Raw genomic sequence first — 54,133 nt, 5'->3', positions numbered from 1 at the left:
GTTGGCGGCGATGGTGAGGCTGCCGACGCCGGCGATGGTGGTCGGGCTGCCGAGGGGGAAGGGACCGCTCAGGCCGGCGATGGAGAACGAAGCGATCGAGACCGGGCCATCGGGGCTGGTGGTGCCGACCAGGAGGCTGCCCGTGGCGGTGCCGCTGTCCTCGGCGATGGAGCGGGTTTCGTTGGCGTCGGTGAAATCGTCGTTGACCGGCGTCACCGTGATCAGGAACGTCTGGATGGCGCTGGTGTCGACGCCGCCATTGGCGGTGCCGCCGCTGTCGCGAAGGCGCACGGAAACGGTGGCCGTGCCGCTGGCGTTGGCCGCCGGGGTGTAGGTGAGTCGCCCGCTGGCGTCGATGGTGGGTTGGACGCTGAACAGGGCGCTGTTGTTGTTGGTGACCAGGAAGTTCAGGGCCTGGGCGGCTTCATCGCTGCCGCCGCCGCGGCTCAGGCCCGTGGCCCACCCGACCACGCTTTGGGCGCCGGCGTCCTCCAGCAGCACCTGATCCGCCCCCTTGCTGAAGGCCGGCACGTCGTTGACGGGGGTGACGGTGGTGGCCAGGGACGTGGGGTCCGAGTAGCGGCCGGTGGGCCCCAGCAGGGCCGTGAGGTTGGTGGCGGCGCTGAAGGCCAGGGGGGTGTCGGCGACGCGGAGGGTAAGGCCGCCCGGGGTGCCGTTGGCATTCGGGCTGCTGGGGAGGAAGCGGAGCGAGGCGGAGGTGGGCAGCAGCAGGGCGGCGCTGTCGGAGGGGGAGCCGATGGTGACCCAGCCGGAGCCGGTGTTGAGGTTGTACTGCCAGACGCCCTGGTTGGCGGTGGCGGCATTGCCGGTGATGGCGATGCCCCCGAAGGCGGTGGCGGCATTGGCGCCGCCGGTGACGGCGCGCTGGTCGTCGGCCGCATCCCTGAAGCCGAAGCCGAGGGCGGCGATGGTGGCGCCGGGCGGGTTGGGGTTGTCCTCGGTGGTGGCGGCGAGGCTGGCGGCGGTGGCCGTGGGCCGGTCGTTGATGTTGGTGACGCTGGTGCCGATGGTGCGGTTGACGGCGCTCCAGGCACCGGTGCTGGTGGTGCCGCCGGCCGTGGCGAGGTTGAAGCTGCTGGTGGCCGAAACGCTGGTGGTGAGGGGGGCGCTGGCATCAGCAAGACGCACCAGGAGGCGGCCGGGGGTGCCGTGGAAGTTGGCGGCAGGCAGGAACCGGACCCGGCTGGCGGCGCTGAAGACGAGGGCGGCGCTGGTGGAGAGACCGGCGCTGGGGAGGTTGATCCAGTCGCCGGGGACGGCGGGGTTGGGCGTGGCGGAGGTGGAGATCTGCCAGACCCCCTGGGCGGCGGTGTAGCTCGTGGAGCCGACGACGGCAAGGAAGGAGAAGGGGGTGGCGGTGTTGCCGCCGCCGCGGGCGGTCTGGTTATCGGTGGCGTCGGTGTAGCCGAAGCCCAGGCTGCTGAGGGTGGTGCCGGCGATGGCGCCGGCGGCGACGTCTTCCGAAATGGCAGGCAGGACGACGTTGGTGCTGGCGACGGGCTGGTCGTTGAGCGGCGTCACCGTCAAGGCCACGGTCTTCACGTCCTGCCGGGCGCCGCCGCTGCCGGTGCTGCCCTGGTCATTGACGGTCACCGTCAGGGTGGCGCTGCCGTGGAAGTTGGCCGTGGGGGTGTAGGTGAGCGAGGCCAGGGCCGCGTTGAGGTTGGCCTTGGTGCCGGTCACCGTCAGCGAACCGGTGCCGTAATTTCCCGCTGTCCGGGTCAGTCCCGTGCGGCTGACCAGGTTGATGCTGCCGCGGTTGACGCTGAGGGTGAGTCGCTCGAGGGCGCCGAAGTCGTCGGGGTCGGTGAAGCTGATCAGGTTGGCGCCGCTGAAGGCGTTGGCGGAGCTGTCCTCGACCACGATGCGGGTGGCCGGCACCGTCAGCACCGGGGCCTCGTTGGTGGCCGACACGTTCACCGTGAAGGACGCGACGCTGGTGTTGTTGCCGGTCACCCCCACGCCCTCGGCCCCGTTGTCGACGTCGAAGGCGGTGGCGGTGATCGTCACCACCCGATCCACGTTGGGATTGGCCGGGGTGTAACGGAGGGTGTTCAGGGCCGCCTGCACCTGGGCCCGCGTCCCGCGCACCTGCAGGCTGGCCGTGCCGTTGCTGGTGAGGGTGGCGCCGTTGGCGTTCCGGATCAGCAGGGTGCCGTAGGCGCTGCCGGCGTCGGTGGCGCTCAGGGTCACCCGGATGTCATCGGTGGCCCCCTGGCTGGTGTCCCTGGTGTCCTGGACGGCGAAGCCGCTGCTGATGTCGACGAAGGTGCCGCTGGCGATCACGGTGTTGGCGGGAACCGCCAGCACTGGCGCATCGTTGACCGGGGTGATGCGCACGCTGTTGTCGACGGTCACCCGGTTGCCCGCCGGCACATTGGCGTGGCCGAAATCGGTGAGGCTGGTGCGCAGATACAGGTTCCCCAGGCCACCACCGGCACCGTTGAAGTCGGGGGCCCCCGCAAAGCGCAGCAGGTTGAGGGCGGTCTGCACCGCGCCCAGCGGGCCGGTGAGGGTGATCGTGTTGGTGCCATCGCCGCTGGCGGTGCTCAGGCCGGCGATGGCGCCCAGCAGCAGCCGCCCTTCGCTGGTGGCATTGGCCAGAACCGTTCGCGCGGCATCGCGGAACAGCTGCACCTGCACGGTCACGTTGCGACCGAAGCTGTCGGCGTCGGCCAGCACGAAGCCGCCCAAGCTGACGCTGGCGTCCTCGTTGACGCTGAAGAGCGTGGGGTTGGTGATCGTGGGCAGATCGTTGAGGTTGGAGGCCGTCAGCGCGATGTCGCGGCTGATCCGGTTGCTGGCGGCGCCGATGGGCACCGGATTGCCGGCCCCATCGTTCTGGTTCACCGGTCCACCATTGGCCCCCACCCCCAGGACGCCCACGGCGCTGTAGAGGCGGTCGTCGACACTGACCCGCAACTTGAGGCTGCTGGCGTCCAGGTCGGCGCCGAAGGCCACCGTGAGGCTGGCGAGCACCGCATGGATTTCGCTGCGGGTGCCCTGCACCACCAGGCTGTTGCTGCCCTTGCCGCTCAGGAAGGCCCGCGCTGAGCTGGGATTGGCTGAGGTGAAGGAGATCAGCCCGGAGGGCACCACCGCATTGGCCCCATCGAGCAGCTGGGCCTCGATCCGCAGCACATCGGTTTCTCCGCTCCCGATCGTGTCCAGATCGCTGTCGGTGGCGCGCAGCAGCCCGCCGCTGGCCACGGCCACCGGGGTGGAGCCGCTGCCGAAGACGTCAAGGGAGCCCGGGGAACTCAGGCTGGGCAGGTCGTTGGCGGGCGTGACGGCGATGACAAAGGTGCCGGGAATTTCGTTGGTGGCACCGCTGATCGGGTTGTCGCCACCGCCGTCGCTCACCCGGAAGCTGAAGGCATCGCTGCTGGTCTCGGTCCCGTCGTGCAGGTAGGTGATCAGGTTGTTGTCGAGATCGGCCTGGGTGAACACGCTGTTCACACCCAGGGCACGGCCGTTGAGGAACAGTCGACCGTTGCTGGTGGGGGACGTGATCCGGTACTGGCGCTGGATCGGACTGTTATCGGAATCGCCGTACGCCAGCCGGAGTGCCGTGCTGCTGCTGGCGCTTCCAGTGATCACACCGCGGGAACCTTCCGCCACGGTGAGGGGGGTGTTTTCGATCTCAGCCGGCGGGTCGTTCAGGGGCGCGATCGTCAGGGGCACCGTCACCGGGGCGCCGGGGGCGTCGAAGCGGTCGAGGGGGGTGAAGACGAAGCTGTCGGCCAGTTCCCCGGGCCCGTCGTTGCCGCTGTGGCGGTAGCGCAGACGCCCCGCCGACAGCTGGCTCTGGCTGAGGCGGAGCGTGGCGCGATTGAGGCTGCCGCCGCTGCCATCGCCGATCACGGTCCAGGCGCCGCTGCCGGTGGCGTCGAACTCGAGCACGCCGTTGGCTGGCAGGGTGTCGATCCGCAGCCGTCGCTGGTCGGCTGTGTCGGCCTGGGAGAAGCTGCCCGGATCCCAGAGGGCATCGGCGCCGGGGTTGGGGTTGCCGGGAGCTCCGGCGAACACCTGCTGTCCCGAACCATCCACGTCGGCGATGGTGATGTCGCGGCGCTCCGCCGCCCCCAGCAGCGGTCCGGGGCTGGAACTGTTGAAGGTCAAGGTGCCCCCTTCCACCAGCAGGCTGGTGCTGCCACTGACGCTGGCGCTGGGGGCATCGTTGATCGGCGTGACCCGGATCGCGAAGCGGAAATCGCTGGCTCCGTTGCTGACGACGCTGCGGCCATCACTGATGTTGAAGCGGAAGCCGGAATCGAAGACTTCCCCTCCACCGTGCACGAAGGTGAGCCGCCCGTTGTTGATGTCGTCCTGGGTGAAGACGTCCAGGTTGTTGAGGACCACGCCGTTGCGCTGCAGGCTGCCTCCTGCGGGCGCGGCCGTGAGCCGGTAGACCCGCTCGGCCGGGTTGCTGTCGCTGTCGCTGATCGCCAGATCCGTCGCCCGGATCGTCACCGTGGCACCTTCACTGGTGCGCAGCAGGTTGTTGGTGGCCAGGCTGGGGGCGGCATTGGCTGGCAGGGTGGTGGGCGCGTTGCCGCCGCCGCTGCTGCTGGTGCCGAGGGGATTGCGGTAGGTGAGGCTGAAGCTGATCGGCGTCAGCGGATCCCCCGGCAGGGGCTGGGGCGAGCTGTTGGTGTGGATGCCGCCGTCGCGGGTCTGGGTGAAGCCGCCGGGAAGCAGGCCGATGGCGCCGTCCTCCACCGTGAACGTGAAGTCCGCCGTGGTGCCCGATGGGGTGCCGTTGACGAAGTTGAACCGCAGCCGACCGGTGTCGATGTCGTCCTGGCTGAAGCTGCCGCCGCTGAGCAGGCCCACCCAAGTGCCGCCACGGAACACCTGCAGCTGCCCCCGGGCCGGATCCGCTGCCGCCGTAAGGGTGTAGGTGAGGTTGGAGGACGGCGAATCCGCATCGCTGACCCTCAGGGCGGCGGCCGTGATCGCCGTGCTGCCGGTGGGGGTGACGATCGGGTTGTTGGCGGTGAGGGTGGGGTCATCGTTGACCCGCTGCACCGCCAGGGTGATGACGGCGTTGCCGCTGAGCACCCCGCCGGTTCCCTGGCCGCCGCCGTCGTCGCTGACGCGGACGCCGAAGCTCTCGTTCGGGGGGAAGCCGCCGTTGAGGTCGTTGCCGTCGTGGTCGTAGGTGAGGCCCGCCAGCGAAGGAAGGGTGAACGGTGCCGTGATCGGGGTGCCGTTGTAGCGGAGCGTGCCGCGCAGGGGCAGGGAGGTGATCACGACCGTGTGGGCCACGCCCGCGGCCTGGTCGGCATCACTGATGCTGAGGGTGACCGGCACCCCCCGCTGGCCCTCGAAGACGGCAACCGAGCCACTCACGGCCGGTGCCTGGTTGACGGGGGTGAGGCTGATCGGCACGGTCGCCGAAGCGATCCGCCCGCCGGCTCCATCGTCGACGGAGACGGTGACGGCATCACTGTCGCTGCCGGCGATCACCCCGGGCAGCACCTGGGAGCCGTCATGGGTGTAGGTGAAACTTCCCCTGAAGCTGCCTGAGAAGCTGGAGCCCACCACCAGGGGATTGCCATTGAGCCTGATGGTTCCTTTGCCCGGCAGGGAGGTGATCCGGTAGATCACCTGCTCGGGCAGGTTGTCCACATCCGAGAGGGTGAAGTTCGCCAGCGTGAAGTTGGAAGTGCCGCCTTCCGCCACCACCAGGGGGCTGGTGACCAGGGTGGGGGCATCGTTGACCGGGGTGACCTGGATCGGCCCGGTGGTGAGGCTGATGGGGCCGTCGTCATTGGTGAGATCGGTGGCGGTCAGGGTGAGGCTGGGCGCCAGCGGCGTGTTGACGCTGTTGGCGTTGGCCGCCGGCGTGAACAGGAGGCTGGCGATCGCCGCATTGATGGCGGCCAGGCTGCCTTCCAGGGTGAGATCGGCGCTGCCGTTGCTGCCGCTGGTGATCAGGGCGGCGCTGGCCAGGGTGGCGGTGCCCCCCGTGGTGGTGATCCGCAGCCGCAGCGTGATGGGGCCCCCACCGTTGTCGCTGTCGGCCACGCTCAGGCCGGTGATGGCCAGGGGGGTGTCCTCGGCGGTGATGCGGGTGCCGACGAAGCTGTCGCTCAGCACCGGGGCGGCGGCGAACTCCGCGGCCAGCCAGCGGCCATCGATCAGGAGCTGGTGCTGGTCGTTGTCGGCCAGGATCGCCGCCCGCTGCGCCTCAACCAGGGGAGCACCGGTGACCAGGGCGGCGAACAGGGCGCCCTCATCCCCCCGGGTATCAAGGGGGCCGTTCAGCCACTGATCGATGGCGTGACCCACTTCCTCCAGCAGGACGCGTTGGATGGCCTCCACGGAGGTGGCCAGGGACAGCCAGTTGGCATTGATGTAGATCCTCTGCCGCCCATCAGGATCGCCGGGTGTGTAGGCACCGCTGGCGCCTGAGAGTTCCTCTCCGCTGCGCCGTTCGATCGCCAGCTGAAGGCCTGGCCCCCGCAACACCTGAGCGAGCGAAATCACCCGGGACTGGAACTGATCGGAATCGGTGCCGGCGGTGGCGAACGACTCATTCAGCAGATCCTCATAGTCATCCCGGAGGGGTAGGTCTTCGAGGATTCTGTTGACGTTCGACAGGGCGCTGGTCCAGAGCCGCTCGATGTCTCCCGGCAGGGTCAGATCGAGAGATTGTTGCGGCACGAACTGTCGATACAGGGGTTCGCTCCAGGCCGCAGCGGAAAGACTGGCTTGACCCGAAAGTCCTGCCAGGAGCTCAAGCCTGAGGATGTTCATGCCTTGATCTGGCCAACAGTTCGCGTTGTCGGGATCTTATTCCACCGACCTCACTTGTCAGGAGCATGAACAGGAGATGGGCTGTTTCGATGTCACGGGGAAGTTCTAGAAATCACGGGTTAAGAACATTAAAGCTGTCGTAGAAAATCTTTATAGCGCCCCAAGAAAACACGTTTTCAGCCACGACATACGCGGTTTATCGCTAGGAAATCGAAAACAAAAGTGTGATCAGAAACTTGCTTCGGTGTCTCTATGGCCTTGAATCCCCGGTCTCGCTGTCCCCCGCTTCCGCCCGGTCTTCGAAGTCCATCGGAGGTCCCCTCTCCCTCCTTCCTTGCTTCGTCCTCGCAGCGGCCGTCGCCATCGGCCCGGCCCGCGCGGCGACCTGCCCCGATGGAACCGAGGCGGAGTTCTGCCTGCCCCCCGTCACCCCACTGCCCCCGACGCCTTCGCCGTCCACCCCGTCGCCTTCGCCGGCGGCCTCGGTGGCGCCAGGCCCCGCCGCGCCGATCCTCCCCCTGCGGGTCGATGTCGACCGACTCGATGCACGGCTGCTTCCCCTGGGGATGGGCATGGGCTGGCGCAGCTTCAGCCGTGATCTGCTGGAGCCCCTGCCCCAGAAGGTGCGTGAGTCCTCCCCCCTGGCCGCCCCGGAGGCCGAGGGGCCTTCCGCCTCAGCCTTCCGCTTCAGTGTTCAGCCGGGGGGCTACTTCGGTGCGCGGGACGGCTGGCGGTTTCAGGTGTTCGCCAATGGCTTCGGCGGTCCCCTCCTGGGCGGTGTCGCCGGCGGCCCCTCATCGGCGGGCGGGGCCCAGACGGGTCTGCGTCTCGACTACGCCCTGGGCGATCTGGTGATCGGCGCCTTCGGTCGCTTCGGATCGCTTCAGGCGGAGGCAGGCGCTGTCAGTGATGTCGGTGTCCCCTTCGAAGGCCGCTCCGCCAACGGCACCCTGGCTGGTGGCGGGGTGCTGATGCAGTTCTCCAAACCCCGTTGGTTCGTCGGGGCGGCCCTGGGAGGCGATGCGCTGACGACCGATCAACCGTTCGGCATCAGCAGCTCCAACGCCATCGGTGCCCGCTACAGCACGGCCTCGGTCGGCGGCAGCGCTCTCCATCTGGCCACCCATGTCGGGGGCAGGATCCGGCTGTCCGATCGTCAGGTTCTCGAACCCAGCGCTCTGCTCACCCTGACCAGCCTCTCGCTGGGGGGTGCGACGGTCTTCGACGGGTTCACCAACCGCTTCTGGAGTGTGCCCGCCTCCAGCAGCACCGTCGGCACCGCCGACATCGGTGTCACCTGGAGGGCCCCCCTGCCCCAGGGCAGGAATCTGCTCACGCCCTCGGTGCGCCTCAGCTGGCTGGGGGCAGGATTTCTGGGCCAGGTCCCTCCCAATGGGGTCACGGACGAAACCGCTCTGGCCACCACGCTGCCCGCGGGCCCCATCAGCCAGAGCGGTGGACTGGGACTGCAGGCGGGCCTGGCCTACACCCTGAAGGACAACACCACGTTCTTCATCCGAGGCGGCGCCGGGTTCTATGGCGCCGGCACCGCCTGGGATGTCGGGGGCGGGGTGCAGCTCCGCTGGGGGGGGAGCACCCCGGTTGTCCGCAGGCAAGGCGAGGGGATCCGAGCCATCCACGGCCAATCCCTGAACGCTCCCACCGGACCTGGTCAGGACGGTGGCTGGAGGGCCCTCAGGCCCCTTCCCCCATCAGTCCGTAAGCCGGGGTCTCTTCCGTTGCAACGTCCTCGACAGCGAGGGAATCGCCGGTGTCCTCCAGCAGCCCCGCGACGATGCCGGCATCAAACGAGTAGCGGCCCGGGCCGACCAGCAGCAGGGCCAGGCTGCCGCCCAGATAGAGCACCACCAGCTCCAGCACGTAGATGTTGAAACCGCTGGTGAGAATGTGGTGGTAGGAGGCCACGGCCATCGTGCCGGTGAGGGCCAGGGCCCCGAGAGGGGACAGCAGACCGAGAATCAGCAGCCAGCTGCCGAAGATTTCCGAGTAGCCCGCCACGTGGGCGAGGACCAGGGGGAAGGGCAGGTGCAGGGGGACCACGTAGTTGGTGGCGAAGGCCTGCGGGTCGGCCAGCTTGTCCTGGCCGTGGTGGATCATCATCGCCCCGATCGCCAGGCGGAGGATCAGCAGTCCGAGGTTGGCCAGCCGTCCCTCCCGCAGGACGTAGGCCTTCAGGGCCTGGCGCACCGTGGCGGCGATGGGGGTGGCAGGGGCCGGATCCGCACGCTCCTCCAGGCTGCTGGGCACGAGTGCGGCGGCCGTCGGACGGTTGAGCGCCAGCACCCACAGGGCGATGAAGGCGGTGAAGAAGCCTGCGAAGAGCTCGAGCAGGAGCGTGGTGGTCATGGCACCGGGAGATTTATGAAGATTCTGGCGATTTAGGTAAAGGAACGTGAAGCACCCTCCAGGTCCAGGCCCAGGTCCAGGCTGAGCTGGCCCTCGGCCACCGGCGGCTGCCGGCGACGGCTGCCGCCGCTTCTCCCCCTGCCGGAGGGGGGTAGGCCCGAGCGGCGCGAGCCGTGCCGTTCCTGGATCGCATCGGCGGCGTCGCCGAAGCCGGGCTGGCGGCGCAGGCCCCAGAGCCGTTCCCGGGCCTCCCGGGCGGCGGCGGCCACCTCCACGATCGGGGCCGGGTAGTCGAGGCCGATGCGGCAGCCGCTGGCGGCCTGGGTGGCCGAATCCATCCGCCATGGCTCGTGGCGCCAGATCGCGGGCACCCCGGCCAGTTCCGGCAGCCAGCGCCCCAGAAACGCACCCTCGGGGTCGTGGTCGCGGCCCTGCTTGATGGGGTTGTAGATCCGGATCGTGTTGATGCCCGTGGTGCCGCTCTGCATCTGGCACTGGCTCCAGTGGATGCCGGGTTCGTAGTCCACGAACTGGCGGGCCAGGTGCAGGCCGCTGTCGCGCCAGTCGATCCAGAGGTGATGGCTGGCGAACGACAGCAGCATCGCCCGCATGCGGAAGTTGATCCAGCCGCTGGCCCGCAGGGCGCGCATGCAGGCATCCACGAACGGCACCCCGGTGCGCCCCTCGCTCCAGGCCGCCAGCCGCCCGGGGTCGGTGACGCGCAGGTGGCGGGTGGCGGGGTGGAGCTCCAGGACCTCGATCGTTGGCTCGCTCTCCAGCTTCTGGATGAAGTGGCAGTGCCAGTGCAGGCGTGACAGGAAGGCGTCCAGGGCCCGGGGCCAGCCCGCGGCGACCTCGGCCGGCACCGTCGCCAGGGCCGCCCGTCGGGCCCGGGTGGCCTGGGTCACCTCCCCCATCGACAGGGTGCCCCAGGCCAGGTGGGGCGAGAGCCGCGAGCAGCCCTCGAAGGCCGTCAGGGGACTGGAGAGCCGGCGGTGGTAGCTCCGGCCCCGCTGGCGAAGAAAGCCATCCAGCAGCTCAAGGCCGGCCCGCCGACCACCCCGCTGCCGGGCCGGACAGGGGTCCGCCGCCAGGCCCAGATCGGCGGCGCTGGGCAGCTCCCGGGGGGCGATCCCCGCCAGGGGTGGCAGGGCGACGGGCGCCTCCAGCAGCGGTTCGGCCATGCGCCGCTCCCAGTCCCGGGCCCAGCCGCGGCGATCCCGTCGTCCCCGGGTCACCCCGAAGCTGGCCACCTCCTGCCAGGGGATCCCCCGTTCGCGGGCCCAGGCGGCCACCCGCCGGTCCCGGGCATAGGTCCAGAGGTTGCCGGTCTCCTGGTGGCTCCAGAGGCCGGCGATACCAAGGCGGCGGTGGGCGGCCTCCAGCACGGCCACCACCTCGCCGACCCGCACCACCAGCGGCTGCCCCCGTTCGGCCAGCGCCTGCCGCAGCTCCTCCAGCGCCTCCCGGCAGAAGCTCCACTGGCGGCCCGAGCTGTCCGGTTGGCGCCACAGCTCCGGTTCGACCACGTAGAGGGGCAGCACCGGTCCGCGCCGGGCCGCTTCCACCAGGGGGCGGTGGTCGGCGAGGCGCAGATCGCGCTTGAACCAGACCACCTGAAGCGCCATCACCACAGCCCAGGAGTCCGTTTCAGCGTTTCGGCAGGTCGCTGGGCCGCAGCACCACCACCACCACGCCCACCACCACCATCACGATCAGCACCGCCGCCCCGGCCAGGGGCAGCACCGTTTCCGTCTCCATCCGCCCGGCCGCCGACTGCCCCCCCATCCTGGTGCGGCCACCCGGGCAGCGCGCCAAAAAAAAAGGACAGGTCAGCCAGACCCGCCCCCGATGAACGTCTTAAGAATTGTAAAGCTTGTGTTGTGTCGGCCGTGAGCGGCCCTCCAGCCGCAGCCTCTGGCGCGTTCCGCCGCGGTCCGCGGTTGCCCGGAAGCCGCGCCACAATCTTCACGTTCCGTTACATCAGCCATGACGGTCGGCGAGCTCTACCTCGAATCCCTGTCCACTGGCGTCATCACCCCCGCCGAGCTCTCCTGGCTCACCCACGGCCAGGACCGCTTCTCCCGGCTGGAGGAGGCCACGGCCCTGCGGCTGGGCCGCCTGCTTGACCAGGGGGACATCCAGCTGGGCTGTCGCCTGGCCCCCACGGCCGACGCCTCCGAAGCCATCGCCTCGCCGGCCCCGGCCGCCGGGGTGCTGGAGGAGTGGATCGAGCCCCTGGGTCGCCGACGGCATCGTTGACGACAGTCACAACGCTTCACGATCGTTTACACTCCCTTCAAGTTTCGCAACGAACCCACCCATGTCTGACTCCACCACCCGCTTCGGCTTCGTCGCCTTCGCTGAAACCTGGAATGGCCGCCTCGCCATGCTCGGCTTCGTGATCGGCCTCGGCACCGAAATCCTCACCGGCCAGGGCATCCTTGCCCAGATCGGCCTCGGCTGAGTCTGGCTCCTGCCTTCGTCCGCATCGGCCCGGGTGGTTCTGCCATCCGGGCTTTGATGTCTGCGGCGTTCCCCCCGCTTCCCCATGGCGCACGCTCTCGTCTTCGTACTGGCTCCCGAGGGAGGCCTTCCCGGTGACGGCGCCGCCTGGGAGGACCTACTGGCGGCCCAGCGTCTCGGCGTCCGCAGCGGCATTGCCCTGCGCATGTTCCGGGTGCCCGGCGAGACATCCCTCAACCTGGACGACCTGGTGAGCGCCGGCCAGGCCAACGTCAGTGGGGCCGACCCCTTCGAGCCCCTGCGCCCCTCCCCCTGCCCCGAGGAGCCGGCGGTCCCGCCTGCAGATCCGGTGCCGCCTGCAGATCCGGTTCCGGCGCGGCGGCTGATCTGCGATGCGGTGGTGCCCCACCTCGAGCCCCGCGCCCTCTGGCTTGGCGCCTACGAGCTCAGCGGCCCGGTGCGGCCGCCGAACGGAGGCCATCCGGCCGAGGGCCTGGCGATCGCGTCGGTCCGCTGTCTCGACCAGTTCTCCCTGAGGGAAGCGGACAACGAGACCTGCTGGTTCTACCCCACGGAGAACGGCGACTATCTCTGCTGGGAAAATCAACGCGCCCTCGAGCTCTCCCCTGGCTACCCCGCCGATTCCTGCCTGCAGGAGGGGCCTGTCGCCTATCAGCGCAGCGACCTGCAGCTGCTCTGGTCCCTGATGGCTGACGACCAGGCTCTGACCTGTGTGGGGCTCACGTATCAGAAGCGGCGCATCGAATGGCCGGTGGCCGCCAGTGATCCGGAACCCTTCGCCACCTGGACCGCGTTCCGGGTGGATGCCATGGCCGATGACACCTACCGGGAGATGGCGAACATCACTGTTTTCCCGGCCTGAGCGGCGGCCTCAGCCGGCCTGCTCGTAGAGCTTCTCGAGCCTCTCTCGGCTGAGGTCGACGTAGAGCACCTCCTCGCCCTGGGCCGGTGCTTCCGGGTGGCGCTGCCGTGGCGAGGGGGTGGAGGCGGCGCTGCGCAGGTTCTGGGTCATCAGGGCGAAGGCCCCGCCGGCGATCACCGCGAAGCTCACCATGTAAACGATGGGAAACAGGGCATCCAGCATGGGTCGCTCGCTTTCCCCCACAATAATGTAACGATCTGTTAACTGTGGCTGCCGCGGCGGCGGGGCAAGCTCCCGGGCTCAGCTCAAGGACGCGATTCAGGGAACCAGTTCAGGGATTGAGCCACTCCTCCTGCCAGCCGTCGTCGGCCCGCCAGTGGCGGCGCCGGTGCGGGTGACCGCTCAGTTCCAGCAGCTCCACCCGCTGCAGCCGCACCCGCAGCAGCTCGAAGTGCTCCGGACGCGGGGTGTCCTCCCCCAGTTCCCGCGGGAACGGGCCCACGCTCTGGAGGGGTTCCCCCGGCGCCGGCCAGCCCCACAGGGCCCGGCCCCGGGGGGTGAGGGCCTGCCAGTGGAAGGTCAGGGCCCGTTGCTCCTCGTCGCCATCGAGCGGCAGCCGCTGGCCCCGCAGACGGAACTGGCTGCGGGCCCTGGGCAGCAGCCAGCAAAGCTCCACAGGGGCGGTGCCGGCGAGCTCGCCACTCTTGGCGCTGCGACGGTCGGTGAGCAGGTCGAGGCAGGCCGCGCCGGCCCAGCAGCGGAACACCAGGGTGCGCACCCGCGGGGTGCCGTCCGCCGCCACGGACGCCAGCTGCAGCCAGCGGGCCTGGGGGGAGCGGCCCTGCCGCTCCAGGGCGCCGCGCAGCAGCGCTCGCCAGGGGGGCAGCGGCTCCACTGGTTTCGGTGACGGGAGGGATTCGGACATCGGCAGGACCTATGGCGTCGGTTTTTCGGCCACCACGGCGAAGAAGGGATCCCCCTGCCCCCCCAGCCAGCCCATGGGCCCCTCGGCCCGGGTCGGCTCGGCGATCAGCTGCGGTGCCGGCCAGCCCTGGGCCTGCAGCACCCGGCTCACATAGGCCAGATGGTCCCGGTCACTGCCGTCGGTCCAGATCTGGGGGGCCTTCTGGAAGAACATCCGGTTCGAGAAGGCCACGATCACCTGGCCGCCGGGGCGCACCACCCGCAGCAGTTCGGCCGCCACCGGCTCGGGGCGCTGCAGGTACTGCCAGCCCGCCACCATCAGGATCGCATCGACGCTGGCGTCCGCCAGGGGCAGGTGCTGGTCCTGGTTGAGGTTCTGCAACCAGTACCGATCCAGTCGCGGGTTCGCCGCCAGTTCGGCCCCGTTGAGGCCATGGCCGATCACCTCTTCATAGGTGATGTCCTCCGGCAGGTGGCTCACCCAGCTGCTCATCAGATCCAGCACCACCGCGCAGGGGGGGATCCGCTCCCGGTAGAGCGCCGTCAGCCGGCGGCGGAAGGCAGCGTCGAGGTGCTGCACGAAGCGGGGTTCGGCATAGAAGAGGGCGTCATCGGAGCTGTCCAGCTTGCGCCGCTCCGCCTCGTTCAGCACCTGCACCGCCATGGCCACCGGGGATCCGTTCTGCTGCCATGGTGGCGAGCCCCGGCTGCTTCCGTCATGACGCCCCCCGCCCCGGCGCCCTTCCTGGTGCTGGCCGCCGATGCCCCCGAGCGGCTGGCCGCCTTCTACGGCGCCCTGCTGGGGACGGACCCCCTGAGGGGCTTCAGCTCCAGCCACTGGCGTCTGCCCTGGCCGGGAGGGGGCCATCTGGAGATCTACGCCCCCTCTCGGCAGCGTCCCCGCCCCCGCGCCGAAGGCCGGCTGGCCCTCTGTTTCTCCCGCCCGGCGGGTGAGGCCCCGCCCCTGCAGGTGCTCCACGACTGGCTCGCCGTGGTGCTGGCCCTGGGCGCGGTGCCGGTGGAGCCGCCGCGGCAGGAACCCTTCGGGGCCGAGGCCTGGCTGGCCGATCCGGAGGGCAACCGCCTGCTGCTGCTGGTCAGCGGCGGCTGAGCCGCAGCTGGCTGGCGTAGGGCCCGCGGCCATCAAGGCAGGCCGCCCCGCAGTGGGCGCCGAGGCTGATCGCCTGCCGCAGGTCCCAGCCGGCGGCCAGGGCGGTGGTGACGCCGGCGGCGAAGCTGTCGCCGGCGCCATAGGCATCCCGCACCGGCCCCGTGCGGTGCACGGCGGCATAGCGGCCGCCGGGAACCAGCACCCCGCCCCGCTCGGCCTCGGTGCCGATGCGCAGCCGTGGCGGCAGATCGAGATCCTCGGGCCGGTAGGCCTCGCCGGGGTCGGTGGCGCTGCCGATCAGGGCGTCGAGGGTCACACCCGCCTGCCGCAGGGCCGCCAGCCGCACGCGCGGCGTCGCGGCCAGCACCCGGGCCCGCCGCGCCAGCCGCAGGCCGCCGGCATCGGTGGCGGTGACGAAGACGCCGTCGGTCTGAGCCAGCCGGTCCCAGGGCAGTCCATCGGCGGCGGTGGGCATCAGCCGCTCGCCGATCACCGTGATCGTGCGCTCGCCGGCGGCGTCGATGAAGGTGAGGCCCCGCCGGGTCGGGGCCGCCCGCCAGGCGATGTGCAGCTCCAGTCCCAGGGCCTCGAGCTCCTCGGCGGCCCGGCGCCCTAGGGCGTCCTCGCCCAGGGCGGTGAAGAAAGGAACCCGCGCTCCCGTGAGCCGGGCCATCTGCACGGCCACCACGGCACCGCCACCGGCGGGCAGCTCACAGAAATCCTCGGCATGGAGGATCTCGCCGGCCGCCGGCAGATGGTCCACGCCGATGAAGCTCACCATCTCCACGTGGCCCACCACCGCCAGGGCCAGCGGGGGAAGCTCCGGCAGTTCCTCCAGAGGCAGGGGGACGAGGGGCTCCATTCAGCTGGAGGCGGAGGTGTAGAAGCGCAGGGCGAACTGCCAGAAGCGGCGGCTCACCAGCACCGAGGCGATGGCCACCGCGCCACCGGCCAGCAGCCAGGGGCCGGAGGCCCGTCCCAGGATCGCCTCGGCCGGCACGGTGGTGAGGAAGGCCACCGGCACGATGAAGGTGAAGAAGGCCCGCAGGCCGGCCGGGAAGGCGCTCACCGGAAAGCGGCCCGCCACCAGCACGCTGCGCAGCACTTCGGTGGCGTTCCAGATCTTCACGAACCAGATGCTGCTGGCCGCCAGCACGAACCAGAGGCTGTACAGGATCATCAGGCTGGCCACCAGCATCAGGGCCGCCCCCAGCAGGGTGAGGGGCGCCGGGGTGGCGCCGGCCTTCCAGGCGGCGTAGCCGATCAGGCCGGCCCCCAGGGCGATGCCGGGCAGCCCCCAGGGGGAGAAGGTGCGGGCCGAGAGCCAGAACTGGCTGTCGATCGGCTTGAGCAGGACGAAATCCAGGCTGCCCGTGCGCACGTGGGCCACGATCGTGCTGAGATTCGGCTGCAGCAGGGTGCTGGTGATCCCCTCCAGCAGGGTGTAGACCCCCAGGACCACCAGGGCCCCCTCCCAGCTCCAGCCCCCCAGGGACTGGCCGCGCCCGTAGAACAGCGACAGCACGAAGATGCTGCCCACGAGATTGCCGGCCGTGGCCACCAGCTCGATCAGTAAATTGGCCTGGTACTCCAGCTCGGCCGTCAGCGAGGCGATCCAGAACACCCGCAGGGTGGTGAGATAGCGGCCCATCACGCCCCCATGGCCGAATAGTGGCGCAGGCCCCGCCGCCACAGCAGCAGGTTGATCGGCAGCAGCAGGGCGGCCCATGCGGCCATGGCCGCGAAACTCTGGAGCACCGGCACGGTTTCACCGGCCAGGATCCTGGCGGGCACATCCACCATGTACGGAAAGGGGGTCCAGAAGGCGAAGTTGCGCACCCCCTCGGGATAGAGGGCCAGGGGGGCCACCAGGCCGGAGAGATAGAGGTAGGGCAGATAGAGGAGGCGCTCCAGGGCGCTGGCCTTCTCGCTCCAGAAGCACACCATCGTCAGGGTGAACTGCATCAGGAAGCGCAGGGCGAAGGCCGCCAGGGTGGCCAGCAGCGTCAGCAGCAGCGATGGCAGCGAGGGCCACCAGAAGGCGGCGGGATAGAGCAGGAAGAACAGTCCCACCAGCAGCGCCACGAAGGGGAGCCGGGTGGCCTGCTCCGAGAGGTGGGCGGCCACGTAGCGCCACACCAGGGGCAGGGGCTGGAGCAGATACGGGGACAGGCGGCCGTTGAGGTTGTCCTCCTCGAAGGTGTACATCACCCACACGATCGTGAACTGGCGCACCACGAACGCCGACAGGAAGTAGCGGGCCAGCTGCAGGGAGCTCATCCCCAGCCCGCCGCCGGCATCCACGGCGCTCCACAGGCCCAGCATGATGAACGGCAGCACCCCCGAGAGCGCCCACAGCACGATCTCGGCCCGGTACTCGAGCATGTAGGCGTACTGGCTGGAGAGCAGCACGGCGGCGATGCGGCGGGCGTGGCCCAGCCGCTGGCGCAGGGGGCGGCGCAGGCCAGGGACCCCGCTCATGCCAGGGCCCCCTGATGGAACAGCCGGCCGATGATGTCCTCGATCGGTGGGTCGGACACCGACAGGTCGACCACGGCCAGGTCGGCCAGCAAGCGACCCACCTGCTCGGTGAGCCGCTCCCGCGGGATCAGCAGCCGCACCTCCCGGCCCTCGATGGCCTCGACCTCGCCGTAGCTGGCGAAGGCCTCGGCCCCCATGGGTGCATGCAGCTCCAGGCGCACCTCCCGGCAGGGCGCCAGCCGCTGGGTGAGCGTCTCGAGGCTGCCGTCGTAGAAGAGGTGGCCCTCGTGGATCAGCAGCACCCGGGGGCACAGGGCGGTGATGTCGGCCATGTAGTGGCTGGTGAGCAGCACGGTGGCGCCGAAGCGGCGGTTGTAGTCGGCCAGAAAGGTGCGCACCCGGGCCTGGGCGTTCACATCCAGCCCAAGGGTGGGTTCATCCAGGAACAGCACCGAGGGGCGGTGCAGCAGGGCCGCCAGCAGCTCCGCCTTCATCCGCTGGCCGAGGGAGAGCTTGCGTACCGGCCGGCGCAGTTCGTCCCCCAGTTCGAGCATCTCCGCCAGCTCGGCGATGCGGCGGCGGCTTTCCGCCGGAGGGATGCCGTAGACGGCCGCGTTGACCCGCAGGGAATCGAGCGGCGGCAGATCCCAGATCAGCTGCTGCTTCTGGCCCATCACCAGGGTGATCTGACCGAGAAACGCCGCCTCGCGGCGGTGGGGCTGGCAGCCCGCCACCTCCACCGTGCCGCTGGTGGGGTGGATCAACCCCGTGAGCATCTTGAGGGTGGTGGTCTTGCCGGCGCCGTTGGCCCCCAGGAAACCGACGAACTCCCCCGGCTCGATCGAGAAGCTCACGTCCTGCACGGCCGCGATCAGGCGCTCGCGGCGATTCACGAAGTGACGCAGGGTGCCGGCCAGTCCGGGTTGCTTGTCGGCCACCCGGTAGGTCTTGCCGAGGCCCTGCGCGCGGACGATGGCCATGCGGTCGGGGGCCATGCGGACGGGATCGGGCAGGGCTCACCCTAATGAGGGCCCCGCCTCCTCCGGAGGATGACCTCAGGCGGCCTCCGGGCACCAGCCGGAGCTTCGCTGCCGGGGCTCGAGCCAGCTCGGACAGCGCTGGGTGAGATGGTCGCCGTGGCAGATCAGGGCCTGATGCCACTGGCAGCTCAGCAGGGGGACGTCGTCGGCGCCGGCGTGGTGACGGAACCACTGGCAGGTGAGGCAGACGTGCCGGCTGCGGCTGGGGAGCAGCTGCTCGGGCCCCAGATAGGGCCAGGCGTCGCGGTGCGAAGCGGGGTGTGGTGCGGGGTGCGGTGCGTGGTGCGGTGCGGGATCTGGAGCGGGATCCGGAGCGGGGACTGGGAAGGAGGCCATGGCCGCGGAAAAAGTACATCCGTACTAGCAGGAATCGGTCCTGGAGGCCAGCGCCGCGGCCAGTGCCGCCACGGGGGAGCGGCTGTCGAGTGGCTGCGGCGCTGGCCGCCGCCGTGGCGCTGCAGTTCCCCCGCGCTGCCGCCGCCGTTCCGCTGCCGTTCCCTCCCCGGCGACGTCGCCACGGCCACCGCACCGATCCGGGCCACGGATCCCGGCGCGGAGTGCCGCCACGGAACCCCGCCCGGGGGGCGACAATCGACCGCTGGGGCCGCCCCCGTTCGCCATGCCCTTTCCATGCTGATCCGGCTCGGTTGCGAACTGACCCTCTCCTGCTGGGCGCCGACGCCGGTGCTGGCCCTGGTCCACCCCCATGGCAGTCGCCTGGACGACCGGCGCGGTCCCGAGCGGCTGCGGCTGAGCCCCGACCGGATCGCCGAGGTGCTCACCGATGCCGACGGCAACCGGGCCTGCCGCTTCGTGGCCTCCACGGGCAGCACCACCCTGGGATTCGAAGTGGTGGTGGCCGACCCCGGCCTGCCCGATCCGGTGGCGCCGGAGGTGGGGGAGTGCCCTGTGGGGGCCCTGCCGATCGTGACCTACCCCTACCTCAACCCCAGCCGTTACTGCGACACCGATCGCCTCGCCCAGGTCGCCTGGGGACGCTTCGGTGGGGTCCGGCCTGGCTGGTCGCGGGTGCAGGCCATCTGCGACTGGGTGCACGAGCAGCTCCGCTTTGACTACGGCGCCGCCCGCAGCGACAAGACCGCCCACGACGCCCTGCGAGAGGGGCGCGGCGTCTGCCGCGATTTCGCCCATCTGGCCATCAGCCTCTGCCGCTGCCTCAACATCCCCGCCCGCTACTGCACCGGCTACCTGGGTTACACGGGCACGGCGCCCCTGCCCGAACCGGTGGACTACTCGGCCTGGTTCGAGGCGTTCCTCGAGGATCGCTGGCATGTCTTCGACCCTCGCCACAACCGGCCCCGCATCGGCCGGGTGCTGATCGCCCGGGGTCGGGATGCGGCGGATGTGCCCTTCCTGCGCTCCTTCGGCGACCACCAGCTCACCGGCTTCCGCGTCATCACCGAGGAGCTGGCCGGCCCCGAGTCGCCCCGCCCCTGATCGCGGCGGCGCCGATCCGGCCGGGCCCGGGCGCCGGCGAAGTGTGGAGAATTCATGCGCTGGGCCAGCCTGGTGGGCTTCGGGGGCAGAATCGCCCTGAGCTCAGGCGCCATCGAGCCCGTCGAACGGTTCCTGATCGCAACCCCTGACACCAGGCGGCCGGGTCCGCCTTCTGCCCCCCGCAGCCCCTGGGGCCCGCCCATGGGGTCGGGGTTGGTGCCCCTGTTCAGCCTGACCACTTCAGCCTTGGGTTTTTCTCCCTGACTCCCGCGGATAAACCAATGGGTTTACGGATCGATGAAGCCACGTTTCTGGAGCGAGCCCTGTCCCGATTTGGCGGGAAATATGATTATTCGCAGATCAACTACAAGAGCTATCGCAGCCCAGTCAAGATACGTTGTCTGGAGCATCCTGTCCGGGAGATTGTGATCACACCGGAACGCCATCTCCAGACCACCGGAGGTTGCAAGTACTGTCTCAGAAACTATCGCAACCAGACCCTCGAGCGGGTCCTGAGGCTGGACTGCGAGCCCACCGAGCGCCCTGCACCCCTGCAGGGGTCCCCCTTGGCGACCCCGAAAAGTAAAGCTGTGTGAGGGATCCGGCCGGTCGCCCAAGGCCACTTTTGTTCACGGTTATCTTTCCGGGTCATTCACCCTGACTCCCTCCATGGCCCTTCCTCTGCTCGCCGCCCGACCCTCGAGCCTCAATGCCAGGGTGCCGAGTTTCGCGATCGCCAGTGAGGAATCCCCCCGCCAGGCCGTCGCCACCCTGGAGACCCGCAAGGCCTCCGGAGATCGCCTCAGCCTCGACGTCCAGATCGAGCAGGCCTACCGCCAGATCTTCTTTCACGCCTTCAAGGTGGATCGTGAAGTGGTGCTGGAATCCCAGCTGCGCAGCGGACAGATCACCATGAGGGATTTCATCCGTGGTCTGCTGCTGTCCCGGCGATTCCGCGAAGGTTTCTATGAATGCAACAGCAACTATCGCCTGGTTGAACAACTGGTGGGCCGGGTGCTGGGGCGGCCGGTCTATGGCGACCAGGAACGGATCCGCTATTCGATTCTGATCGCCGAGCACGGGCTCGTGGCCCTGGTCGATGCCCTGCTCGATTCGCCCGAGTATCTCGAAGCCTTCGGGTACGACACCGTTCCCTACCAGCGCTCGCGGGTGCTGCCCGGGCGGGCCCAGGGGGAGCGCCCCTTCAACCAGCAGGCGCCCCGCTACGACGGCCGCTGGCGTGACGTCATCGCCAGCAGGGCCCCCCGCGGCTCCAGCCCCTGGTCCCCCGGCACGCCCCGTCCCGCCTGGCTCGGGGAGCAGCCCTCGCCCCTGGCCCGCCAGATCTGGCAGGGTCTGGTCACCGCCGGTGGCTTCGCCATCACCGGGCTGGTGCTCTGGACGGCGGCCGCCATGCTCAGCACCGGGGCGCCCTGAGCGTCGCCCGCCGTCAGGAATCAGCGGAGCGTTCCGCTCCGCAGCACGGTGATGGGGATGGGTGTCTGTCTTGCTGTGCTGACGGACACAAAATCGTGCTTCCCTTGACGTCAGGCGGTGGCAGCGCCCTCGCCGCCACCGCCATGCATTAGGATTTGTAAAGATTTCTTGACCTTCCGGAGGTGCCTGTCATGTTCACGCTCGAAAAAGCGACCCAGATCTTTCCGGACACCCTTTCGGCCGATGTGGTGCCGGCCCTCACCGCCCGCTTCAGCCTCCTGTGCGCCGAGGACCAGCTGGCCCTGATCTGGTTCGCCTATCTCGAGATGGGCAAGACCATCACCATCGCAGCCCCCGGCGCGGCCCGCATGCAGTTCGCCGAGCCGGTGCTCAACCGGATCAAGGCGATGACCTTTGCCGAGCAGAGCCAGGTGATGGTCGACCTGGCCAACCGCTCGGACACCGAGATCTGCCGCACCTACGCCATCTGGTCGGTCAACATCAAGCTCGGCTTCTGGTACCGCCTGGGTGAGTGGATGGAGGAGGGCATCGTCGCCCCCATCCCCGAGGGCTACCAGCTCTCCGCCAATGCCGCTGCGGTTCTGTCCTCCCTCAAGGGCATCGACGCAGGGCAGCAGATCACCGTGCTGCGCAACTTCGTCGTCGACATGGGCTTCGACCCCAGCAAGGTGGACGGCAGCGAGCGCATCGCCGAGCCGATCGTGCTGCCGACGGCGCCCGAGCAGCGCACCAAGGTCTCGATCGCCGGCGTCGACAACGCCACGATCCTCTCCTATATGGATCTGCTGAATGCCAACGACTTCGACCAGCTGATCCAGCTGTTCCTCCCCGATGGCGCCCTGCAGCCCCCCTTCCAGCGGCCCATCGTCGGCACCGACGCCATCCTGCGCTTCTTCCGCGAGGACTGCCAGAACCTCAAGCTGCTGCCCGAAACCGGCGTGAGCGAGCCCTCCGATGGCGGTTTCACCCAGATCAAGGTGACCGGAAAGGTGCAGACCCCCTGGTTCGGGGCCGGCGTCGGCATGAACGTGGCCTGGCGTTTCCTGCTCGATCCCGAGAACAAGATCTACTTCGTGGCGATCGACCTGCTGGCCTCCCCCGCCGAACTGCTCAAGTTCGCCCGCTGAGCCGTCCATCCATCCTCCCCATGCCGGCGGGTCCCGTGACCGGGGAGGCGATGGCCGCTCCGGTTTCTCTGGCAGGGGGAGGTACGGGTCTGCTGCTCGGCACCGGCATCTTCGCGGCCTGGCTCGCCACCCTGGTGCTGGCCCTGCTGGCCGATCCCGCGGGCTGGACGCCGTTGACGCTCGCGCTGACCATTGCCCTGCGCACGTACCTGCAGACGGGCCTGTTCATCCTTGGCCACGATGCGATGCATCGCACCCTGGTGCCCGGCAGTTCCCAGCTGAATGATGGACTGGGCCGGCTGGCTCTGCTCCTCTACGCCGGCCTTCCCTATGGCCGCTGCCGCCGCCAGCATCTGCGCCATCACCGGGTCCCCGGCAGCCGCCGCGACCCCGACTTCCGTCGAGCCAGCGGGGATGGGGCCCTGCGCTGGTACGCACGGTTCATGGGCAACTACCTGTGTCTGGGGCAGCTGGTGCTGCTGCTGGCCAGCTGGCTGGCCGTGGGCGGAGGCCTGATGCTGCTGGAACCGGGACGGGCGCTGGCGGTCCCCACCTTCTGGGTGCTGCCGCTGGTTCTCAGCTCGTTCCAGCTGTTTCTGTTCGGCACCTATCTTCCCCATCGCAGTGGGGGATTCACTGCGGATGGCCGCCATACCGTTCGCACGCTGGGGTACCCCCACCTGCTTTCACTGCTGGCCTGTTACCACTTCGGGTACCACCGGGAGCACCATGCCCACCCGACGGTGCCCTGGTTCCGACTGCCGGAATTGCGGCAGCGGCTGTCCGGCCGTCACGGCCCAGGTCGTGGCCACCCTGATGACCAGGGTGATGGGCTGGGTCCTGGCCCAGTTGACGGCTCGCGGGCGCTCCGGCCCGGGCGTTAAGGTCCGAATTCAGCTGTTGAGACCCATGGTGAGTGCGGTGCTGGAGTGGACGGATCAGGAGCAGCAGGTGGCACGCCGCGCCTTCGACAAGGCCCACTCCAGAGCCGCCATCGGCATCATCCGGGCCGTCCAAGACCATGCCGACCGCATGGATACCGTGGAGGACTGCTGGAAACTGCATGACTTCCTCAGCATTCAGCGCCATGAGATCGAAGGACGTTTTGATTTCCGCCTCCCTGGCCTGCTGTTCGTCTTTGCCAGCCTGGTGAAGGATGGCCTGCTGCAGGTCGAGGAACTGGAAGGACTCGAGCGGGACAAGCTCAACAAGATCACGGCGATGTCCCGCATGTGAGGGGGACGCTGCAGATCTGCTGCACCCCCCGGGCGGGATCCCAGTCACCGGCGCCCTGGGGTCGGTGCCCGCTTTTCCAGACGGTTCCCCCGACCCGGGCCCCCCGGGGTTGGGGGCCGCGGGGGCTGTAGGGTAAGGAAGATTCCAAGATTTCTCTCCAGCGAGCTCATCACTTTCGAAAAGGGCTGTCGAAGGATCGGTTCATAGTTTTTTTCAGGTTCATGACCATTTACATCGGAAATCTTTCCTTCGACGCCGAAGTGGAAGACGTGAAGAATCTTTTCGCTCAGTACGGCGAACTTCGCCAGTGCACCCTGCCCCTCGATCGCGACACGGGTCGTAAGCGCGGTTTTGCGTTCGTCGAGATGACCAACGACGCCGACGAGACCAAGGCCATCGATGACCTCCAGGATGTCGAGTGGATGGGCCGCAGCATCCGGGTGAACAAGGCCGAGCCCCGCACCGGCGGCGGCGGTGGCGGTGGTCGCTCCGGCGGCGGCGGCGGTTACGGCGGTGGTGGTGGCGGCTATGGCGGCGGCGGTGGCCGCAGCCGCTACTGAGTCATTCCCGGCTGATCGGCCCCTTGCGGGGGGCCTTCTTTTCACCGCTCCCGGTTCTCCGGGGGCGGTTTTCTGTTTTCCGGGGTGGTTCCCGGCCCGTTGGTCCCCCCGCCCGCCGCCGGCGCCCCGTGTGGGGAGTCCGGCACGGATCGAAAGACACTCTGCTGCTGGGGCCGCTTGGGGTGGTCGGGGAGCAGATTGGGCGCATGAGTGATGCAAGCCCTCGCGGCCGTTACCGGGTCCGACCCGCTGACCAGAACGAGACCACCGTGCCCAGCGAGGTGACCGGCCCCACCTTCGACCACCGCGACGAGGCTGAGCGGTACGCCCACAACCTGGTGCTCACCCACCGGGCCCCGGTGGTGGTGGAGAAGCTGGCGCCCGCCGGCTGCTGGCTTCAGCTCGGGATCATCGGCTGAGGCGGAACCCCCAGCTCCCCGAGCTCCTCGGCGGCCTGCAGGCGGATCAGGTAGGCCAGGCTGGAGCCCACACCGGTGCCCCGGTAGCGACCGCTGACCGGCGCCGCCAGGTGATGATCTGGCGCGGCAGCCAGGATGACGTGGCCGTCGGCCACCGCCAGGCCCAGGCTGGGGTCGAAGCCCCTCCACCCGCCTCCGGGCAGATACACCTCCGCCCAGGCGTGCAGTTCGTGCTCGCTCACCTCGGGGGGATGGTGCATCGAGTAGCCGCTCACGAACCGGGCCGCCAGTCCCTGGCTGCGGCAGGCCGCCACGAAGAGCATGGCGGTGTCCCGGCAGGCTCCCGTGCGCGTGCGCAGCGTCTCGGCCGCATCGGTGGGTTCCCCTTCCAGCCGGCCGACATGGTGAAACCCGTGGTGGATCCCATCGGCGAGGGCGCTGAGGAAGGCGGTGGCCGACCCGTCGACACCGTCGGCGATGGCCTGGGCCCAGTCGCGCACGCTGGAGTCGGTCCGATCCTGCAGGCAGCCCGCCAGGGAGCGGGCCTCCGCCTCCGGGTAGGTCACCGGCAGCTGCTGGGCCCCTCGGTGGGTGACGATCCAGTCGAAGGGGTTGCAGCGCAGGGTCTCCACCAGCATGTCCACCGTGATCGTGAGCTGGTCGCGCTCCTGCTGGAACCAGGCCACCATCGCGTCGGTGCCATCGGGCTCCAGCACCCGGCTCAGGCCCGCTGGAGCCTCCTCCAGCCGCAGATGGTGCTCAAGGATCCTCTGGCTGCCGTCCTGCCGGGGAGTGAGCCGCAGGGCCATCGGCTCCAGGAAGACGGGGCGCTCGTAGGTGTAGCTGAGACGGTGGTGGATGCGGAAGAACATCGCTCAGCCCATGGCCTCGCGCAGGACGTCCTGGAGGTCGTCATCGATGACGTAGGTGTGCAGCGGTTCCGTGTCCAGGTCCTCGACGAGGGGGAAGAAGCGCACGGAAAACCAGGCCTCGAAGAGTTCCAGGCTGCGGGGGTGGGGCCAGCGGCTGCGGTCGCGGCACCAGAGGTCGAGCTCGGCGGCGAAGATGTCCCCGTAGCTGTCGAGCAGCCGGTCCTGGGCCTCGAGCTCGCTGTCGTAGGTGGGGATCAGGTAGAGGCTGTGGTCCTCCCCCAGCCCTTCCATGTCCTCCCGGGTCCAGAAGGGCCGGGTCCAGTCCACCATCGGCTGCCGGGGGGCCACCGCGATCGCGCAGCGGTTGAGAACGGCCATCGATGGGTTGTCTGTGGCTGCTTCAACGCTAGCGAGGTCGGGCCTGGCGAGCAGCGACCATCGATCAGGCATCGGCCAGGCATCGATCAGGGATCCGCCAGGCATCGGCCGGCCTTCGATGGTTGCCAGCCCGGACCCCCCATGGCCACGATGTGTTCATCGCTACCCAGCCATCGGCGCCTGCCGCTGCCCGCCCGTCCCATGCCTCTCCGCCGGAACCCCCTTCGCCCCAGCGCCCACCCCACAGGCCGCCGAGCCCGGTGCCCGATCCCGGCGGGGGTCAGCCCTGCGGCCGGCCTGATGGCCGCAGGGCTGCTGGCTGTGGCGCCGGCGAGCCTGGCCCAGCAGGATCCCTCCGCCACGGTGCTCTACACCCTGGCGACCCAGTGCGCGCTGAAGGGCGCGGCCCCTGTGCCCTGCACCGTGGAGGCGGTGGACAGCGGCGGCGCCACCCTCTACCGCCATCGCATCGGCACCGGCGTCGAAACGGTCCGCATCACCTCGGAGCCGGTGACCATGGCGATCTGGGCCCACGACGCCCGCAGCTGGCGGCCCCTGCGGGGGGCCTCGGCCCGTTTCTCCACCAACACGGTCTGCTTCAACGGCCAGGACCTCTGCGTGGTCAACCCCAATTACCTCAACAGCGTCCGGCAGGATCGCGCCAACACCCGCCTCCAGGGCCGTGATCTGGTGATGGTGCATTTCGGCGCTGACGGCCGGGTGGACGCCAGCTGTTACGACGACGCCTGCGCCCTGTTGCTGAAATGAAGAACCTCAGCGGATTCGCCCTGTTGCTGGCCGGTGTGATCGCCTCCCCGGTCGGGGCTGGCCTGGCCTTGGAGCTTTCCTCCCCCCACGGCGGTGAGTTGATCGCCCGCGGCGGCGGCGGTGGCGCCCGCGGCGGTGGTGGCGCCCGGATGGGCGGCGGTGGTGGCGGCGCGAGAGTCGGGGGCGGTGGCGGTGGCCTCGGCCGCGCTGGCAGTGGCGGATCCCTGGGCCGCAGCGGTTTCCAGGGATCCGGCGGGGCCGGCGGACTGAACCGGGGCGTCACCCGGCCCGCCGGAGGCTGGAGCAGCGGCGTCGCCGGCGGTGGCCTGGGCGGCCCCTCGTTGAATCGTCCTGCGGCGCGCCCCGGGGGCGTGGTCGGCAACCCGGGCCTCAACAGGCCCGCCGGAACCGGAACGCTCAACCGCAACGTCAACGCCAACCTGAACCGGAACGTCAACGTCAACCGGAACATCAACCGCAGCGTCAACGTCAACCGCAACTGGAACCGTGCCGTCAACGTCAACGCCATCGGCGTGCGGCCCGGCTGGGCCCGTCCGGGCTGGGGCGTGGCCCGGCCCTGGAACCACGGCTGGTACGGCGGCTGGGCCACCCCGTCCTGGGGCTGGTGGGGGGCCAGCGCCGCCGCCTGGGGGGTGGGTGCCCTGGCGACGGCTTCGATCATCAACAGCGCGGTGGATGCGGCGGTGGCCAGCAACCAGACCGTGATCGTGGTGCCCAACACCCAGTACCAGCTGCTGTTCGGCACGGTCCAGCCGACCGGCACCAGCACGGTGGCCTTTGATGTCAGCGCCAACGGCAGCGTCTACCAGCTGTCGGCCGACTGTCAGTCGGGGCTGCTGAACGGCCAGGTGCCGGGCAATGCCCAGGAAGCGGAACTCCTCAATGCCGCCTGTCAGGTGGCCTTCGGAACCGCTTCCTGAGCCGGGGGCTCACCAGGGCAGGGGAGCCCGCTGGGAGCCGATGCTGCAGCCCATCTGCTGACCCAGCAGGGCCCCGAGCGGCACGGCCCAGGTGCGGCCGTCCTGGCGGGAGGCCGCGTAGCCCAGGCCACCGCCGATGATGCCGCCCACCAGCCGACCCACGTTGCAGCGCTGGGCCGTCTGGGCCTGGATGTAGTCGGGGGCCACCGGCAGGTTGGCCCGGTAGCGGTCGACGTCATAGTCGGCCCGGTAGCCGCCGCCGTAGCCGTCGCCGTAGGAGGAGGGGCTGGGGAGGGTCGGCACGGGGTAGGGAACGCGGCGGCTGTCGACCTGACGGGTGGCGCCGGACGGGCCCCAGGGACCGGCCAAGGCCTCCAGGGGAGCGGCGAGAAGGGCCAGGACGCCGGTGGTGCCCAGCAGGCCCGCGACGCGGCGGGACGCCTGGCGAAGGAAGGTGTTCATGGTGTTCGCGTTGTGAGGAGCGACCCCTGAGGTGGGGCTGACATCAATCAAGCGAAGCGATGTGACCGATCCATGAACGGCTGGCGGCCGATGTCCGACAGGATGCGACTCCGGCCCCAGCCATGGCCTCTGCCCCGCTGGCGGGGTCCAGTGCATCGCTTGTTTGACGACCCCTGGCCGGATCGCTCCGCCGTTGCCAGCGTGAACGGGAGGGTGGGAGAACCCGATGAGCTGGAGCGAACTGGAGCGCCTCGTCGATGAGGCCGAGACGGATGAGGTGATCCGCCGCGGGTTGCGCCATTGCCGCTCCTGCCCGGAGCTGATCCTGGCCGCCCGCCGGCTGGGTTACCACGTCACGCGGGTGGATCTGCAGCGGGCCTGGCAGCTGCACCGGCTGGCGGCACCGTCCCGGTCCGTTCCGGCGCAACGGCGGCCGGCTCCAGGAGGCTGATCTCGGCGTGCACGCACTCGGCCGTGGGCCGGAGCTGGAAGCCCAGCTTCCGGCACACGTGCTGCATGCCCCGGTTCTCGTGCAGGATCTCGGCGCTGATGCGCTCGAGCCCCTCGGATCGGCCGATCTCCAGCAGCAGACCCAGCAGGGCCGTGCCCAGTCCCTGCCGCTGCCACGGATCGGCGATCAGCATGGCGAACTCGGCCGCGTTCTCGTCGTGGATCCGGCTGAGCCGGCCCACCCCTAGCAGCTCGGCCGCCGCCCCGTTCTCCCCCGCCCGCTCCGCCACCAGGGCCATCTCCCGGTCGTAGTCGGTGAAGCAGATGCGGGTGAGCCGCTCGTGGGCGATCCGGTGGCCCAGGGTCATCAGATGGAAGTAGCGGAAGTAGACGCTCTGCTCCGAGAGGGTGCGATGGAACGCCACCACCAGGGGTTCGTCCTCCGGCCGGATCGGCCGCAGCGTCACCGGGGAGCCGTCGGGCAGGCGCCAGTCGCGGACGTAGGCGCTGGGGTAGGGCCGGATCGCCGGCCTGGGGGTGAAGCAGCTGGCTCCGGAGGAGGCCTGCAGCAGCACCCGGGCGTCGAGGGCCACCAGGGCGCCGTCCCCGCCCCCCGGCGCCACCCGCAGCGGATTGATGTCGAGTTCGAGGATGGCGGGGTGCTCCAGCACCAGCCGGCTCAGGCGCACCAGCAGCCGTTCGAGCGCCGCCAGATCCACCGGCGGTCGTCCGCGCACCCCCTGCAGCGCCGCATAGATCCGGGTGCGCTCCATCAGCCGCCGGGCCAGGGTGGTGTTCAGCGGCGGCAGGGCCACGGCACTGTCCTGGAACACCTCCACCAGCAGGCCGCCGGTGCCGAACAGGATCACCGGTCCGAACTGGGGATCGATGCTGCTGCCGACGATCAGTTCGTAGGTTCCGGTCAGGTCCAGCATCGGCTGGACGGTCACCCCGCCGAAGGCGCTCGCCCCGTGCCGGGCGACGATCGCGCGCTCCATGGTCCGGTAGGCCCGGGCCACCGCCTCCCCGTCGGGCAGGTTCAGCTGCACCCCGCCGACGTCACTCTTGTGGGTGAGCTCCGCGGAGAGCAGCTTCACCACCACCGGGTAGCCCATGGCCTCGGCGGCGGCGCTGGCCGCCTCGGCGCTCAGGGCCATGTGGGTGGGGAGCGTGGGAATGCCGTAGGCCGTCAGCACCTGCTTGGCTTCCCATTCGTTGAGCAGGGTGCGCCCTTCGGCCTGCACAGCGCCCAGCAGCTCCTCCACCCGCCGGCGGTCGACGTGGGGCTCGTCGGCACCGGCCGCCACCGCGGCGTCCGTGGTGGCGGCCGGCTCCATTTCCGGCACCAGGGCCGGCGTTTCGTAGAGGGCGCGCAGGTTGTCGCTGTAGCGCCACATGGCATCGAACAGCCGCACGGCCGCGTCCGGGTAGCGGTAGGTGGCGATGCCGGCGGCATTGAGCAGGCGCTCCCCCGGCTCCACGTCCGGGCCCCCCATCCAGCTGGCCAGCAGGGGCTTGGTGGTCGTGGCCGCCAGGGCCACCAGCCGTTCGGCCGTGGCGGTCGGGTCGGTCATGGCCTGGGGGGTGAGCACCACCAGCAGCCCGTCGCTGTCGGGGTTCTCCAGGGCCAGGCGGATGGCCTGCCCGTAGCGCTCCGGATCGGCGTCCCCGAGGATGTCGATCGGGTTGGCCCGGCTCCAGTGCTCCGGCAGCACGGCATCGAGGGCCGTCAGGGTCGCCTCCGGGAGCCTGGCCAGGGCGCCCCCGTGGCGCACCAGGGCGTCGGTGGCGAGCACGCCCGGGCCGCCGGCATTGGTGAGGATCGTCAGCCGCGGCCCCAGGGGACGGCGGCGCTGCTTGGAGAGCACCTCGGCCAGGTCGAAGAGGTCGGCGATGCTGTCCACCCGCAGCACGCCGCAGCGCCGGAAGGCGGCATCGAGCACGGCGTCGCTGCCGGTCAGGGCGCCGGTGTGGGAGGCCGCCGCCTGGGCCGCCTCCGCCGTGCGCCCGGCCTTGATCACCACGATCGGCTTGGTGAGGGCCACCTCCCGCGCCGCCGAGAGGAACGAGCGGGGATCCCCGATCGACTCCATGTAGATGACGATGCTGTGGGTCTGGGGGTCGTCCCCCAGGTAGGTGATCAGATCCCCCCAGTCCACATCGAGCATCGAGCCCATCGAGACGAAGGCGCTGAAGCCCACGTTCTCCTGCAGGCTCCAGTCGAGGACCGCGGTGCAGATCGCCCCCGACTGGCTCAGGAAGCCCACATGGCCGGGGCGGGCGAAGGTGCCGGCGAAGGTGGCGTTGAGGCCGGTGCGGGGATTCATCAGCCCCAGGCAGTTGGGGCCCACCAGCCGCATGCCGGAGCGGCGCAGACCATCGCGGATGCGGGCCTCCAGGGCGATGCCGGCGGCGCCGATCTCGCGGAAGCCCGCGGAGAGCACGATCACCCCCTTCACCCCCGCCGCCGCACAGGCCTCGATCAGGGCCGGCACCGTGGCGGCCGGGGTGGCGATCACCGCCAGATCCACCGCCTCGGGCACCTCCGCCACCGTGGCGTAGGCCCGGATCCCCAGCACACTGGAACGCTTCGGGTTGACGGGGTAGACGGTGCCGCCGAAGGGATGGCTGATCAGGTTCCACAGCACCCCCCGGCCGACGCTGCCCGGCCGGTCGGAGGCGCCGATCACCGCCACGCTGCGGGGGGAGAAGAGCGCCGCCAGCGGCTGGTGCTGGGAGCGCAGGATGTCGTAGGCCCGATCGGAGGCGCCGTCGCCCCCTGCGGAGGCGAGAGCGCTCATCGGTACACCAGGACCGGACAGGGGGACTGGACCAGCACCCGCTGGGTCTCGCTGCCGATCAGCATCCCCACCAGGCCGCGGCGGCCGTGGGAGGCCATCAGGATCAGATCACATCCCAGCCGGGTGGCGGCCTCGACGATGGCCTGGTGGGGCAGGTCGCTCATCACCTTCTCGCCGGTGGCGCTGACGCCGGCCTGCTTCGCCACCGCCAGGGACTCCTCCAGGATCCGCTCCACGTCCTTGCGGCTGGCACTCATCAGGGCCTCCATCGTGGTGGCATCGAGCATCTCGCCGAGCCCCACCACCTGCACCGGCACGCTGGCCTGGGCATGGAAGAAGGTGATGCGGGCCCCCAGGGCCGCGGCCAGGGCCACGGCATGGCGCACGGCCTGCATCGAGAGCTCGGAGCCGTCGCTGGGAACCAGGAGGTGGCTGTAGGGCATGGGAGCTGGGGTTCTCCCCTCTGTCTACTCATGGCCCCGGATCAGTGCCGGGGTCAGTGGAGTGGATCGCTGATCACCAGAACCGAGCAGGCCAGCCGCCGCAGCAGCCCGGTGGCCTGGTCGCTGGCGGGAATCGGCAGGCCCTCCACCAGGCGCCGCAGGGAGCGCAGGATCACCAGATCGTGGCTCTCGCTGCTGCGCTCGATCGCATCGGCCACGTTCGGATCGGCCAGGAGTTCCACCGCCACCGGCACGGCCCTACCGGTACCGGGCGGGGACGGGATCCAGGCCTGGAGCTGGCGGGTCAGCCGCTCCCGCTCCGCCTGGGGCAGCCAGGGCTCGTGCACGTGCAGCAGGGTGATGGCGGCCCCCTCTCCGGACGGGCAGCCCCTCAGCAGCCGCTCCGCCAGCTGGAACTGCTCCAGGGCGCCGGCGGAAAGGTCCTTCACCGGCACGAGCAGCCGCCGGAAGCCGGCCGGATCCTCCCCCAGCCGGGCCATCACCACCGGACAGTGGGCCTGGCGGCAGATGGCGGCCACCAGATCGCCGAACAGCCAGCGTCCCAGGCGGGGGCCCCTCGCCACCCCGACCAGCACCAGATCGGCGCCCTGCTCCAGGGCCGTGCGGGCAATGCCGCCCGGGATGTCGTTGTCGACCCGCAGCAGGCAGCGGCTGGGCACCCCCGCCGCCGCCGTGCAGGCATCGGCCTGCTCCAGCCGCTGCCGCCCCTCCGCCAGGGCCCGGTGCACCACGGGGGGATGGGGGCCGCGGCCCGCCCCGGCCTGGCGGGGGGACACCACCGCCAGGGGCAGCACCAGGCCCTGGCGGCCCGCCTCGCCGTCGATCAGACGGCCGGCCAGCGCCAGCAGGAACCCCTCGCTGCGGGCGTCGCTGACGGGCACCAGCACCCGCAGGGCCCGTCGCACCAGGGCCAGCTGGCCGGTCTCCTGCAGGCTGAGCTCCCGGGAGCGGCGGCTGGCCATCCGGGTCATCGCCACCGTGGTCAGGATCGGCCCCAGGGTCGCCGTCACCACCATCAGGGCCAGCACACTGTTGAGCATCCGCTCATCCAGCAGCCCCTGGCGGAACCCCACGTAGGTGGCGGCCAGGGTGGCCGCCACCTGGGGGATCGACAGCGACCAGAGGGTGAGCATCTGTGGCCCGTCGTAGCGGTACAGCAGACCCGACCACCAGGAGGCCAGCCCCTTGCTGGCGATCAGGGTCAGGATCAGGGCGACGGCGAAGACCGAGCCCGTCATGGTGCTCAGGAACACCGGCACATCGAGCAGCAGGCCCAGATCGATGAAGAACAGGGGGATGAACAGGCTCGCCCCCACCACCACCACTTGCTCCTTGACGCGGCCGTCCGGCAGCACACCGTTCACGGCCAGGCCGGCGAGGAAGGCACCGACGATCTTCTCCACACCGGCCAGTTCCGCGCCCACCGCCGCCAGAAACAGGGCCAGCAGCACCGCGACGAACAGGCGGCTGTCGCCATCAACGCTGCGGCGGATCAGCCCCCGGCCCAGCCAGCGGATCAGCAGCAGCACGGCGGCGGCATATACGGCCACCTTGAGCAGCAGCCCCACCACCCCTTCGGTGCTCAGCTGGCCCTGCCCCAGGCTGACGCAGAGGGCCAGCACCACCAGGGCGGCGATATCGGTGAAGATCGTGCCACCGATCGCCACCGTGACGCACTCCTCCCGCATGGCGCCGAAGCTGCGCACGATCGGGTATCCCAGGGGGGTGTGGGAGGCCAGGATCGAGCCGATCAGCACGGCGCTCACGGCCGGGTAGCCGTACACGAACCCCAGCACCGTGCCGGCCAGCATCGGCAGGGTGAAGGTGAGCAGCCCGAAGCGGAAGGAACGGGCCCGGATGCGCTGGAACTCCCCCAGGTCGATCTCCAGCCCGGCGATGAACAGCAGGTAGATCACCCCCACATCCGAGAGCAGCCGCACGGTCTCGCTGGTCGACACCAGCCAGCCCAGGCCGTGGGGACCGATCGCCACCCCCGCCGCCAGCAGCCCCACCAGATCGGGCAGCCGCAGCGGCCGCACCAGGGGGGGCACCACCACGCTCAGCACCAGCAGCAGGGCGAAGATCGCCAGGGGATTGCCAGCCAGGAAGGTGCCCACGGGGGATCGGGAGGGTCGGCAGGGGAGTCCTCCAGGCCGTCCTAGGAGCGCCGCCACCGGCGGTCCCCTCCCCGCCTCGTCTCGTAACGGGTCCGCACCCGTCCGCGCCCCCCACCAGAATCGGCACCATGACGCAGTCCGCCTGGCACCAGCACTGGTATCCGGTGTCCTACCTGCGGGATCTCGATCCCGCCAGGCCCACCGCCTTCACCCTCCTGGGTGAGGACCTGGTCCTCTGGTGGGACCGGGCCGGCCAGCTCTGGCGCGCCTTCGCCGATGTCTGCCCGCATCGGCTGGTGCCCCTGAGCCAGGGGCGGATCAATGCCGGCGGCGAGCTGGAGTGCCCTTACCACGGCTGGAGTTTCGCCGGTGACGGCCACTGCACCGCCATTCCCCAGGCCGAGCCGGGGGCGAGCCCCAGCGCCGTGCGCTCCCGCTGCCGGGCCTACGCCACCGCCGAGGCCCAGGGCCTGCTGTTCGTCTTCGCCGGTGAGGCGGCCGACGCCGCGGCGGTGCCCCTGCCGCTGGTGCCGGTGCTGGAGGAGCCGGGCTGGTTCGTGCAGGACACCTTCCGGGACCTGCCGATGGATGCCCTCACCCTGCTGGAGAACGTGCTCGATGTGAGCCACGTGCCCTTCACCCACCACCGCACCGTGGGCAAGCGGGAGAACGCCGCCCCGGTGGTGGCGACGATCACCGGCTCCGGTCCGGAAGGCTTCACGGCCCTGTGGGAGGAGGGCCCCCGCAAAGGCAAGCTCGGCAGCCAGCGCACCACCTACGCCGCCCCTGGCCTGATGTGGCACGACCTCACGGCGCCCGGCTTCGCCCGCATCCTCACGGTGGTCTACGCGACGCCGATCCGCCGCGGCGAGTGCCGCCTGTTCGCCCGCTTCCCCTTCCAGTTCCAGTCACGGCTGCCTCCCCTGCTGCTGGGGCTGCGGCCCCGCTGGCTGCAGCACATCGCCAACCACACCGTGCTCGAGGACGACCAGGTGTTCCTGCACTGGCAGGAGCGGGTGCTGGAGCAGCGGGGCCGCAGCGGCGGGGCCGAGCGGGCGTTCTTCCTGGCCACCGGCGCCGATGTCTATGTGAAGGCCCTGCACGACTGGGTCAACGACCACGACGGCGACCCCTTCCCCGGCCAGCCCCTGCCCCCCCGCCTCGATCGGGCGGCCCTGATGGTTCGCTGGACCAGCCACGGGCAGCACTGCGCCTCCTGCCGCGGCGCCCTGGAGGGACTGCGGCGCTGGCGGCCGCTGGTGCAGGCCATCCCCTGGCTGGCCCTGCTGGCGATCGCCTGGTGGCGGACCCCCCCGGTGCTGGTCGCGGGCCTGCTGCTGGCGGCGGCCGCGGTGCTGCTGGCCCGGCGCTTCGATCGCTGGGAGCGGCTGCTGCTGGCCGGGGATGGCGAACCGCCCCGCAACCGTCCCGACTGAGCGGGTCGGACCTGCCGGTTCAGCCTTTCCAGCCGGCCAGGTGGGAGGCGGCCCTGGAGCGCACCAGGGAACGGGCGGCCGCCAGGGCCGGGGCCAGATTGGCCGAGCTGAAGGGGGGCAGGGGGCGGCTGCGCAGCCAGGCTCCCCAGCGGAATTCGTGGAAGGGGATCAGGGGGGCCGGATCGATCATGCCCTCCTTCTTCAGCCGCCAGACCAGGGAGCGGTAGGGGTCGTCCTGCAGCTCGGGCAGGCGCTGCGGCAGGGCCGTGGGCACCAACGGGCCGTGGCCGCGGCCGTCGTAGAGGTACAGCCAGCCCCGGGCCTGCAGTTCGGCGAGCACCGCCTGGGGCGGATCGGCGGGCCGATCGAGCACCAGGTAGCCGTAGGCCATGGCGCCGGGATCCAGCTCGATCAGTCCCCGCAGGCGGTGATGGCGGTCGACCATCCAGAGCGCGTCACCCGCTCCGCGCACGAGGGGAACGGGTTTGCCGCGCAGGTAGCGCAGCCGCTGCTCCGCCGTCTCCAGGGAGAAGTCCTGCTGGCGGCTGCGCACCTCGGCCAGGCCCACGCACATCTGGGTGGGCCGCAGGTCGGCGATGGCGACGCTGAGCAGGTCCGCCTTCGGACCCGGAGGGGGCAGGGGCCGGTAGGGGGGCAGGTGCAGGCTCATGGGTGCCGGTGGCTGAACCCCATCCTGACCGCTCCGCGCCGGACCTCACCGCCACGGTTCAGCCCCGGGAATAGGGTCAGGCCAGCCACGGATGTGCATGACCACCGCCCCTGACCGAGCCATCGCTCCGGAGGGACCCCACGGCCCGATCGGGGTGCTGGTCTGTGGCCACGGCAGCCGCAACCGTCTGGCGGTGGCCGAATTCGCCTCCCTGGCCCACCAGCTCCAGCACCACCTCGCCCCGGTACCCGTGGACCACGGCTACCTGGAGTTCGCCCGGCCGATCCTGCGCGACGGCCTGGACGCCCTGCGCCAGCGCGGGGTGCGGCACGTGCTGGCCGTGCCGGCGATGCTGTTCGCCGCCGGCCACGCCAAGAACGACATCCCCTCGGTGCTCAACACCTACGCCGCCGAGACCGGGCTGCGCATCGACTACGGCCGGGAGCTTGGGGTGGACCTCAAGATGATCCAGGCCGCGGCCGCCCGCATCCGCGCTGCCCTCGAGAGCGCCGACGCCGACGCCCTCGCGGCCGGCCGCAGCCCGGTGCCGCTGCATGACACCCTGCTGGCGGTGGTGGGGCGTGGCTCCTCCGATCCGGACGCCAACTCCAACGTGGCCAAGGTGACCCGGATGCTGGTGGAGGGCTTCGGCTTCGGCTGGGGGGAGACCCTCTATTCCGGGGTCACCTTTCCCCTGGTGGAGCCGGGCCTGCGCCAGGCCGTCAAGCTCGGCTTCCGGCGCATCGTCGTCTTCCCGTACTTCCTGTTCTCCGGGGTGCTGGTGAGTCGGATCCGCCAGCACAGCGAGCGGGTGGCCGCCGACCATCCCGAGCTGGAGATGGTTCAGGCCGGCTACCTGGGCGACCATCCCCTGGTGCTGGACACCTTCCGGGAGCGGGTCGCCGAGGTGCTCGGCGGCGATGTGGCCATGAACTGCTCGCTCTGCAAGTACCGGGCCCAGGTGCTCGGGTTCGAGCGGGAGGTGGGGGCACCCCAGCACAGCCACCACCACCATGTCGAGGGGCTGGTGGAGAGCTGCACCCTCTGCGAGCGGGAATGCACCGGGGCCTGTCAACCCGACGGCGTGCCCGTTCCGCTGGGGGGCACGGGGGCTGGCCATGGCCACGGCGAGGAGGCCCATCACCACCACCACCATCCCGTCTATCCCCATGCCGACCACCCGCTGGGCCCCCGCACCCTGCGGCGGTCGACCGACTGACCTGCAGGGCGGCCAGGCCAGGGGGCCATCCTCGCCGGTCTCATCTCTCTCTGGGTCCAGAGAGACTGAGTTCTGATCACTTGTTCCGATGGTTCGGGGGTTTCCCCCACGGCGGTGCCGTTTTCCCCCGATTTGCGGCGCTTTTCCACAGATCTCGGCCTTCCGGCCGCTTCAGGACGTCAGGGCTGGGGAAAGTCATGGATGGCTTGGAACAGCCTTGACAGGGTCCGCCGCCGGCGGTCCGCTGCTCCCGTGTTCTGCAACACCTCGCCGGCAGCCCAGCCGGGGCCGCGAGTCTCATCCTCTGCGCCCAACGGGGCCTCGCCACGACCGGATTTTGACGCCGGCCATCCCCTGTGGCGTACTTGGAGCGAACTCAGTGGAATCCCAGCAGCATGGCCATGGATCCTGAGCACCCGGGGTGCGGCGGCGAAGAGGCGAGTGTGAGCCTGGAAGCCGAGGTGCCTGAGGTGCTCTACGCCGGCATGCGGGAGTTCATCGACGCCCATCCGCACTGGGACCAGTACAGCGTCATCACCTCCGCCCTGGCCGGCTTCCTGTTCCAGAACGGCTGCCAGGAGCCCGTGGTTTCCCAGCACTACCTCGACGGGCTGTTCCAGAAGCCCTGACCCGGGGGCTGAGGCTTGGGCAGGCCAGTCGCATCGAACGGGCCAGACGGACGTCCGGGCCAGGCCGACAGCGGGCCAAAAAAAAGCGGAGGTGCCAACCCCCGCCGATGGTTTTCTCCCTTGCCCGACCCTTTGGAGGTCGCCCCGTCATTGTGCGCATGGGGGGCCGCCAAGATTGTGGTGATCGACACCAGCTGTGCCCTGCTGTGACGGCTCCCTGACCGGACCGCCCGTTCAGTGGCGCCGCATCCCGGCGGCGGCGGCGGCGCAGGCCCGCCAGGTGATCGCCATTTCGGTGAGGGTGGGGCTCTGCCAGCCGGCGCTGGGCCAGCAGGCCCCATCGGAGACCAGCACATTGGCGGCCCCCCAGCAGCGGTTCCAGGGGTCGACGACCCCCTCCTCGGGGCTCTCGGCCATGCGGGCCCCGCCCAGTTCGTGGATGTAGTAGCCCGGTGGCGGCGGCTCCGGACGCACCGCCAGGCTGTTGCGGATCAGGGGTTCGAGCACCGGCAGCACGAACAGCTCCTCGATCGGCCGGATGCGGCCGCCCGCCGCGGCCACCACGGCTGCCATGCGCGCCTGCATGTGGGCCACCATCGCGGCCTCGTTGGTTCCCCAGCGGCAGTCGATGTGGGGGATCGGCAGGTCCCAGGCGTCGGTGCGGGAACCATCCAGGCTCACCCGGTTCCCGGCCCGGGGCAGCACCTCCCCATGGCCGATCAGGAAGCCGACCGCCTCCCCGGGCCGGCGGCGCAGCAGGGCGGGGGGATCGAAGCGCTGCAGGGCGGCCCAGATGCCGTAGCCGCGCAGGAAGGCCTCCGAGCTGCCTTCCTCGAGGTTCACGGTGTTGGGGATGAAACAGCTGCCGGCCCCGGAGAGCTCGGCCGGTTCGGGGGGCGCCCCGATCGCGGGGATCGAGAAGAAGCGGCTGGTGGAGATGTGGTCCATCAGGTAGCGGCCCAGGCTGCCCGAGGGGTCGCTCAGGCCGCCGCTGCGTACGGCGTCGCTCGAGTGCAGCAGCAGCCGGACCGTTTCGATCGTGGAGGCGCAGAGCACCACCAGGGGGGCGGCGAGGCGCTCCCGCCCGCCGCTGGCCGCGTCCACCAGCACCACCGCCTCGGCCCGCCGCCCGCTCCGGTCCATCTCCAGATGGCTCACCACCGCACCGCTGCGCAGCTGCACCCGGCCCGTCGCCAGGGCCCGGGCCAGGCTGCGGCCCTGGGCGCTGGAGGGGGGCCAGGGTGCCGCCGGGGTGGGCCGGTGCAGGCGGAAACCGCGGGAGTGGATCAGGGGCAGCCCCAGCTCGCGACCGATCGCCGTCTGCAGGTGTTTCTCCCCCGGCGTGAAGGGCAGGGGCGGCAGGTATCGTCCGTCCGGCAGCTGGGGCAGCCCGTCCCGCTGGCCGTGCACCCCCAGCAGGGTCTCGAGCCGGTCATAGAAGGGCGCCAGCTCGGCGGTGCCGATCGGCCAGGCGGGGCCATGGCCGTCCCGCCGGCCCGCCTGGAACTCGGCCTCCGACAGGCGCAGGGTGATGCCCCCCCAGGTGAGGCTCTTGCCGCCCACCTGGCGCCCCCGGGTCCAGAGGAAGGGGGCGTCCGGTGGGGTGCTGTAGGGGTTCTGCCGTTCGTCGACGAACAGCTCGGGGTTGTGCTTCCAGAAGCCCGGATGGTGCCGCTGCAGGCGCTGGCGGCCGCTGCTCAGGTGGGCGAGACGGTGCAGGCTGTTGAGCGGTTCGCTGCCCAGGGCGCGACGGGCGGAGAGGTCCGGCCCCGCCTCGAGCACCAGCACCCGCAGCCCCGCCTCCGCCAGCACCATGGCGGCCACCGACCCGTTGGCCCCTGCCCCCACCACCACGGCATCCCACGGCAGGTCACTGCCGGCGGTGGGGGATGGGACAGCGGACATCGGCAGGCGGACCGGTCCCGGCATCATGCAGGAGCGGCTGGTGAGCCTCCGCCCCCCGGGGGCACCGGTGTCAGTCGTTGAGCAGGTGGCGCATCACCCGCGGGTTGGCCCGCAGCGATCTGGCCAGCAGAGAGAAGCCGGACTCCCTGCCCTGGCTGGTGCGACAGCCGTGGAGCACCGTGGCCGACGCCAGGATCATCAGATCCAGCAGGGTGTGCAGATTGGTCTCGTGTCGATCCAGAGCATTGGTGAAATGCAGGGGCCGGCCACCGGTATCCGGCACCCCATGGACGACGATCAGCCGGTCCTTCCAGAACTCCCGCGCATAGGCGAGGCAACGATGGTCATCGGTGCAGACGATGACCTTGTGGGATGGGAGGACCTGGATGGTCCGGAAGAAAGAAACGTAGTCGGTTGTCAGATCCGTGTTTCGAATGTGGATCGCCTCGTAGGTCCCCAGTTCGCCCAGGAGTCTTCGGATCTTGGCCTGCAGTTCAGGAAGAAGGCGCAGATGCCGGAGAGCCTTGATCGCGTCGAGCCCGCCGCCGCACTGCTCGTGGACAAGAATCTCCTCGGGATGGCTGTCGCTGAAATCAAAGGACAGGGGCTCCTGCGTCTGCCTGTCGACGAAATTGTTGATGGTCCGGCTGTAGGCGGGCTCGTAGGTGTCAAGGCGACCCTGGAGGCAGGCCGGCAGGCAGGAGCGGCCGGAAAGAGCCTGGGGCGGCCAGCCGAAAATGAAATGGCCGTCGGTCCGAAACCAGTGGCTCATGCAGTCGTGCCACCCCGAACGTCGCGTGTCGACCCACAGGTCTCTGTCGTGGAAGAGAGAGTAGATGCGACACCGATGGATCTGGCAGAGGATGTCGTTGAGCCCGCCCCGGGGTCGGCAGAGCAGCAACTTGCGATGGCGAACTCTCCAGTGTCGACCCAGGATGACCCGGGCAATGGCATCCTTTACTTTGTATCTATAAGGTATACGCATGACGGCATTCCCGTGCTTGCAAGCTAGCAGCCATGGCTGTTGCCAGTCATCCTGAAGGCGGCATGGCCTGACTGTCGTTGTGCCTCACCGGAGTACGTCCTTCTCGCAGTCCGTGCTGATTCCCGAATGTTCGGACCGCCGCAATGCCTGACCAGGGAATGCCTGCGTCTGGGACTGCGGCACGGTGGGGGCGCCGGCCGAGGCCGTCCAGGGCCCGGGCCGCCTACCTCAGGTCAGACCCCAGGACGCCGACAACAACGTGTCAAAAACACAACCCCCCAGCCAAGGACTGGGGGGTTGGTGGGGAACCCTCGGGAGGGTCACCGGAGTTGGTGGCGGGGAGGAGATTTGAACTCCTGACCTTCGGGTTATGAGCCCGACGAGCTACCAGACTGCTCTACCCCGCGTCGCACACGTGGTCGGCGGATGTCCGCGTCGTACCTGTGAATTGTATCAGTCGATGCCCCCGCCTCAGGGGCGGGCCCCGTCGAAGCGCAGCTCACCGATCACCTCCAGGCGCAGGTGGTCGGCCGGTGCCAGATAGCGCTGGCGCAGCTCCACCAGGGTGGTGGGGGTGAGCCACTCAAGCTGCTCGAGCAGGTGCAGGGCCACGGCCTGCTTGGCCCGCCGGGCTCCGTCGTCCACCTTGATGGCCACCCCCATGCCCTCGCCCACCCGGCTGAGGCACTGGATGCCTTCGGCGCCCCCCTTGCTCAGCACCTGGCCGTGGGCCAGGCGCATCAGCTCGGTGTCGAACTGCCCGTCCCCGGCGATCAGATCCGGGTGGGCGAGCATCGCCCGGCTGAGCCGCTCCAGGTCGGCCTGCTCCCCGCTGCCGAGGTGGGCGAACAGCAGGGCCATCTGGGCCAGCTGCAGCTGCAGGGTGGGGGCGCCGCAGTCGTCGCGGGCGCTGATCAGTTCGGCCCCCGGCAGCCCCAGCAGCTCACCGACCCGCTTGAGGACCGCCTGCTGCAGGGGATGGTCGGCCTGGAGGTAGCTCTCGAGCGGCCAGTGCATCTGCCGACAGGCGGCCAGGAAGGCCGCGTGCTTGCCCGAGCAGTTGTGCTCCAACGGACTGCTGGCGCCGGCGGGGGTGGGGCACTGGAGGTCCTCGGTGTCGAGTTCCGCACCCCAGAGCAGCTTGAACGCCTCCCGGGCATGCAGGGCGGTGCCGGCATGGGAGGCGCAGGCGATCGCCAGGCCCCGCTCGCCGGCCCCCATCCGGTCGGCGGCGCCGCTGCCCACGAACACGGTGGCCTGGAAGGGCTTGAGGGCGGAACGCACGAAGCTCAGCTGCTGGGGGTCGCCGGCGCGCATCAGCACCCGGCCCCGCTGGTCGCAGACCACCGCGTGCACCCGGTGCCGCGACTCGACGATGCCGTTGCGCAGCAGGCGGACCTCCAGGGGGGGAATGCCGGGGCGGCCCGGGCCGGCGAAGCTGGAGGACAGGGTCATGGGGGAGGAAGCGGATCCGCGGAGGCCGACCTCAGAGAGCCTGGCAGAGCCCCGACCCGAGCAGCATCAGGGTGATGGCGATGGCGACCGCCTGGCGCAGGCGGGTCAGCACCGGCTGCACCTGGTGGCGGGCCACCAGCAGATCCTGCTGGCGCCAGGTGATCGGTTTCTCCCACACCTGGCCGTCGTACCAGCCCGATTCCTCGTACTCCACCCGCTCCGAGACCAGTCGCTTCTGCACGTAGGTCCAGCCGAGCCACTGGCGCAGCAGCAGCACCATGGGCAGCAGCACGGCGGCGGTGGCCGCGGCGATCACCAGCCGGACGGGCTCATGGCGGAGCGTCAGGCTGCCGCTGGCCACCAGCAGCGCCGGGGGGAAGGAGAGCAGCCAGGCAAGGCCCAGGGCCCGCCACAGACCCGCCGGGCCATGGGCGGGCCAGTGGAAGAACCAGGAGCGGCTGAGCTGGTCGTACTCCTGCAGCGGCCGCTGGGCCGGCGGCACCGGGCAGGGGGTGTCCTGGCTGGGCAGGCTCGGAACGCCGGCGGCCATCGCTGCGCCCCTCAGCCGGCGACCGGGCCGGCGCCGCCCACCTCAAGGGGGGCACCGACGTAACGCTCCTGCTCGCCGTGGCCCCAGAAGGACTCGAGGTCGTAGTAGCTGCGCTCCTGGGGGGTGAGCACGTGCACGATCAGCTCGCCGTAATCCAGCAGCACCCAGCGGCCCTCGCTCTGGCCCTCGCGCCGCAGGGGCAGGCGCGAAGCGTCGGTTTCCAGCCGGTCTTCGACGGAGCGGGCGATGGCCCGCACCTGCACGTCGCTGAGGCCGCTGCAGATCACGAACCAGTCGGCCAGGGAGGACACCTCATCGACCCGGATCAGGCGGATGTCGACGGCCTTGCGGTCGTCACAGGCTTCGGCGGCCAGCAGGGCCAGGTCGCGGCTATCCATAGACGTTCTCGCTGGTGACCGACTGGCGCGAGCCCTGCTGCTGGGCCATTTCGGCCCGGGCCTTGCCGGCGCTCTTGCGCAGGGCCTCGAGGCGGTCCTCGTAGAAGGTGCGGCGGCGCTTCTTGCGGGTCTGCTCCACCAGCTCCTTGAGGGCGCCCCCCAGGCTCTTGTAGGCGTTGGGCAGGCTGTAGCCGAAGCGGCAGGCCAGGTCGATGGCCCGCTCGTCGGCCAGGATCGCGTCCTGGAGACGCTTCTCGGAGTTGTTCTTGAGGTAGAGGCGGTAGCCGGCGAAGCCTGAGAGCCCCAAAGCCATCACCAGCAGCAGGCCGTCCTGCACCCACAGCTCGCCGATGGCACCGCCCAGGCCGATGGCCAGGGCGGCCATCTCCCAGCCGTCCCGGGGGATGGCGTCGTTCTGGATGCGGCCCACCTCGTGCCAGAAGAGCAGGTTGCGGTGATCCAGGGCGAGGGCGTCCCATTTCTCCAGATCGACCTGGATCTCCACCTCATCGCGGCCGATCTCCTCGATGGTGATCAGGGGCGGATCGACGGAGGCGGCCGCTTCCACGAACACCCAGCTCTGCATCTCAGGGGGCAGCAACCCCTTCAGGCGCTGGAGTTCGCTCATCGGCGGCGTCTCGGGCGAAGGTATCCCGTCAGATTAGCGATTGCCTGCGGTGGAAGCGGCGCCGGCAGGCCGGTCGGGACGGCGACCGTGAGAGGCTGGGCGGGTTTGCCCGACCACGCCCTATGCCCCGCCGCACGGATCTGAGGCGCATCCTGCTGCTGGGGTCGGGACCGATCGTGATCGGCCAGGCCTGCGAGTTCGACTATTCCGGCACCCAGGCCTGCAAGGCCCTGCGGGCCGAGGGCTACGAGGTGGTGCTGGTGAACTCCAACCCGGCCTCGATCATGACCGACCCGGACCTGGCGGATCGCACCTACATCGAGCCCCTGACCCCCGAGGTGGTGGCCCGGGTGATCGAGGTGGAACGCCCCGATGCCCTGCTGCCCACCATGGGCGGCCAGACCGCCCTCAACCTTGCGGTCGCCCTGGCGGAGAACGGCACCCTGGCGGCCTACGGCGTCGAGCTGATCGGCGCCGATCTGGCGGCGATCCGCAAGGCGGAGGACCGGCTGCTGTTCAAGGAGGCGATGGCCCGCATCGGCGTGGCCGTCTGTCCGTCCGGGATCGCTAACGACCTCGAGGAGGCGATCCGGGTGGGCGATGCGATCGGCACCTACCCGCGCATCATCCGGCCGGCCTTCACCCTGGGGGGATCGGGCGGCGGCATCGCCTACAACCCGGAGGAATTCCAGGCCTTCTGCAAGAGCGGCCTCGAGGCCAGCCCCGTCTCCCAGATCCTGATCGAGAAATCCCTGCTGGGCTGGAAGGAGTTCGAGCTGGAGGTGATGCGCGACACCGCCGACAACGTGGTGATCGTCTGCTCGATCGAAAACCTCGACCCGATGGGGGTCCACACCGGTGATTCGATCACCGTCGCCCCCGCCCAGACCCTCACCGACCGGGAGTACCAGCGGCTGCGCGACCAGTCGATCGCCATCATCCGCGAGATCGGTGTCGACACCGGTGGCAGCAACATCCAGTTCGCCATCAATCCCGCCAACGGGGACGTGGTGGTGATCGAGATGAACCCCCGGGTCAGTCGCAGCTCGGCCCTGGCCAGCAAGGCCACCGGCTTCCCGATCGCCAAGATCGCCGCCCGCCTGGCGGTGGGCTACACCCTCGACGAGATCGTCAACGACATCACCGGGGCCACGCCGGCCTGTTTCGAACCGACGATCGACTACGTCGTCACCAAGATCCCCCGTTTCGCCTTCGAGAAGTTCCGCGGCTCGCCGGCGGTGCTCACCACCTCGATGAAGTCGGTGGGGGAGGCCATGGCCATCGGCCGCAGCTTCGAGGAATCCTTCCAGAAGGCCCTGCGCTCCCTGGAGACGGGCCATGCGGGCTGGGGCTGCGACCGCCCCGATCCCCCCCAGGATCCCGCCGACCTGGAGCGGCAGCTGCGCATCCCCTCCCCGGACCGGATCCATGCGGTGCGCGCCGCCATGGTGGCCGGCCGCAGCGACGACGAGATCCACCGGCTCAGCGCCATCGACCCCTGGTTCCTGGCCAAGCTGCGCCGCATCCTGACGGTCGAAACCACCCTGCTGCGGGGCCGTTCCCTTGAGGCCATCGACGCCGGAGCCTTCCTGGAGCTCAAGCAGACCGGCTTCTCCGACCGCCAGATCGCCTGGGCCACCGGCAGCGACGAACTCACGGTGCGCCGCCGGCGCCAGGCCCTGGGGGTGCGGGCCGTGTTCAAGACGGTTGACACCTGCGCCGCCGAATTCGCCTCCTCCACGCCGTACCACTACGCCACCTACGAGCGGCCCCTGGAACGGCTTGAGGCCGATGGCTCCCTCACCCTGCTGGCGCCCGAGGACGAGGTGACCCCCGAGACCCGCCGCAAGGTGATGATCCTGGGGGGCGGCCCCAACCGCATCGGCCAGGGGATCGAGTTCGACTACTGCTGCTGCCACGCCTCCTTCGCCCTGCGGCAGGCCGGGTTCGCCACCGTGATGGTGAACAGCAACCCGGAAACCGTCTCCACCGACTACGACACCAGCGATCGCCTGTACTTCGAGCCCCTCACCCTGGAGGACGTGCTCAATGTCATCGAGGCGGAGAAACCCGAGGGGGTGATTGTCCAGTTCGGCGGCCAGACGCCCCTGAAGCTGGCGATCCCCCTGCTGCGCTGGCTGGAGAGCGAGGAGGGCCGCGCCACCGGCACCCGGCTCTGGGGCACCTCGCCCGAATCGATCGACCGGGCCGAGGACCGGGAGCAGTTCGAGGCGATCCTGCGGCGCCTGAAGATTCGCCAGCCCCGCAACGGCCTGGCCCGCAACGACGGCGAGGCCCGCGCGGTGGCGGCGGCCGTCGGCTACCCCGTCGTGGTGCGCCCCAGCTACGTGCTGGGCGGCCGGGCGATGGAGGTGGTCTTCGACGAGGAAGAACTGAACCGCTACATGGTGGAGGCGGTGCAGGTGGAGCCTGACCATCCGGTGCTGATCGACCAGTACCTGGAGAACGCCATCGAGGTGGACGTGGACGCCCTCTGCGACCGGGAGGGGACGGTGGTGATCGGCGGCCTGATGGAGCACATCGAGCCGGCCGGCATCCACTCCGGCGACTCGGCCTGCGCCCTGCCCTCGGTGTCGCTGGGGCCCGAGGCCCTGGCCACGATCCGCCGCTGGAGCACGGAGCTGGCCCTGGCGCTGGAGGTGCGCGGCCTGATCAACCTCCAGTTCGCGGTGCAGAACGACGGCGCCGGCAACGAAACGGTGTTCATCATCGAGGCCAACCCGCGGGCGTCCCGCACCGTGCCTTTCGTGGCCAAGGCCACCGGCGTGCCCCTGGCCAAGATCGCCAGCCAGCTGATGGCCGGCCGCACCCTGACGGAGCTGGGCCTGCTGGCGGAGCCGCGGCCGCCGCGGCAGACCGTGAAGGAGGCGGTGCTGCCCTTCAAGCGCTTCCCCGGCGCCGACACCCTGCTGGGGCCGGAGATGCGCTCCACCGGCGAGGTGATGGGGATCGCCGCCAGCTTCGGTCTCGCCTACGCCAAGGCCGAACTCGCCGCCGGTGAGCCCCTGCCCACCAGCGGCAGCGTGTTCCTCTCCACCCACGACCGCGACAAGCCCGCCCTGGTGCCGGTGGCCCGCGCCCTGCTGGCGGCGGGATTCACCCTCACCGCCACCAACGGCACCGCCGCGATGCTCAGTCAGGCCGGCCTGGCGGTGGAGCCGGTGCTGAAGGTTCACGAGGGCCGGCCCAACATCGAGGATGCGATCCGCTCCGGCCTGGTGCAGCTGGTGGTCAACACACCGGTGGGCCGCCAGGCCGCCCACGACGACCGCTACCTGCGCCTGGCCGCCCTCGACTACGCCGTGCCCACCGTCACCACCATGGCGGCGGCCCGGGCCGCCGTGGAGGCCATCGCCGCCCTGCAGCAGCAGCAGCAGGTGGAGGTGGCGGCCCTGCAGGACATCCACCCGCCCTGGGTAGGGTGATCGCCCGATCGCCTGTGACCCTGTGACCAGCACCCTGGCCGCCCAGCCCATCGCCCCCGGCACCGACCTGCGCGAGGCCTTCCGCGCCGCCTACGAGAACCGCTACACCTGGGAGCCGGGCTTCGGCGGCTATGGCGGCCGTTGCGTCTGGGAGCAGGACGACCGGCGCTTCGAGGGCACCTTCCAGGTGGGCGCCGATCTCAAGGCGACGGTGGAGGGCATCGCCGACGAGGAGGTGCACAAGGCGGTCGCCTCCCAGTTGTGGGAGGTGGCGATCCACCGGGTGCGGCGTCCCTTCGAGCAGACCCACGGCGCCAACACCTTCACCGCCGGCGGGACCGATGCGGTGGGAACCGAGGTGATCATGGGCGGCAAGGCCGAGGGCGACCGCTACCGCATCAAGGACAACGTGGTGACGATGGTGCACCGCCACATCCACGGCACCGTGGTGACGATCTTCACCGAGAGCGTCACCGACACCGGCAGCGGCTACCTCAGCCACACCTACACGAGCCGCTACAGCGACCCCGCCACCGGCGAGGCCCGCGGCGGCACCAGCCGGTTCACCGACACCTTCGTGCCCCTGGCGGGCGAGGGCCCCTGGGTGCTGAGCGAGCGGGTGGTGGAGACGGAGGCCCATGGCGACACGCCGGCCGGCCGCCAGGTGTTCCGCTTCGAGGACCTGGCGCCCCTGGGCTGACCCCCGGCGGCCTCAGGCCGGCTCCTCCAGGGTGGGGATGCCCTGGAGGCGCTCGTTCAGCTGCATGGCCATGGCCTGGCGGCCCACCGCCAGCACCTTGAGGGTGTCTTCATGCATGCGCAGCTGGGCATCGGCCACCTGCATCCCCCGCACCATCTCCTTGACGTCGTCGGGCAGGCCGTTGAGGTCGTAACGCTTGCCTTCGAAGGTCAGCACGGGGGGCTGCTGGCTGGGGGTCTGCAAGGCTCTGGACTCGGTGCGGAGCCAGCGTAGGTGGCAGGACCGCCGGCTCCCGGCGGGGACGACGCCTGCCTTCAGGCTTCCAGGCGGATGAACTGACGTTCGCAGAGCTCGCGGTAGCGGCCGCCGCTGGCCATCAGTTCGTCGTGGCTGCCCTGCTGGACGATGCGGCCGCCGTCGAGCACCACGATTAGATCGGCCTCCTGCACCGTGGCGAGGCGGTGGGCGATCACCAGCACGGTGCGGCCCGCCATGGCCTGCTGCAGGCCCTGCTGCACGGCCTCCTCGGCCTCCGCATCCAGGGCGCTGGTGGCCTCATCGAGGAGCATCACCGCCGGGTTTCCCAGCACGGCCCGGGCGATCGCCAGGCGCTGCAGCTGGCCACCGGAGAAGTTGCTGCCCCGCTCCTCGAGGCGGCTGTCGTAGCCGCCCGGCAGGCTCTCGATGAAGTCGGCCGCATTGGCCAGCCGGGCCGCCTGGCGGATCTGCTCGGCGCTGGCGGGACGCCCGAAGGCGATCGCCTCGGCCACCGTGCCGGAGAAGACGCTGCTCTGCTGGGGCACCAGGGCCACGGCCCGACGCAGGTCCCGGGCCCGCAGGTCGGCCAGGTTCTGGCCATCCAGCAGCACCCGGCCGCTCTGGGCGGTGTTGAAGCGCAGCAGCAGGGAGAACAGGGTGCTCTTGCCGGCGCCGGAGGGCCCCACCAGGGCCACCACCTGGCCCGGACGGATGTGGAGATCCAGCTGGCGCAGCACCGGACTGCCGCTCTGGTAGCCGAAGCTCACCCCGTCCAGCACCAGCTCCCCGGACACGCGCCCCAGGGGCCTGGCATCGGGGTGGTCGGGCGGTTCCACCGGCTCGTTCTCGATCGCCCGCAGCCGCCGCAGCGAGGCCTGGCCCTGCTGGAACTCGTTGAAGTTGGTGGTCAGGTGGGAGATCGGATCGATCAGCATCAGCAGCGCCGCCACATAGCTGCTGAAGCCCTGGCTGTCGAGGCCGCCGGCCTTGATCCGGGCCGCCCCGATCAGCAGCACCGAGAGGATCCCGGCCGCTTCGATGAAGCCCACCACCGGATGCTGCAGCGCCAGCAGCTCCAGGGTGCGATAGCGGGCGCGGCGGTGCAGGTCGATCTCGGTGTCGAAGCGCTCCTGCAGCCAGGGTTCGGCGGCGAAGGCCCGCACCAGGGGCAGGCCGCCGATCGCCTCGCCCAGCAGGGCCGCCAGGTCGCTCACCTGCTTCTGGCTGCGCTCGGCGGCGGTCATCACCCGGGCCCCGAAGGCGCTCACCATCAGCGCCACCAGCGGCGCCAGCAGCAGGGTGGCCAGGGCCAGGGGCCAGTCGAGCCAGATCATGTAGCCCAGCACCACCACCAGCTGCAGGGCGCTGGGGGTGGTGTCCTGGATCGTCTTGTAGATCACCTCCCCGACCCGGTCGGCGTCCTCGGTGAGCCGGTAGGTGAGATCACCGGCGGAGAGTTTCTCCAGGGCGCCGAAGTCGAGCCGCTGCAGGCGGGCGAACAGCTGGCGGCGCAGCTCCTGGCTGACCCGCAGGGCCGGGCCCGCCAGCAGGGTGTCCTGGCCGAACTGGGCAATCTTCTGCACCAGGAACACCGCCAGGGCCGCCGCCACGCTGCGCAGCACCTTGCTGAAGTCGCCGGCGCCGATGGCCGGGATCAGCTGGCCGGCGAGCCAGGCCAGCAGGGGCCAGCAGCCCACGAACACCAGCATGCACAACCCCCCGAGCAGCAGGGGTCGCCGGTGGGGCTTCAGCAGCGGCCAGAGCCTGCGGAAGCCGGCCGGCGAGGGTGCAAGCATCGACGAACCCTATCAGCGCTCTCCGGGCGCCCCCCCGACGGTGAAGCTGGATCAGTTCCTCAAATGGCAGGGCCTCGTCGGCACCGGCGGCGAGGCCAAGCAGCGCATCCAGCGGGGGGACGTGAGCGTGAACGGTGCCATCGAGACCCGGCGCGGTCGCCAGCTGGCTCCCGGGGATGCGGTGGCGATCGACGGCCGGGAGGTGCTGATGCTCTCCCCGCGGCTGGAGCGCGGGGGAGACGGCGGCCCCACGCCTTAACCTGCCTCGAATGTCGCTGCCGGGAGACCACGTGCGCAAGGCCGTCATCGCAGGCAACTGGAAGATGCACATGACCTGCGCCGAGGCGCGGGCGTTTGCGGCCAGCTTCCGGCCCCTGATCGCCGATCTGCCCGACGACCGTGAGGTGGTGCTGGCCCCGCCGTTCACGGCGATCCCCACCCTCTGCCGTCACCTGGCCGGCGCCGGTGTCGCCATCGCCGGCCAGAACGTGCACTGGGAGGAGAGCGGCGCCTACACCGGCATGATCTCGGCGCCGATGCTGCTCGAGCATGGCGTCACCCACGCGATCGTGGGCCACAGCGAGCCGCGCAAGTATTTCAGCGAAACCGACGAGCAGATCAACCTGCGGGCCCGCACGGCCCAGAAGTCGGGGCTGATCCCGATCCTGTGCGTGGGCGAGAGCGACGACCAGCGCGAGGCCCGCGAGACCGAGCGGGTGATCCACCGCCAGGTGGAGCAGGGGCTGGAGGGCATCGACCCCCTGCGCCTGATCGTGGCCTACGAGCCCATCTGGGCCATCGGCACCGGCAAGACCTGCGCCGCCGAGGAGGCCAACCGCATCTGCGGCCTGATCCGCGGCTGGGTGGGCCATCCCGAGGTGGTCGTGCAGTACGGCGGTTCGGTCAACCCCGCCACCATCGACATGCTGATGGCCCAGAGCGACATCGACGGCGTGCTGGTGGGTGGTGCCTCCCTCGATCCGGTCAGCTTTGCCCGCATCGCCAACTACCAGGTGCCGGTGGCGGCCTGAGCCCCCGCCCCCCGTTCCGATCGCCGTGAGCCCCGCCGGCCCCGCCGCCGTCCCGCCCGGTTTCCGCTGGGGGGATCGCACCCTGGTGATGGGGGTCCTCAACCTCACCCCCGATTCCTTCAGCGACGGGGGCCGTTACGAGACCCCCGAAGCGGCCCTGCGCCAGGCCCGGCGGCTGCACCGCCAGGGGGCCGACCTGCTCGACCTGGGGGGGCAGAGCACTCGCCCCGGGGCGGCCGAGATCGATGCGGAGGCCGAGAAGGCCCGGGTGCTGCCCGCCCTGCGGCGGATCCTCGCCGCCCTGCCGCCCCCGGAAGCCGGCGGCCCCCTGCTCTCGATCGACACCTTCCGCGCCCCGGTGGCCGAAGCCGCCCTGGCCGCCGGAGCCCACTGGATCAACGATGTCAGCGCCGGCCGGCGCGATCCCGATCTGCTGGCGGTGGTGGCGGCCGCGGACTGCCCCTGCGTGCTGATGCACAGCCGCGGCGACAGCCGCACCATGGACGGCCTGGCCCGCTACGGCGACGTGGTTGCCGAGGTGCGGCAGGAGCTGCTGCGGGTCACCGACCGGGCCCTGGCGGCGGGGGTGCGTGCGGAGCGGATCCTCTGGGATCCGGGGCTGGGCTTCGCCAAGACCACCGCCCACAACCTCGCCCTGCTGCGGGGCCTGGACCTGCTGCGGGCCGAGGGGTTCCCCCTGCTGGTGGGGCCCTCCCGCAAGCGCTTCATCGGCAAGGTGCTGGCCGAGCCCCGCCCCCGGGCCCGCCTCTGGGGCACGGCGGCGGTCTGCGGCCAGGCCATCGCCGCCGGGGCCGATGTGCTGCGGGTGCACGACGTCGGGCCGATCGTCCAGACGGCCCGCATGGCCGATGCCCTCTGCCGCGCCTGATCCGTCCGCCGGATCCGGCGACCCTCAGTCGGCCGGTTCCTCCTGGCGCCCCGTCAGCAGGGTCTGGACCATCAGCCGCAGGGTCGCCCGGTTGCCGCCGGCGGCCCGCCAGCTCTCCAGCCACTGGAGCAGGGGGGAGGGGCTGCCCCCGTCGTCGCCCTGCTGGCCGATGCCCAGCCGTTCCAGGAAGGCGCTGGCGTCATCCAGGCAGGAGCCCCCTTCGCCGAAGCCGTCCAGGAGCGGGTCGAGGGCCGCCAGCAGGGTCTCCAGTTCGGCGGTGCTCAGCTCCGGCAGGGGCTCGATCATCGAGGCAGGTCACGGCGGCGTTGCCGCCCACCGACCCAGCATGACGCCTGGACGGCCCGTTTCCGCCGTTCCGGTGCGGCCGGCCGTCGCCGGCGCCCCTAGGCTGACCCCAGCACAGCGCCGCACCTGCCTCCACCGTGCTGAAACTCTGCCTGCAGGTGCTCGTCTGCGTCACCATCGCTCTGCGCTGCATGGTGATCTTCGGCCACCTGCGCAAGCTCTGGATGGCGGACGGACTGGCCGGTGAGTTCCGCCGCGAGCTGCGCCGCCGCGGCCTGCTGATGGCCCCGCCCGCCCTGCCCGTCGACCCCCGCGCCCTGCCCCGCCGCACCGACCCCTGACGCCGCTGCGGGACGCCGATCAATGACGCCGGGAGGGGGCGCCCGCCAGGTGATGCACGGCGTGGATCACGACCCCCCACAGCTCGGCGCCACCGCCGTCGCTTCCCTCCGCGCCGCCCCCCTCGTCGCCGGTGAGCCGCAGGGGCGGACTGGTGCCGTCGCTGGCCACCAGCCACAGCGCACCGCCGCGCCGGGCCAGCCGGCGCAGCAGGAAGGCGCCGGCATGCACCGCCACCACCACCATGCCGGGCCGGGGATCGACGCTGCGGTCGATCACCAGCAGGTCGCCGTCGACGATGCCGTCGCCCCGCATGGCATCGCCGCTGACGCGCATGAAGAAGGTGGACAGCGGGCGGGGGATCAGCTCCAGATTGAGGTCGATGCGGGCCTCCACGTAGTCGTCGGCGGGGCTGGGGAAACCGGCGCTGACCGCCTCCGTGGCCAGCAGGCAGAAGAGGGCCTCCGCCCCCTCCCGCAGGGGCAGCGGTGACTGGAGAGGCAGGGGACGCATCGGCCCGGGAGTCAAAGTAGTACGGATGTTCTACTCCGATGGGCCGTCGCCGCGGGATCATCGGCAGCGACCCTCTCGCGCCCGCCCGGCCATGCGTTCCACTCCGGAGGCGCTGATCGCCCGCCTCGACCTGCGGCCCCACCCGGAGGGGGGCTGGTACCGGGAGCTGCACCGCTCACCCGGCCAGGTGCACCGGGCCGGGGACGGACGGCAGCGCGCCGGACTCACGGTGATCGCCTTCCTGCTGGCCGAGGGCCAGCTCAGCCGCTGGCATCAGGTGGCGGGGGCGGATGAGGTCTGGCACCACGCCGGCGGCGACCCCCTCGACCTCTGGCGGCTGCCGTCGCAGGGTGGCACGGCCGAGCGACTGTGGCTGGGCCCGCTCGCCGCCACGGACGCCGCCGGTGACACGACCGCAGACACGGCCGGTGACGCCGCCGCTGCGGCGGGGGATCCGGGCGCCGGCCCCCTGCAGATCGTGCCGGCGCTCTGGTGGCAGGCGGCCCGAAGCCGGGGGCGGTGGAGTCTGGTGCACTGCTGCGTGGGGCCGGGCTTCGCGTTCGAGGACTTCCGTCTGATGGCCGATCTCCCCCCGGCCGAGCGGCCCGCCGGCGCCGATCCGACGCTGCTCTAGGCCATTCCGTCACCATGGGGGCCTGATGGATCGGGTGAGGGATGGGCTGTCCGAGGTGCGGCAGTTGGGCCGTGCGGGCCGACCGCAGCCTGGCGGGTCGCATGGTCTGTGCCCGTTGCGGAGAGCCGCTGGGCATCGGCAGGGCCCGCCGGGCCGCTGACGGCACGCGCCGCCGGGGGCAGGGGGGCCGCAGCGCCTTGGTCCTGCCGCGTCGCTGGCGCCTCTGGCTGCTGGTGGGGGGACTGCTGGCGGTCTCGGCCGTGCTGGCGTCCGTGCCGGAACGCCCGACCCGGCCCCCGGAGCGGCGGGGTGCCGAACCCATGCGGGGGGTGGTGCTGCTGCCGCCGCCGGCGGATCCGGCCCGTTCCGGGGGTGTTGCGATCCGCTGACAGGACTGATCCCGCCCAGATCCCATCGGCGATCATGGGCTGTAACGATTCTTGAAATAGCATGGCCAGGACCAACCCGCTCGCGAACCTGGCCAGCCTCAGCATGCGCCAGCTGCGCGAGCTCGCCAGAACCCTGGGGATCCAGCGCTACAGCGCCCAGGACAGGGACGCGCTGGCCGAGTCCATCGCCGATCGCTCCGGTGAGGACGTCGCAACGGCGGCGGCGGTGAGGCCCGCGGCCGATCTGCGGCCGGTGGCCGCCATCGAGGCCGAGATGGCTCCGGCGCCGCGGCCGGCGGCCGAAACCCGCGTCGTCTTCCTGCCCCGCGATCCCCAGTGGGCCTACGTCTTCTGGGACATCTCCGAAGACGACCGTTCCGACGCCCTG

55 protein-coding genes and 1 tRNA gene are annotated in these 54,133 nt (G+C 70.6%); 25 read left to right on the top strand and 31 right to left on the bottom strand.

The window, feature by feature from the left end; genetic code table 11:
- From KBZ08_RS15325 to KBZ08_RS15305, 5 genes are all read right to left on the bottom strand, one after another.
- Positions 1-6,693: cadherin-like domain-containing protein (locus tag KBZ08_RS15325; protein WP_315861268.1), on the bottom strand; the 6,693-nt coding region annotated here is incomplete at its 3' end.
- Positions 6,694-7,580: 887 nt separating this feature from the next.
- Entirely contained in the window at positions 7,581-7,913 is a 333-nt protein-coding gene (locus KBZ08_RS15320; protein ID WP_254974057.1) for a hypothetical protein, read from the bottom strand.
- A 568-nt stretch (positions 7,914-8,481) separates the two neighbouring features.
- Complete coding sequence (locus KBZ08_RS15315; protein ID WP_254974055.1) at positions 8,482-9,153, bottom strand: DoxX family protein; 672 nt, start codon at positions 9,151-9,153, stop codon at positions 8,482-8,484.
- Between the two features lie 32 nt (positions 9,154-9,185).
- Positions 9,186-10,781, bottom strand: coding sequence for an FAD-binding domain-containing protein (locus KBZ08_RS15310; protein WP_254974052.1), 1,596 nt, complete (start codon positions 10,779-10,781; stop codon positions 9,186-9,188).
- A 22-nt stretch (positions 10,782-10,803) separates the two neighbouring features.
- Entirely contained in the window at positions 10,804-10,941 is a 138-nt protein-coding gene (locus KBZ08_RS15305) for a hypothetical protein (protein WP_181280199.1), read from the bottom strand.
- 201 nt (positions 10,942-11,142) lie between these two features.
- Between KBZ08_RS15305 and KBZ08_RS15300 the strand changes: the two genes are divergently transcribed.
- The 3 genes from KBZ08_RS15300 (at position 11,143) to KBZ08_RS15290 (ending at position 12,502) form a co-directional block, all read left to right on the top strand.
- Entirely contained in the window at positions 11,143-11,415 is a 273-nt protein-coding gene (locus KBZ08_RS15300) for a hypothetical protein (RefSeq protein ID WP_106222670.1), read from the top strand.
- A gap of 61 nt (positions 11,416-11,476) precedes the next feature.
- Positions 11,477-11,620, top strand: a complete 144-nt coding sequence (locus KBZ08_RS15295) for a chlorophyll a/b-binding protein (protein WP_015108497.1) — start codon at positions 11,477-11,479, stop codon at positions 11,618-11,620.
- Positions 11,621-11,704: 84 nt separating this feature from the next.
- Complete coding sequence (locus KBZ08_RS15290; protein ID WP_254974049.1) at positions 11,705-12,502, top strand: hypothetical protein; 798 nt, start codon at positions 11,705-11,707, stop codon at positions 12,500-12,502.
- A 9-nt stretch (positions 12,503-12,511) separates the two neighbouring features.
- On the opposite strand, the gene KBZ08_RS15285 is transcribed toward KBZ08_RS15290, so the two are convergent.
- The 3 genes from KBZ08_RS15285 to KBZ08_RS15275 form a co-directional block, all read right to left on the bottom strand.
- Positions 12,512-12,724 (bottom strand): hypothetical protein, encoded by a 213-nt coding sequence (locus KBZ08_RS15285; RefSeq protein ID WP_106222672.1) that lies wholly within the window; start codon positions 12,722-12,724, stop codon positions 12,512-12,514.
- A 109-nt stretch (positions 12,725-12,833) separates the two neighbouring features.
- A complete protein-coding gene (locus KBZ08_RS15280; RefSeq protein ID WP_254974047.1) occupies positions 12,834-13,427 on the bottom strand; it encodes a pyridoxamine 5'-phosphate oxidase in 594 nt (197 codons plus the stop codon).
- A 9-nt stretch (positions 13,428-13,436) separates the two neighbouring features.
- On the bottom strand, positions 13,437-14,090 hold the full coding sequence (locus KBZ08_RS15275) for a methyltransferase domain-containing protein (protein WP_254974045.1): 654 nt from the start codon (positions 14,088-14,090) through the stop codon (positions 13,437-13,439).
- A gap of 54 nt (positions 14,091-14,144) precedes the next feature.
- Between KBZ08_RS15275 and KBZ08_RS15270 the strand changes: the two genes are divergently transcribed.
- Positions 14,145-14,537, top strand: a complete 393-nt coding sequence (locus tag KBZ08_RS15270) for a VOC family protein (RefSeq protein WP_254974043.1) — start codon at positions 14,145-14,147, stop codon at positions 14,535-14,537.
- On the opposite strand, the gene KBZ08_RS15265 is transcribed toward KBZ08_RS15270, so the two are convergent.
- The 5 genes from KBZ08_RS15265 to KBZ08_RS15245 are packed head-to-tail and all read right to left on the bottom strand — an operon-like array spanning position 14,524 to position 18,394.
- Positions 14,524-15,399, bottom strand: coding sequence for a PfkB family carbohydrate kinase (locus KBZ08_RS15265; RefSeq protein ID WP_254974041.1), 876 nt, complete (start codon positions 15,397-15,399; stop codon positions 14,524-14,526). The two genes, KBZ08_RS15270 and KBZ08_RS15265, sit on opposite strands and share 14 nt — an antisense overlap.
- On the bottom strand, positions 15,400-16,188 hold the full coding sequence (locus KBZ08_RS15260) for an ABC transporter permease (protein ID WP_254974039.1): 789 nt from the start codon (positions 16,186-16,188) through the stop codon (positions 15,400-15,402). It abuts the gene before it with no gap.
- Positions 16,188-17,018 carry an ABC-2 family transporter protein gene (locus KBZ08_RS15255; protein WP_106222678.1) on the bottom strand — a complete coding sequence of 277 codons (831 nt, stop codon included), beginning with the start codon at positions 17,016-17,018 and terminating at the stop codon, positions 16,188-16,190. The genes KBZ08_RS15260 and KBZ08_RS15255 overlap by 1 nt, the downstream gene beginning before the upstream one ends.
- Complete coding sequence (locus KBZ08_RS15250; protein WP_181280200.1) at positions 17,015-18,013, bottom strand: ATP-binding cassette domain-containing protein; 999 nt, start codon at positions 18,011-18,013, stop codon at positions 17,015-17,017. The genes KBZ08_RS15255 and KBZ08_RS15250 overlap by 4 nt, the downstream gene beginning before the upstream one ends.
- A 60-nt stretch (positions 18,014-18,073) precedes the next feature.
- Positions 18,074-18,394: a galactose oxidase gene (locus KBZ08_RS15245; protein WP_254974038.1), complete on the bottom strand. Its 321-nt coding sequence runs from the start codon at positions 18,392-18,394 to the stop codon at positions 18,074-18,076.
- 294 nt (positions 18,395-18,688) lie between these two features.
- Between KBZ08_RS15245 and KBZ08_RS15240 the strand changes: the two genes are divergently transcribed.
- The 7 genes from KBZ08_RS15240 to KBZ08_RS15205 all read left to right on the top strand — a co-directional run bounded on the left by KBZ08_RS15240 (position 18,689) and on the right by KBZ08_RS15205 (position 24,316).
- Complete coding sequence (locus KBZ08_RS15240; RefSeq protein ID WP_106222680.1) at positions 18,689-19,516, top strand: transglutaminase family protein; 828 nt, start codon at positions 18,689-18,691, stop codon at positions 19,514-19,516.
- Between the two features lie 669 nt (positions 19,517-20,185).
- Complete coding sequence (locus tag KBZ08_RS15230; protein ID WP_106222682.1) at positions 20,186-20,953, top strand: phycobilisome rod-core linker polypeptide; 768 nt, start codon at positions 20,186-20,188, stop codon at positions 20,951-20,953.
- A 191-nt stretch (positions 20,954-21,144) separates the two neighbouring features.
- A complete protein-coding gene (locus tag KBZ08_RS15225) occupies positions 21,145-22,101 on the top strand; it encodes an orange carotenoid-binding protein (protein ID WP_254974037.1) in 957 nt (318 codons plus the stop codon).
- A 20-nt stretch (positions 22,102-22,121) separates the two neighbouring features.
- Positions 22,122-22,985, top strand: a complete 864-nt coding sequence (locus KBZ08_RS15220) for a fatty acid desaturase (RefSeq protein ID WP_254974035.1) — start codon at positions 22,122-22,124, stop codon at positions 22,983-22,985.
- On the top strand, positions 22,906-23,337 hold the full coding sequence (locus KBZ08_RS15215; RefSeq protein WP_254974034.1) for a hypothetical protein: 432 nt from the start codon (positions 22,906-22,908) through the stop codon (positions 23,335-23,337). The genes KBZ08_RS15220 and KBZ08_RS15215 overlap by 80 nt, the downstream gene beginning before the upstream one ends.
- 221 nt (positions 23,338-23,558) lie before the next feature.
- Positions 23,559-23,897: an RNA-binding protein gene (locus KBZ08_RS15210; protein WP_015108480.1), complete on the top strand. Its 339-nt coding sequence runs from the start codon at positions 23,559-23,561 to the stop codon at positions 23,895-23,897.
- A gap of 206 nt (positions 23,898-24,103) precedes the next feature.
- Positions 24,104-24,316: a hypothetical protein gene (locus KBZ08_RS15205; RefSeq protein ID WP_106222685.1), complete on the top strand. Its 213-nt coding sequence runs from the start codon at positions 24,104-24,106 to the stop codon at positions 24,314-24,316.
- Here KBZ08_RS15205 and KBZ08_RS15200 read toward each other — a convergent pair.
- Both KBZ08_RS15200 and KBZ08_RS15195 read right to left on the bottom strand, forming a co-directional pair.
- On the bottom strand, positions 24,295-25,188 hold the full coding sequence (locus tag KBZ08_RS15200) for a transglutaminase family protein (protein WP_106222686.1): 894 nt from the start codon (positions 25,186-25,188) through the stop codon (positions 24,295-24,297). The two genes, KBZ08_RS15205 and KBZ08_RS15200, sit on opposite strands and share 22 nt — an antisense overlap.
- 3 nt (positions 25,189-25,191) lie before the next feature.
- Positions 25,192-25,566, bottom strand: a complete 375-nt coding sequence (locus KBZ08_RS15195) for a hypothetical protein (RefSeq protein ID WP_106222687.1) — start codon at positions 25,564-25,566, stop codon at positions 25,192-25,194.
- 300 nt (positions 25,567-25,866) lie between these two features.
- Here KBZ08_RS15195 and KBZ08_RS15190 point away from each other — a divergent pair, with 300 nt between their 5' ends.
- Positions 25,867-26,334 (top strand): hypothetical protein, encoded by a 468-nt coding sequence (locus KBZ08_RS15190; protein ID WP_219904454.1) that lies wholly within the window; start codon positions 25,867-25,869, stop codon positions 26,332-26,334.
- Positions 26,331-27,275, top strand: coding sequence for a hypothetical protein (locus KBZ08_RS16420; protein WP_261359382.1), 945 nt, complete (start codon positions 26,331-26,333; stop codon positions 27,273-27,275). Before KBZ08_RS15190 ends, KBZ08_RS16420 begins: the two co-directional genes overlap by 4 nt.
- A 9-nt stretch (positions 27,276-27,284) precedes the next feature.
- On the opposite strand, the gene KBZ08_RS15175 is transcribed toward KBZ08_RS16420, so the two are convergent.
- The 4 genes from KBZ08_RS15175 to KBZ08_RS15155 form a co-directional block, all read right to left on the bottom strand.
- Positions 27,285-27,737 carry a hypothetical protein gene (locus KBZ08_RS15175; RefSeq protein WP_254974028.1) on the bottom strand — a complete coding sequence of 151 codons (453 nt, stop codon included), beginning with the start codon at positions 27,735-27,737 and terminating at the stop codon, positions 27,285-27,287.
- 353 nt (positions 27,738-28,090) lie between these two features.
- On the bottom strand, positions 28,091-30,988 hold the full coding sequence (locus KBZ08_RS15165; protein ID WP_254974026.1) for a bifunctional acetate--CoA ligase family protein/GNAT family N-acetyltransferase: 2,898 nt from the start codon (positions 30,986-30,988) through the stop codon (positions 28,091-28,093).
- Entirely contained in the window at positions 30,985-31,431 is a 447-nt protein-coding gene (locus tag KBZ08_RS15160; RefSeq protein ID WP_254974024.1) for a universal stress protein, read from the bottom strand. Before KBZ08_RS15160 ends, KBZ08_RS15165 begins: the two co-directional genes overlap by 4 nt.
- A gap of 53 nt (positions 31,432-31,484) precedes the next feature.
- Positions 31,485-33,569, bottom strand: coding sequence for a cation:proton antiporter (locus KBZ08_RS15155; protein ID WP_254974022.1), 2,085 nt, complete (start codon positions 33,567-33,569; stop codon positions 31,485-31,487).
- Positions 33,570-33,697: 128 nt separating this feature from the next.
- On the opposite strand from KBZ08_RS15155, the gene KBZ08_RS15150 reads away from it, so the two are divergent.
- Positions 33,698-35,005, top strand: a complete 1,308-nt coding sequence (locus KBZ08_RS15150) for a Rieske 2Fe-2S domain-containing protein (protein WP_254974020.1) — start codon at positions 33,698-33,700, stop codon at positions 35,003-35,005.
- Between the two features lie 19 nt (positions 35,006-35,024).
- On the opposite strand, the gene KBZ08_RS15145 is transcribed toward KBZ08_RS15150, so the two are convergent.
- The gene (locus tag KBZ08_RS15145; protein ID WP_106222695.1) at positions 35,025-35,675 is read right to left on the bottom strand and encodes a ParB-like protein; all 651 of its coding nucleotides are present in this window, start codon (positions 35,673-35,675) and stop codon (positions 35,025-35,027) included.
- Between the two features lie 97 nt (positions 35,676-35,772).
- Here KBZ08_RS15145 and KBZ08_RS15140 point away from each other — a divergent pair, with 97 nt between their 5' ends.
- A complete protein-coding gene (locus KBZ08_RS15140) occupies positions 35,773-36,894 on the top strand; it encodes a sirohydrochlorin chelatase (protein ID WP_106222727.1) in 1,122 nt (373 codons plus the stop codon).
- A gap of 395 nt (positions 36,895-37,289) precedes the next feature.
- Complete coding sequence (locus tag KBZ08_RS15135; RefSeq protein WP_106222696.1) at positions 37,290-37,523, top strand: DUF2811 domain-containing protein; 234 nt, start codon at positions 37,290-37,292, stop codon at positions 37,521-37,523.
- 234 nt (positions 37,524-37,757) lie between these two features.
- On the opposite strand, the gene KBZ08_RS15130 is transcribed toward KBZ08_RS15135, so the two are convergent.
- From KBZ08_RS15130 to KBZ08_RS15100, 7 genes are all read right to left on the bottom strand, one after another.
- Complete coding sequence (locus KBZ08_RS15130; RefSeq protein WP_254974016.1) at positions 37,758-39,428, bottom strand: GMC oxidoreductase; 1,671 nt, start codon at positions 39,426-39,428, stop codon at positions 37,758-37,760.
- A 70-nt stretch (positions 39,429-39,498) separates the two neighbouring features.
- The gene (locus KBZ08_RS15125) at positions 39,499-40,200 is read right to left on the bottom strand and encodes a hypothetical protein (protein ID WP_254974014.1); all 702 of its coding nucleotides are present in this window, start codon (positions 40,198-40,200) and stop codon (positions 39,499-39,501) included.
- Positions 40,201-40,743: 543 nt separating this feature from the next.
- Positions 40,744-40,820 (bottom strand) — tRNA-Met (locus tag KBZ08_RS15120).
- Between the two features lie 64 nt (positions 40,821-40,884).
- Positions 40,885-41,868, bottom strand: a complete 984-nt coding sequence (locus KBZ08_RS15115) for an asparaginase (protein ID WP_106222698.1) — start codon at positions 41,866-41,868, stop codon at positions 40,885-40,887.
- Positions 41,869-41,899: 31 nt separating this feature from the next.
- Positions 41,900-42,418 (bottom strand): CGLD27 family protein, encoded by a 519-nt coding sequence (locus KBZ08_RS15110; protein ID WP_254974011.1) that lies wholly within the window; start codon positions 42,416-42,418, stop codon positions 41,900-41,902.
- Between the two features lie 11 nt (positions 42,419-42,429).
- Positions 42,430-42,816, bottom strand: coding sequence for a ribosome silencing factor (gene rsfS, locus KBZ08_RS15105; RefSeq protein WP_106222700.1), 387 nt, complete (start codon positions 42,814-42,816; stop codon positions 42,430-42,432).
- Positions 42,809-43,444, bottom strand: coding sequence for a DUF3318 domain-containing protein (locus tag KBZ08_RS15100; RefSeq protein WP_015108460.1), 636 nt, complete (start codon positions 43,442-43,444; stop codon positions 42,809-42,811). Before KBZ08_RS15100 ends, rsfS begins: the two co-directional genes overlap by 8 nt.
- Before the next feature lie 122 nt (positions 43,445-43,566).
- On the opposite strand from KBZ08_RS15100, the gene carB reads away from it, so the two are divergent.
- Positions 43,567-46,890: a carbamoyl-phosphate synthase large subunit gene (gene carB, locus KBZ08_RS15095; protein WP_254974008.1), complete on the top strand. Its 3,324-nt coding sequence runs from the start codon at positions 43,567-43,569 to the stop codon at positions 46,888-46,890.
- 22 nt (positions 46,891-46,912) lie between these two features.
- On the top strand, positions 46,913-47,590 hold the full coding sequence (locus KBZ08_RS15090) for a DUF3386 domain-containing protein (RefSeq protein ID WP_254974007.1): 678 nt from the start codon (positions 46,913-46,915) through the stop codon (positions 47,588-47,590).
- 12 nt (positions 47,591-47,602) lie between these two features.
- On the opposite strand, the gene KBZ08_RS15085 is transcribed toward KBZ08_RS15090, so the two are convergent.
- Both KBZ08_RS15085 and KBZ08_RS15080 read right to left on the bottom strand, forming a co-directional pair.
- A complete protein-coding gene (locus KBZ08_RS15085) occupies positions 47,603-47,833 on the bottom strand; it encodes a DUF6447 family protein (protein WP_015108457.1) in 231 nt (76 codons plus the stop codon).
- Positions 47,834-47,904: 71 nt separating this feature from the next.
- Positions 47,905-49,644 carry an ABC transporter ATP-binding protein gene (locus KBZ08_RS15080; RefSeq protein WP_254974005.1) on the bottom strand — a complete coding sequence of 580 codons (1,740 nt, stop codon included), beginning with the start codon at positions 49,642-49,644 and terminating at the stop codon, positions 47,905-47,907.
- A gap of 40 nt (positions 49,645-49,684) precedes the next feature.
- On the opposite strand from KBZ08_RS15080, the gene KBZ08_RS15075 reads away from it, so the two are divergent.
- The 3 genes from KBZ08_RS15075 to folP are packed head-to-tail and all read left to right on the top strand — an operon-like array spanning position 49,685 to position 51,564.
- Positions 49,685-49,903 (top strand): RNA-binding S4 domain-containing protein, encoded by a 219-nt coding sequence (locus KBZ08_RS15075; protein ID WP_159816357.1) that lies wholly within the window; start codon positions 49,685-49,687, stop codon positions 49,901-49,903.
- Positions 49,904-49,913: 10 nt separating this feature from the next.
- On the top strand, positions 49,914-50,675 hold the full coding sequence (gene tpiA, locus KBZ08_RS15070; protein WP_015108454.1) for a triose-phosphate isomerase: 762 nt from the start codon (positions 49,914-49,916) through the stop codon (positions 50,673-50,675).
- Between the two features lie 25 nt (positions 50,676-50,700).
- Positions 50,701-51,564 carry a dihydropteroate synthase gene (gene folP, locus KBZ08_RS15065; protein WP_254974000.1) on the top strand — a complete coding sequence of 288 codons (864 nt, stop codon included), beginning with the start codon at positions 50,701-50,703 and terminating at the stop codon, positions 51,562-51,564.
- 24 nt (positions 51,565-51,588) lie between these two features.
- Here the strand turns inward: folP and KBZ08_RS15060 are convergent, their stop codons facing one another.
- Positions 51,589-51,870 (bottom strand): hypothetical protein, encoded by a 282-nt coding sequence (locus tag KBZ08_RS15060; RefSeq protein ID WP_254973998.1) that lies wholly within the window; start codon positions 51,868-51,870, stop codon positions 51,589-51,591.
- A 137-nt stretch (positions 51,871-52,007) separates the two neighbouring features.
- Here KBZ08_RS15060 and KBZ08_RS15055 point away from each other — a divergent pair, with 137 nt between their 5' ends.
- The gene (locus KBZ08_RS15055) at positions 52,008-52,211 is read left to right on the top strand and encodes a hypothetical protein (protein WP_106222707.1); all 204 of its coding nucleotides are present in this window, start codon (positions 52,008-52,010) and stop codon (positions 52,209-52,211) included.
- 19 nt (positions 52,212-52,230) lie between these two features.
- Here the strand turns inward: KBZ08_RS15055 and KBZ08_RS15050 are convergent, their stop codons facing one another.
- Positions 52,231-52,722 carry a LexA family transcriptional regulator gene (locus tag KBZ08_RS15050; RefSeq protein WP_106222708.1) on the bottom strand — a complete coding sequence of 164 codons (492 nt, stop codon included), beginning with the start codon at positions 52,720-52,722 and terminating at the stop codon, positions 52,231-52,233.
- Positions 52,723-52,813: 91 nt separating this feature from the next.
- Between KBZ08_RS15050 and KBZ08_RS15045 the strand changes: the two genes are divergently transcribed.
- The 3 genes from KBZ08_RS15045 to KBZ08_RS15035 all read left to right on the top strand — a co-directional run.
- Positions 52,814-53,356 (top strand): cupin domain-containing protein, encoded by a 543-nt coding sequence (locus tag KBZ08_RS15045; protein ID WP_254973996.1) that lies wholly within the window; start codon positions 52,814-52,816, stop codon positions 53,354-53,356.
- A gap of 71 nt (positions 53,357-53,427) precedes the next feature.
- A complete protein-coding gene (locus KBZ08_RS15040) occupies positions 53,428-53,745 on the top strand; it encodes a hypothetical protein (protein WP_181280201.1) in 318 nt (105 codons plus the stop codon).
- A 61-nt stretch (positions 53,746-53,806) separates the two neighbouring features.
- On the top strand, positions 53,807-54,133 hold a 327-nt coding region (locus tag KBZ08_RS15035; protein ID WP_254973994.1), incomplete at its 3' end, for a DUF4912 domain-containing protein.

The sequence above is a fragment of the Cyanobium sp. Candia 9D4 genome (assembly GCF_024346155.1).
Lineage (GTDB): Bacteria > Cyanobacteriota > Cyanobacteriia > PCC-6307 > Cyanobiaceae > Cyanobium > Cyanobium minutissimum.
This window is presented reverse-complemented; position numbering and strand designations above follow the sequence as displayed.

What these genes read in the sequence shown, in the direction of transcription:
- KBZ08_RS15060 (WP_254973998.1), bottom strand. Translation starts at nt 51,870, where the DNA reads ATGATCGAGCCCCTGCCGGAGCTGAGCACCGCCGAACTGGAGACCCTG.
- KBZ08_RS15135 (WP_106222696.1), top strand. Translation starts at nt 37,290, where the DNA reads ATGGCCATGGATCCTGAGCACCCGGGGTGCGGCGGCGAAGAGGCGAGT.
- KBZ08_RS15125 (WP_254974014.1), bottom strand. Translation starts at nt 40,200, where the DNA reads ATGAGCCACTGGTTTCGGACCGACGGCCATTTCATTTTCGGCTGGCCG.
- KBZ08_RS15225 (WP_254974037.1), top strand. Translation starts at nt 21,145, where the DNA reads ATGTTCACGCTCGAAAAAGCGACCCAGATCTTTCCGGACACCCTTTCG.
- KBZ08_RS15280 (WP_254974047.1), bottom strand. Translation starts at nt 13,427, where the DNA reads ATGTCCGAATCCCTCCCGTCACCGAAACCAGTGGAGCCGCTGCCCCCC.
- KBZ08_RS15320 (WP_254974057.1), bottom strand. Translation starts at nt 7,913, where the DNA reads ATGGGTGGCCAGATGGAGAGCGCTGCCGCCGACCGAGGCCGTGCTGTA.
- KBZ08_RS16420 (WP_261359382.1), top strand. Translation starts at nt 26,331, where the DNA reads ATGAAGAACCTCAGCGGATTCGCCCTGTTGCTGGCCGGTGTGATCGCC.
- rsfS (WP_106222700.1), bottom strand. Translation starts at nt 42,816, where the DNA reads ATGGATAGCCGCGACCTGGCCCTGCTGGCCGCCGAAGCCTGTGACGAC.
- KBZ08_RS15245 (WP_254974038.1), bottom strand. Translation starts at nt 18,394, where the DNA reads ATGGCCTCCTTCCCAGTCCCCGCTCCGGATCCCGCTCCAGATCCCGCA.
- KBZ08_RS15080 (WP_254974005.1), bottom strand. Translation starts at nt 49,644, where the DNA reads ATGCTTGCACCCTCGCCGGCCGGCTTCCGCAGGCTCTGGCCGCTGCTG.
- KBZ08_RS15110 (WP_254974011.1), bottom strand. Translation starts at nt 42,418, where the DNA reads ATGGCCGCCGGCGTTCCGAGCCTGCCCAGCCAGGACACCCCCTGCCCG.
- carB (WP_254974008.1), top strand. Translation starts at nt 43,567, where the DNA reads ATGCCCCGCCGCACGGATCTGAGGCGCATCCTGCTGCTGGGGTCGGGA.
- KBZ08_RS15200 (WP_106222686.1), bottom strand. Translation starts at nt 25,188, where the DNA reads ATGTTCTTCCGCATCCACCACCGTCTCAGCTACACCTACGAGCGCCCC.
- KBZ08_RS15165 (WP_254974026.1), bottom strand. Translation starts at nt 30,988, where the DNA reads ATGAGCGCTCTCGCCTCCGCAGGGGGCGACGGCGCCTCCGATCGGGCC.
- KBZ08_RS15285 (WP_106222672.1), bottom strand. Translation starts at nt 12,724, where the DNA reads ATGCTGGATGCCCTGTTTCCCATCGTTTACATGGTGAGCTTCGCGGTG.
- KBZ08_RS15130 (WP_254974016.1), bottom strand. Translation starts at nt 39,428, where the DNA reads ATGTCCGCTGTCCCATCCCCCACCGCCGGCAGTGACCTGCCGTGGGAT.
- KBZ08_RS15145 (WP_106222695.1), bottom strand. Translation starts at nt 35,675, where the DNA reads ATGAGCCTGCACCTGCCCCCCTACCGGCCCCTGCCCCCTCCGGGTCCG.
- KBZ08_RS15305 (WP_181280199.1), bottom strand. Translation starts at nt 10,941, where the DNA reads ATGGGGGGGCAGTCGGCGGCCGGGCGGATGGAGACGGAAACGGTGCTG.
- KBZ08_RS15255 (WP_106222678.1), bottom strand. Translation starts at nt 17,018, where the DNA reads ATGAGCGGGGTCCCTGGCCTGCGCCGCCCCCTGCGCCAGCGGCTGGGC.
- KBZ08_RS15290 (WP_254974049.1), top strand. Translation starts at nt 11,705, where the DNA reads ATGGCGCACGCTCTCGTCTTCGTACTGGCTCCCGAGGGAGGCCTTCCC.
- KBZ08_RS15140 (WP_106222727.1), top strand. Translation starts at nt 35,773, where the DNA reads ATGACCACCGCCCCTGACCGAGCCATCGCTCCGGAGGGACCCCACGGC.
- KBZ08_RS15250 (WP_181280200.1), bottom strand. Translation starts at nt 18,013, where the DNA reads ATGGCCCCCGACCGCATGGCCATCGTCCGCGCGCAGGGCCTCGGCAAG.
- KBZ08_RS15275 (WP_254974045.1), bottom strand. Translation starts at nt 14,090, where the DNA reads ATGGCGGTGCAGGTGCTGAACGAGGCGGAGCGGCGCAAGCTGGACAGC.
- KBZ08_RS15205 (WP_106222685.1), top strand. Translation starts at nt 24,104, where the DNA reads ATGAGTGATGCAAGCCCTCGCGGCCGTTACCGGGTCCGACCCGCTGAC.
- KBZ08_RS15195 (WP_106222687.1), bottom strand. Translation starts at nt 25,566, where the DNA reads ATGGCCGTTCTCAACCGCTGCGCGATCGCGGTGGCCCCCCGGCAGCCG.
- KBZ08_RS15190 (WP_219904454.1), top strand. Translation starts at nt 25,867, where the DNA reads ATGGCCGCAGGGCTGCTGGCTGTGGCGCCGGCGAGCCTGGCCCAGCAG.
- KBZ08_RS15150 (WP_254974020.1), top strand. Translation starts at nt 33,698, where the DNA reads ATGACGCAGTCCGCCTGGCACCAGCACTGGTATCCGGTGTCCTACCTG.
- KBZ08_RS15230 (WP_106222682.1), top strand. Translation starts at nt 20,186, where the DNA reads ATGGCCCTTCCTCTGCTCGCCGCCCGACCCTCGAGCCTCAATGCCAGG.
- KBZ08_RS15240 (WP_106222680.1), top strand. Translation starts at nt 18,689, where the DNA reads ATGCTGATCCGGCTCGGTTGCGAACTGACCCTCTCCTGCTGGGCGCCG.
- KBZ08_RS15115 (WP_106222698.1), bottom strand. Translation starts at nt 41,868, where the DNA reads ATGACCCTGTCCTCCAGCTTCGCCGGCCCGGGCCGCCCCGGCATTCCC.
- KBZ08_RS15175 (WP_254974028.1), bottom strand. Translation starts at nt 27,737, where the DNA reads ATGAACACCTTCCTTCGCCAGGCGTCCCGCCGCGTCGCGGGCCTGCTG.
- KBZ08_RS15270 (WP_254974043.1), top strand. Translation starts at nt 14,145, where the DNA reads ATGACGCCCCCCGCCCCGGCGCCCTTCCTGGTGCTGGCCGCCGATGCC.
- KBZ08_RS15045 (WP_254973996.1), top strand. Translation starts at nt 52,814, where the DNA reads ATGCGTTCCACTCCGGAGGCGCTGATCGCCCGCCTCGACCTGCGGCCC.
- KBZ08_RS15210 (WP_015108480.1), top strand. Translation starts at nt 23,559, where the DNA reads ATGACCATTTACATCGGAAATCTTTCCTTCGACGCCGAAGTGGAAGAC.
- KBZ08_RS15220 (WP_254974035.1), top strand. Translation starts at nt 22,122, where the DNA reads ATGCCGGCGGGTCCCGTGACCGGGGAGGCGATGGCCGCTCCGGTTTCT.
- KBZ08_RS15265 (WP_254974041.1), bottom strand. Translation starts at nt 15,399, where the DNA reads ATGGAGCCCCTCGTCCCCCTGCCTCTGGAGGAACTGCCGGAGCTTCCC.
- KBZ08_RS15050 (WP_106222708.1), bottom strand. Translation starts at nt 52,722, where the DNA reads ATGCGTCCCCTGCCTCTCCAGTCACCGCTGCCCCTGCGGGAGGGGGCG.
- KBZ08_RS15315 (WP_254974055.1), bottom strand. Translation starts at nt 9,153, where the DNA reads ATGACCACCACGCTCCTGCTCGAGCTCTTCGCAGGCTTCTTCACCGCC.
- tpiA (WP_015108454.1), top strand. Translation starts at nt 49,914, where the DNA reads ATGTCGCTGCCGGGAGACCACGTGCGCAAGGCCGTCATCGCAGGCAAC.
- KBZ08_RS15160 (WP_254974024.1), bottom strand. Translation starts at nt 31,431, where the DNA reads ATGCCCTACAGCCACCTCCTGGTTCCCAGCGACGGCTCCGAGCTCTCG.
- KBZ08_RS15260 (WP_254974039.1), bottom strand. Translation starts at nt 16,188, where the DNA reads ATGGGCCGCTATCTCACCACCCTGCGGGTGTTCTGGATCGCCTCGCTG.
- KBZ08_RS15300 (WP_106222670.1), top strand. Translation starts at nt 11,143, where the DNA reads ATGACGGTCGGCGAGCTCTACCTCGAATCCCTGTCCACTGGCGTCATC.
- KBZ08_RS15100 (WP_015108460.1), bottom strand. Translation starts at nt 43,444, where the DNA reads ATGAGCGAACTCCAGCGCCTGAAGGGGTTGCTGCCCCCTGAGATGCAG.
- KBZ08_RS15295 (WP_015108497.1), top strand. Translation starts at nt 11,477, where the DNA reads ATGTCTGACTCCACCACCCGCTTCGGCTTCGTCGCCTTCGCTGAAACC.
- KBZ08_RS15310 (WP_254974052.1), bottom strand. Translation starts at nt 10,781, where the DNA reads ATGGCGCTTCAGGTGGTCTGGTTCAAGCGCGATCTGCGCCTCGCCGAC.